The following is a 55,050-nucleotide window of genomic DNA, read 5'->3' on the forward strand; positions in this document are numbered from 1 at the left end:
CAAAGGCGCGGATTAAACCAAAATTCTGTTAAACAGGCAAGGGCGGCGGCGGTATTTTTTTGACAAAACTTGATGTTTTTTTGCCGGCGCGGCACGGGCAAAAAATCCTACTTTGTGCTATGGCCGGCGCCTAATGTAAAGAGCGTTAAACCGATGCGGTTTTTTGTACGCCAGCCCTGTGTTTTCAGGCTGCCGCGGTGCTTGGTTCGCGCCGCCAAATCTTATATCATGCCGCGTCTAAAAATTTCGGCAGCCGTCTGCCCGGAGCACGATTTATGAAAAAAACCGTCAAAATCCTGATTGCCGCCGCCATTCTCGGTGCCGCCGGCTGGGGAATCTACCACTACACGCGCCCGAAAGAGAGCGTGTCTTACATTACCGAGCCGGTTACGCGCGGCACGCTCAGCCAGACCGTTTCTGCCAGCGGCGAGATTTCTTCGTCGCATTTGGTCGATGTGGGTGCGCAGGTCTCCGGACAGGTGAAAAAGATGCATGTAAAAATCGGCGATGTCGTCAAAAAAGGCGATTTGATTGCCGAAATCGACAATGTTACCCAAACCAACGACCTGAACACCCGCAAGGCGCAGTTGCAGTCGTATCAGGCGCAGCTGGAGTCGGCGCAAGTGGCCTTGAAAATCGCGCAGCGCAAATACAATCGCTACCGTTCGCTGGCCAGCGAAGATGCGGTGTCGCGCGAAGAATTTGAAGCAACCGAAGACGCGCTGGCAACTTCCCGCGCCAAAATCAAAGAACTGCAGTCGTCTATCAACCAAACCAAAATCGCCATCAATACGGCAGAAAAAGACTTGGGGCATACGCGCATTACTTCGCCTGCCGACGGCACCGTGGTGGCGATTATTGTGGAAGAAGGGCAGACAGTGAATTCCAGCCAAACCGCGCCCACCATTGTGCAGATTGCCGATTTGTCCACCATGACCAACAAAATGCAGATTGCCGAGGGCGATGCCACCAAAGTCAAAGCGGGACAGAAAATCAGCTTTACCATTTTATCCGAACCCGACACCCCGCGCACCGGAACGCTAGACAGCGTCGATCCGGGTCTGACCACCATGTCCAAGGGCAGCTACAGCCGCACTACCGACACCACCGAAAGCGCAGTGTACTACTATGCCCGCGCCACCATTCCGAACGAAGACGGCAAACTGGCCATCGGCATGACCACGCAAAACACCATTGAAATCGCCCGGGCGGAAAACGTACTGATGGCGCCGTCCACCGCCATCAAACAAAAAGACGGTAAAAAAACCGTGCGCGTACTCAATGCCCAAAACCAGCCTGAAGATCGCGAGGTGCAAACCGGCATGCGCGACGCGATGCACACCGAAATCAAATCGGGGCTGAAGGAAGGCGAAAAAGTCATCATCAGCTCCCTGAGCGCTTCCGAAGAACAGGAGCAAGTGGAAGCAGAAGCCGTCCGAATGAATAGCGGTCCGCCGCGCTAAAGCGCCGGCCGAAACGGTTTGAGGCGGCCTGAAAACGGCAAAATCCTTTTTCAGGCTGCCTTAAAGCCTTTTACTTCGTGTTTGCAATTTTTTCAGGCAGCCTGAAAGGCCTTTCAGGCTGCCTGGCCAAGGGAAACCGCTTATGAGCCTGATCGAATGTAAAAACATCAACCGCTATTTCGGAGAAGGCGACAACCGCGTCCACGTACTCAAAAACATCAATCTGAGCATCGACAAAGGCGATTTCGTCGCCATCATCGGCCAGTCCGGCTCCGGCAAGTCCACGCTGATGAACATTCTGGGCTGCTTGGACGTACCGACCTCCGGCAGCTACAGCATCGGCGGCGTCGAAACCGCCAGCATGGATGCCGACGAGCTGGCCGCGCTGCGCCGCAAGCGCTTCGGCTTTATCTTCCAGCGTTACAACCTATTGAGCTCGCTCTCCGCGCAAGAAAACGTCGCCCTGCCCTCGGTATATGCCGGCATGGACGACAGACGGCGCAGCGAACGCGCGCGCAAGCTGCTACAGGATTTGGGCTTGGAAGGCAAAGAAACCAACAAACCCAGCCAGCTCTCCGGCGGCCAGCAGCAGCGCGTATCCATCGCCCGCGCGCTGATGAACGGCGGCGAAATCATCTTTGCCGACGAACCCACCGGCGCCCTCGATTCGGCCAGTGGCGAAAATGTGATGGAAATCATCCACCGCCTGCACCGCGAAGGGCATACCGTGATTATGGTTACCCACGATCCGAAACTGGCGGCGCAGGCCAACCGCATCATCGAAATCAAAGACGGTGAAATCGTTTCCGATACCAGCAAAAACAGCGAAATTCCCGCTAGCAGCGTCGAAAGCCTGCCGGAAAAGCGCGGTTTCGGCTTTTACAAAGACCAGCTGCGCGAAGCGGCGAAAATGTCGGTGCAGGCGATTGTCGCCCACAAAATGCGCTCGCTGCTGACCATGCTCGGCATCATCATCGGCATTGCCGCCGTGGTGTCGGTAGTGGCGATGGGTAAGGGTACGCAGGAAAAAATCCTTAAAGACATCAGCGATATGGGCACCAACACCATTACCGTCTACCCCGGGCACGGTTTCGGCGACCGCCGCAGCGGCCGCATCAAAACCCTCACTGTGGGCGACAGCGACGCCATCCGCAGCCAAAGCTATGTCGAAAGCACCACGCCGATGTCCAGCTCCAGCGGCAACGTTACCTACCGCAACACCGATCTGACCGCTTCGCTATACGGCACCGGCGAGCAATATTTCGACGTGCGCGGCCTGAAACTCGGACGCGGCCGCCTGTTTGACGACGACGACGTGCGCCGCAACGCGCAAGTGGTGGTGATTGACGCCACCACCGCGGAAAAACTGTTCCCCGCCGGCACCGACCCGCTAGGGCAGACCGTTCTCTTTCGCAAGCGCCCGCTGCAGGTAATCGGCGTGCTGAAAAAAGAAGAAAACAACTTCGGCGATTCCGGCGTGCTGATGATGTGGTCGCCCTACACCACGGTGATGAACCAGATTACCGGCGAGCGCCACATCAACAACATCACCATTAAAATCAAAGACAATGTCAGCACCCAAGTGGCGGAAAAAAGCCTGACCGAGCTTTTGGAATCGCGCCACGGCACCAAAGACTTCTTCACCAGCAACAGCGACAGCATCAAAAAAACCATCGAAAGCACCATGGGCGCCATGACCCTGCTGATTTCCAGCATCGCCGTGATTTCGCTGGTAGTCGGCGGCATCGGCGTGATGAATATCATGCTGGTATCGGTAACCGAACGCACCAAAGAAATCGGCGTGCGCATGGCCATCGGCGCGCGGCGCAGCAATATTCTGCAGCAGTTTCTTGTTGAAGCCGTACTGCTGTGCCTGCTCGGCGGCCTCTTGGGCATCCTGCTTTCCTTCGGCATTGCCGCACTGTTCAACCGCGTGGTAACCGAATTTGCCATGTCCTTTTCCACCTTCTCCATCGTCGGCGCCGTCCTGTGCTCCACCAGCATCGGCGTACTCTTTGGCTATATGCCCGCCAAAAATGCCGCCAAACTCAATCCCATCGACGCGCTGGCGCACGACTGACGCGCTCGGACGCATAAAAAGCAGCCTGAAAACCAAAATAAAGGTTTTCAGGCTGCTTTTTGCTACTGCGTTCTTAAGCCACGCTGAGAAGTTCGACTTCAAATACCAGCGTCGCATTCGGTGGAATCACCCCGCCCGCACCGCGCGCGCCGTAGCCCATTTCCGGCGGAATGGTCAGCTTACGTTTGCCGCCTTCCTTCATGCCGCCAAAGCCTTCGTCCCAACCCTGGATAACCTGGCCGGCTCCCAGCACCAGCGTAAAGGGCGTGCCGCGATCCAAGCTGGAATCGAACTTGCGCCCGTCGGTCAAATAGCCGGTGTAATGCACGGTGATGCGTTTGCCTTTTTCTGCGGTTTTGCCGCTGCCTTCCTGCAAGTCTTCAATAATCAGACCCATTTTGCTGCTCCTTAACACAATCAAACGAAAGGTGCATTATAGCGCGAAGCCTGCTTGGCGAAAGCAGCCGTTTACCATTCGGCCGGATTGACACAAATACCTTTATAAATTATGCATTTAAACGGTTTTTCTAGCCTGAATGTAAAGATAAGGTTATAATTACCGGCTGATTTTTTCAGGCTGCCTGCCTGCCAACCTTACAAAGGGAACCGCTTATGATGATTCTGTATTCCGGCATTACCTGCCCGTTCAGCCACCGCTGCCGCTTCGTGCTGTACGAAAAAGGCATGGACTTTGAAATCAAAGACGTGGACGTATTCAACAAACCCGAAGACTTGGCGGTGATGAACCCCTACAACCAAGTGCCGGTTTTGGTGGAGCGCGATTTGGTGCTCTACGAATCCAACATCATCAACGAATACATCGACGAGCGCTTCCCCCACCCGCAACTGATGCCGGGCGATCCGATTATGCGCGGCCGCGGCCGGCTGGCGCTGCACCGCTTGGAAAAAGAGCTGTTCGTCCACGTACAAACGCTGGAAAACCCCGGCGCCACCACCAAAGAGCAAAGCAAAGCCCGCGAAGCCATCGCCAACGGCCTGACCATGATTGCGCCGGCATTCAGCAAAAACAAATACGTTTTAGGCGACGAATTTTCGATGATCGACGTTGCCCTTGCCCCGCTGCTGTGGCGCTTGGATCACTACGAAATCAAACTCGGCAAATCCGCTGCCCCGCTGCTGAAGTCTGCCGAGCGCATTTTCCAGCGCGAAGCCTTTATCGAAGCGCTGACGCCGGCGGAAAAAGCGATGCGCCGCTGATACAGCCCCCGACACCCAAAGCAGCCTGAAAAGCCGGATATCGGTTTTTCAGGCTGCTTTTGTCTTGGCGCAGTTCATGGTTCGGCATAGCCCAGATGACATAAAGAAAAGGCAGCCTGAAAAGTTCTCAGGCTGCCTTGCAGCGTTGTGTCCGCCGGGTTTAGTGCACGTCTTTCCAGTATTCCTTTTTCAGGAAGTAGGCCAGCGGCAGCATAATCGCCAGCAGGAAAATCAAGACACCGTAGCCGATGCGTTTGCGCTCGAGCTGGGCGGGCTCGCCCATATAGGAAAGGAAGTTCACTAGGTCGCGGGCATAGTTGTCGTATTCGGTGGTTACGACATTGCCGCTTTTGGTCATGCGGGTCATCGAGCCGGTGCTGACCCAGTAAAGATCAGGCACATGACCGCCGTGACCGTCGTCTTTCATTACCGGCATGCCTTTGTTGTCGAGCTTAACGGCCTGAATGCCCTGCTGCTCCCACAGCGCGTGCGGCATACCAACTTTGTCGAACACCACGTTATTCCAGCCGGTGGGGCGGGTCGGATCCTGATAGAAGCCGCGCAGGTAGGCGTAAAGGTAGTCGGTGCCTTTAGAGCGGGCAATCAGGGTCAGGTCGGGCGGGGCGGCGCCAAACCATTTTTTGGCGTCCGCCGGGCTCATATGCGCCTGCATCACGTTACCGACTTTATCGGTGGTGAACATCAGGTTTTTCTTGATTTCGTCTTCGCTCAAGCCGATGTCGCGCAGGCGGTTGTAACGCATGGCGGAAGCGGAGTGGCAGGACAGGCAGTAGTTGACGAAAATCTGCGCGCCGCGCTGCAGGCTGACCTGGTCGCCGTGGTTGAGCTCGACATGTTCGTAGTGGCCGCCGCCTGAAGCGGATGCGAAGCCGATGGGTGCCGCCAGCAACAGGGCAGCAAGGTGTTTTTTCCAAGTTTTTTTCATTTTTGCTGCTCCCTTACACATTGACTGCAAACAGATAGGCACCAATCAGGGTAATGGCCGTATAAACGAAGAACAGAATCTTCTGTCTGGCAGTACCCATGGTTACGCGGGTCGGTACTTCGAGATCGCGGTTCCATTTGTCCAAGAAAGGGGTGGCGGCAAAAAACACGGTGTACAGCAGGATAAAGCCTTTCACCAGCCAGTCGCCGAATTTCCAAGTTCTGGGTTCGAAGCCGCCGATGGTGTACAGCAGTATGGCGCAAATAGCCAGAAGCGAGGCATAAGTGGCGATCCGAGCCAAGAAAACCAGCAGGTTTTTCTGGTCTTTCATCCAGCCTGAAACGGTATAGAGCGGCATACCGAGGAAGAACAGGAAGTAAAAGCCGCTGAAAGCACGCGCGAAGCTGGTACGCAGATCATCGGCCACCAGAGCGCCGAGAATGCCCAAACCGATAAAGGACACCAAAAACAGCACCAGCATAACTTTGAATGTGGTATTACGGTAGCGCACCGATTTTACCGGCGAGCGGTCCAGCCACGGCAGCAGGGCAATCATCACTACAGCGGCGCCCATGCCGATTACGCCCCATACCTGGGTACCCAGGAAAGAGGGAATCGCGCGCAAAATGGCGTAAAACGGAGTGAAATACCATACCGGTGCGATGTGCGGCGGGGTTTTCAGCGGATCGGCCGGTTCAAAGTTCGGCGCTTCCAGGAAGTAACCGCCGCCTTCGGGGGCGAAAAACAGCACCGAGCAGAACACAATCAGGAATACCACCACGCCGAGAATGTCTTTTACGGTGTAGTAGGGATGGAAGGGAATGCCGTCGAGCGGAATGCCATTTTCGTCTTTCAGTTTTTTGATTTCCACGCCGTCGGGGTTGTTGGAACCGACTTCGTGCAGGGCGATCAGGTGGGCAACCACCAAGCCGAGTAGCACCAGCGGCACGGCAATTACGTGAAGGGCAAAGAAACGGTTGAGCGTGGCATCGGAAACGTTGAAGTCGCCGCGTATCCAAGTGGAAAGGTCGGGGCCGATTACCGGAATCGCACCAAACAGGTTAATAATCACCTGCGCGCCCCAGTAGGACATCTGCCCCCACGGCAAGAGATAGCCCATAAAGGCTTCGGCCATCAGCGCCAGGAAAATCAGCGCGCCGAAAATCCACACCAGCTCGCGCGGTTTTTTGAACGAACCGTAAATCAGGCCGCGGAACATGTGCAGATAAACGACGATAAAGAAGAAGGACGCACCGGTGGAATGCATGTAGCGGATAATCCAGCCGCCGGAAACGTCGCGCATGATGTATTCGACCGCGGCAAAAGCCACCGGCAGGTTTTGCGCATTGGTGGTGCCATCGGGCTTGAAGTTCATGGTCAAAAAGATGCCGCTGACAATCTGAATAACCAGCACTAACAAGGCCAGCGAGCCGAAGAAATACCAGAAGTTGAAGTTTTTCGGCGCATAGTACTCGCCGACATGCTCCTTATACATCTTGGTCAGCGGGAAGCGTGCGTCTATCCAGCCGAGCAGCGCTTTTGCTTTGGAATGGTTTTGGTTTGCCATAGGTGTGCCCCTAGTTTTATTCGTCGCCAATCAGAATCAGATTGTCACTCAGATATTTATACGGCGGAACGACCAGATTCAACGGTGCCGGTACGCCTTTGTATACCCGTCCTGCCAAATCGAATTTCGAGCCATGGCAGGGGCAGAAAAAACCGCCCTTCCAACTGCCGCCGCCCAAATCCGCCGCACCAACGTCGGGACGGTAGGTGGGCGAGCAGCCCAAATGGGTGCAGATGCCGATGGCAACCCAGATTTTCGGTTTGATGGCGCGGGCGGGGTTTTGGCAGTCTTTCGGCTGCTGATCCTGCTCGGATTTCGGATCGCTCAGCTGGTCGTCCAGCGTGGCGAGATCTTTGAGCTGCTGGTCGGTGCGGTTGAGCACGAAAATCGGCTTGCCCTGCCATTCTGCGGTAAGTAGCTGGCCGGATTCGATTTTGCTGACATCCACTTCAACCGCAGCACCGGCCGCTTTGGCCTTTTCGGACGGAAACCAGCTTTTGACAAAAGGAACTGCTACGCAGGCGGCGCCCACGGCACCGGCACCGGAAGTAGCAAGAATGAGAAAGCGGCGGCGTCCTTGATTGATTTCTTTATTATCCATTTATTCAGTCATCCGATTATTTAGGAGAGATGAACCATTAAACCCGCAAATTTTACCCGATTTTTATCCGCTTATTAAAGCACTATTTAAAATCAGGTAAAGTTTTTTTGGCGAAAGTTTGATTTTATGTAAGAAAGGATTACGAAATGATAACAATTAACATAAATTAGCGGCTTAGCCGCCAAGCCTGGCGCATAAAAAACGACCGCGGAAAACTCCGCGGCCAGAGTCTGAGCGGCAGATTAATGCAGCAGCTGTTCGGCTTGGAACAAAGAGCGGCGGCAAATCGCCAGATTGGCGGTTTTACGATCGGCAATCAGGTAGATCAGGGCATTTTCCTTGCCGCGCGCCGGACAAATCAGATGGTATTGGCTGCTGAGGTTGATTTGGATGTCGTGGATGCTGTCGTTCAGGCCGGTCATCTGCAATACGCGCAGCTTGGCATTGAGGATATTGACGCAGCCGGCGGCCAGCACTTCCAAATCCAATTCGGGGGCATTGCAGCGGCCGCTCATAATCATGCCGCTGCCGTAATCGACAATGGCGGTGGCGAGCACACCTTTGACCCGCGCCAATCCGTCTGCGATTTCGTCTAATGTCATTATGTTCCCTTTTATTAGTTTGTTTTCACTGCGAAAAACGCTTTCAGGCTGCCTGAAAGCCGCTTCGCTACCATTTTACCCAACCGGCCCAATAAGTCAGCAGTATCACCCCGCCGAACACGATGCGGTAATACGCAAACGGCACATAGTTTTTGGCCGAGACAAATTTCAAAAGCGCCCTAACCGCCAGCAGGCCGGCAACGAAAGCGGCGCCAAAGCCGACGGCAATCAGGCCGATATCGGCCAGCGTAAACAGCGCGCGGTGCTTGAACACATCGTAAGCAGTAGCCGCCACCATTACCGGCACGGCAAGAAAAAACGAAAATTCGGTGGCGGCTTTGCGGCTGATGCCCCACCACATGCCGCCCATAATGGTGCTGCCCGAGCGCGAGGTACCGGGCACCAGCGCCAATACCTGCGCCAAGCCGACCACCAGCGCATCGCGGATACGCATATCGTCAACGCTCTGTACCCGCGCTTCGGTGCGGGCGCTGCGTTTTTCCACCCACAAAATCACCAAAGCACCGACCACCAGCGCCACGGCCACGCTTAGCGGATTAAACAGCTTTTCTTTAATCTGTTTGCTAAACAGCAAGCCCATCACTGCAGCCGGAATAAAGGCCACCGCCAGATTGAGCACAAATCGGTTGGCCGCCGCATCCCTGCCCAAGCCCTTCAGCACCGAAACAAAGCGCTGGCGGTATTCCACCACCACCGCCAATACCGCGCCAAGCTGGATGGCGATTTCAAATACCTTGCCTTTGCTGTGAAAATCCAGCAGCGATTCAAACACTATCAGATGCCCCGTGCTGGAAATCGGCAGAAACTCGGTCAGCCCTTCGATAATGCCCAGCAGCAGCGCTTTCAAAAAAATCAGTACATCCACAATCCAACCATTCCGGCCGCATCGCGCAGCCAAGCAATCAATATGCCGAAACCGCTGCGACAGCGGCTTCAGGCAAACCGATGCAGCCTGAAACGCACCGGCGTTTTTCAGGCTGCTTCAGTAGGTGCAAACAGCAAAACCGTTAGCGCGCAGCTTCTTTAGACAGGCTCAGCCCTTTGCTTTTGTAGGCGCCTTTGGCGGCCGGCTCGGGCATATTGCGCTCCTTGCGCACTTTGGCGATCAACTCGTCCATGGTTTGCATGCTTTGCTGGGTCAGACCGTGCGAAAACAGCATTTTGTATTTGCCGCCGATGATTACGGTCGGCGTGCCTTCGATATTGTATTTGGTGGTCAGTTCGGCCATCTGCTTGGCTTTGGCGGCATTGCCGCTGTCCTGATAGGCGGCGAGCAGGCGCTTGCCGAAACGCTGGCGGCCGATCCATTCGACGGCGGTGGTCGGATTCCACAGCTCGATATGCTTGTCGAACACCGCAGAGAAAATCGCCGGATTGGCCTGCTGTTTCAAGCCGGACTGGTTCACCGCTACCGCCAGCCGCGCCAAACCGGCATGGCGTGGCGACCACACCACCTGCTCGGTGCGGAAATAAGTGTCCGAAGGCAGCGAGCGCACGTGTTTGAGCAGAATCGGATCAAGATTTTTGCAGTGGATGCAATCGTAGCTGAAAAATTCGACGACTTCGATTTTGTCCTGGTGCAGCGCTTCAACCGGCTGTTTTACCACTTCGTAATCGGTGCCTTCGGTCAGGGCGTGAGCGGAGCCGAAAGCCAGTGCCAGCAGGCCGGTGAACAGGGTGGTTTTGAATTTCATGCGGATTCCTTCAAGTGTTTGCTGTGGATGGGATGATTAGCGGCTCTGCACCGCGATGCCGTTGCTCTGCAACAGTTTGCGCGTGCGTTCGGCTTCTTTGCTGTCCAGCGCGCCGGTTTCTACGCGGTACACGCGGCGGCCTTTGACTTCGGCTTCGACTACGCCGGTGCGCACGCCCAAAAACGCGGCGCGGGCGCGCTGGTCGTCGGCGGCCTGGCGGCTGGAATAGGAACCGAGCCGCAATCTGCTGCGGGCGGCTTTTTCAGGCTGCCCTTCTTCGGTTTTGGCTTTGGCATCGCTTTTCGCTTCGGCTTTGTCTTTGGCGGTTTTGGCCTGGCTTTCGCGTTTGGCGGCCTGCTCGCGCTCAAACTTGCGGCGGGCTTCGCGGATGGCGGTTTCGCGGGCTTTTTCGATGCTGCCGCTTTCCAAAATCTGATCGGCGCTGGGTTTGACCGTTGACGGGTCAAAACGTTGTTCGGCTTTATCGGCTTTTTCCGCTTTATCGGCTTTGGCTTTGCGCTCCTGCTCTGCCCTGTCGGCTTTGGCGGCGGCTTCGCGTTCGGTTTTTTCTTTTTCCCGCTCGCGCCGGCGTTCGCGCTCCTGCTCGCGTTCTCTTTCCGCCTGCTCTTCGCTTAATTCGTCGCGTTCGGCTTTTTCAGGCTGCCGGCGTTTGTCGCGGATTTCTTCGTCTTCCGCTGCGGGGCGGGTTTTCTTTGGTCTGTCGTCCAATATAGTTTCATCGAAACCTTTTTCAGGCTGCCTGCTTTCAGGCTGCTTGGGCGTTTCGGGGCGGAAAGCGGATTCGCCGCGCGCCTGCTCGGGCTGCAGCGCTTCGGGCTTGAGCACCTCGGTGCGGGCGGCTTTGTCGCTGCGCTGACCGGCGGGCTGCTTGAAATCGTGCTGCTTGTTGTTGTTGATGACAAACAGCACGCCAGCCACGGTAATCAGGCTGACGATGGCGCCGATCATAAAGCTGAGCAGGCCTTTGCCGCGCTGGGTGTCGGGATACATAGGGAACCTTTGTCGGATGGAATCGGTGCGCGCGGCTGCCGGTTGCGGCGGCTGTGCGGCGAAAGCGGCGCATTTTAGCAAATCTGGCCGCCGAAATGAATATTGCCGGTTTTGCCTTGCGCCGCCGCCATCGGAAACGCCGCTGCCGCAGGGTTTTCAGGCAGCCTGAAAACCCTGCGACGCCTTAAGCGCCCTCTTCTGCCGCTTCGTCCAGACTTTTCAGCCAGGCCAGTTTTTCGGCAATTTTGCTTTCCAGGCCGCGCGGCACGGGGCGGTAGAAATCCGGTTCGTCCAGGCCTTCGGGCATATAGGTTTCGCCGGCGGCGTAAGCGTGCGGTTCGTTGTGGGCGTAGCGGTAGTCGCGGCCGTAGCCGAGTTCTTTCATCAGCTTGGTGGGGGCATTGCACAGGTGCACGGGTACTTCGGTGCTGCCGGTTTCGCGCACGAAGGCGCGCATTTGGTTGTAGGCGCTGTAGCCGGCGTTGGATTTAGCGGCGGCGGCCAGATACAGCACCGCTTGGGCGAGCGCCAGTTCGCCTTCGGGCGAGCCGAGCCGCTCGTAGGTTTGGGCGGCGTCGTTGGCGATGGTGAGCGCGCGCGGGTCGGCCAGGCCGATGTCTTCCCAGGCAAAACGGACGATGCGGCGGGCGAGATAGTGCGGGTCGGCGCCGCCGTCGAGCATGCGGCAGAACCAGTACAGCGCGGCGTTGGGGTGCGAGCCGCGCATGGATTTGTGCAGGGCGGAGATTTGGTTGTAAAACTGGTCGCCGCCTTTGTCGAAACGGCGCAGCTGGGTGCCCAGGCTTTGGGCGGCAAACTCGGCGCCGATGTCGTTGAGCCCGCTGGTTTTGGCGGCTTGGAGCAGCTGTTCGAGCAGGTTGAGCAGGCGGCGGGCGTCGCCGTCGGCCGCCTGAACCAGCAGGGTGCGGGCTTCGGCGGCCAGTTTGACGCCTTGGTTTTCAGGCAGCCTGAAAACCTTGTCGGCCAGTTTGGCCAGATCGTCGGCAGACAAAGGTTTGAGCGTGTACACCTGGGCGCGGCTCAACAGCGCGGAATTGACTTCAAACGACGGATTTTCGGTGGTGGCGCCGATAAAGGTGATCAGCCCGTTTTCCACATGGGGCAGAAAGGCGTCCTGCTGCGATTTGTTGAAACGGTGGACTTCATCGACAAACAATATGGTGCGCCTGCCCTGCTGCCAAGCCAGCTCGGCCTTCATCACCGCCTCGCGGATTTCCTTAACGCCGGAGAACACCGCCGAAATCGGCAGAAACTGGGCGTCGAAACCGCGGGCGATAATCCGCGCCAGCGTGGTTTTGCCGATGCCCGGGCTGCCCCACAGCAGCATCGAATGCGGCACGCCGCCTTCCAGCGCCACCCGCAGCGGCTTGCCCTCGCCGATCAGGTGCTGCTGGCCGAGTACGTCGTCGAGCGACTGCGGGCGCATCCGTTCGGCCAGCGGGGCTTCGGGCGGGGCGGTAAAAAGATCTTGCATGGCAGGCAGCCTGAAAAGGGAAAAACGGGATTATAGCGGTAGATAGCAAAAAGGCAGCCTGAAAACGGTTTTCAGGCTGCCTTGCTTGTTGGCAAACGCTGCTTTGGTTGATAATGGCGGCCTTAACCAAAACCAAAGGAAACGTGATGAAAAAAGCCGTAGTGATTTTAAGTGCCGCCCTGTTTGCCCTGGGCGGCTGTGCCGAAACCGGCGGCCTGCTCGGCGGCGGCGCGGGGGGCGGCAGCTTCGGCGGCAACCTGATTAAAGCCTATGTGAAAAACCAGTGCAGCGCGGAGTTGAACAAACGCAAAGAATGGCGCCTGATTACGCTGGCGATGAGCGAGCGCCAGCAGCAGGATTGGGAAGACCGCATCTGCGGCTGTGCCGCCGAAGAAGCGCCGCAGCAGATTTCCGCCGCCGATTTGGGGCAGCTGGTCAGCGAAGAAGGCCGCACCCGCGTGGTGGCGGAAGTAACCGCCAAAACCGTTACCGCCTGCTTCAAGCGGCTGTACCGCGACCGCTGATGCCCCGTCAGGCAGCCTGAAAACTTTTCAGGCTGCCTTTTCGCCGCTGCCAGCCAATATTCAAAGGAATCCCCATGCAAACCCGCTCCGGCGACCTGATCGCTTTGGCCAAGGCCGGCGAATTTGATGTGATCGTTCACGGCTGCAACTGCCAGTGCGCCATGGATGCGGGCATTGCCAAACAGATTAAGGCCGAGTTCCCCGCCGCCTACGCCGCCGACTGCGCCACGCCCAAAAGCGCGGACAAACTCGGCCAGATCAGCACCGCGCAGATCGATTGCAACGGCCACGCGCTTACCGTTGTCAATGCCTACACGCAGGCGCACTGGCGCGGCAGCGGCGTGCTGGCAGACTACGACGCCATCCGCCTGGCCATGCGCCGGATCAAAACGCAGTTTTCCGGCCGCCGCATCGCCTACCCAAAAATCGGCGCCGGCCTGGCGCGCGGCGATTGGGCGCGCATCGCCCGGATTATCGACGAAGAACTCGCCGGCGAAACGCACACGCTGGTGCTGTACCAGCCGTGTTAAAATTTGTTCAGGCTGCCTGAACGCATCAAACGCACCCAGGCAGCCTGAAAATCCGTCCAACTCCCAACCCGAGACCCCGCCATGAAATACATCAGCACCCGCGGCCAGACCGCGCCCAAAACCTTCAGCGAAGTCCTGCTTATGGGGCTTGCGCCCGACGGCGGCCTGATGATGCCCGAAGAATACCCCGCCGTCAGCGAAACCATGCTCGAGCGCTGGCGCGGCCTGAGCTATGCCGATTTGGCCTTTGAAGTAATCCGCCTGTTCGCCACCGACATCCCCGACGCGGATCTGCGCGAAATCATCAATAAAAGCTACACCGCCGAAGCCTTCGGCAGCGACGACATCACCCCCGTACGCAGCCTGAAAGACGGCATCAAAATCCAAGGCCTTTCCAACGGCCCCACCCTCGCCTTCAAAGACATGGCGATGCAGTTTCTCGGCAACGCCTTCGAATACGTGCTCGAGCGCGAAAACCGCAGCCTGAACATCCTCGGCGCCACCAGCGGCGACACCGGCTCGGCCGCCGAATACGCTATGCGCGGCAAACGCGGCATCCACGTTTTCATGCTCTCGCCCGAAGGCCGCATGAGCCCCTTCCAACGCGCCCAGATGTACAGCCTGCAAGACGAAAACATCGTCAATATCGCCGTGCGCGGCATGTTCGACGACTGCCAGGACATCATCAAAGCCGTCCAGTCCGACGCCCGCTTTAAAGAGCAATACCAAATCGGCACCGTCAACAGCATCAACTTCGGCCGCATCGCCGCCCAAATCGCCTACTACTTCGCCGGCTACTTCCGCGCCACCGAAAACAACCGCGAAACCGTCAGCTTCTGCGTGCCCAGCGGCAACTTCGGCAACGTCTGCGCCGGCCACATCGCCAAACAAATGGGGCTGCCTATCCGCCGCCTGATCGTCGCCACCAACGAAAACGACGTACTCGACCAGTTCTTCAAAACCGGCGCCTACCGCCCGCGCACCACCGAACACACCTACGTAACCTCCAGCCCGTCGATGGACATCTCCAAAGCCTCCAACTTCGAGCGCTTCATCTTCGACCTCACCGGCCGCGACACCGACCAAATCCAAGCCCTGTGGGCAGAAGTCGCCAGCGGCAAAGGTTTCGACCTGCACTTCAAGCTCGACGAAATCCGCAAGGAATACGGCTTCGTCTCCGCCAAATCTACCCACGCCGACCGCCTGGCCACCATCCGCGCCGTTTATCAGGACGGCGACGGCCTGATCGACCCGCACACCGCCGACGGCGTCAAAGCCGCCCGCGAACTGCGCGAACCCGGTGAAACCGTCGTCTGCCTCGAAACCGCCCTGCCCGCCAAGTTTGAAGACACCATCCGCGAAGCGCTCGGCAGCAGCGTCGCCGTCCCCCGCCCCGCCAAGCTCGACGGCCTGGAAAGCCTGCCGCAGAAAGTCATCACCGCCCCCAACAACGCCGAAACGGTGAAAACCGTGATCCGCGAAAAACTGGCTTAAACCACCGTTAGCCTTTTAAGCTTTTCAGGCTGCCCCGCACTCCGGGGCAGCCTGAAAAACCAAAAGCAGCCTGAAAGCCGGTTTTTTGGGTTTTCAGGCTGCCTGCTCCACGCCACCACCAACCATAAGCTCAAGGAACACACCATGACCACCGCCCTACCCTATGCCGAGATGCTGGAACAGATGACCGATTCGATTGTCTATGCCGACTGCGAAGGCATTATCCGCTTTTGGAACCGCGCTTCGGAAGCGATGTTCGGTTTCAGCACCGCCGAAGCGCTCGGCCAGAGTTTGGACATCATTATTCCCGAATACCTGCGCGCGCCGCATTGGCGCGGGTTTTATGCCGCTGTCGAATCGGGAAGCACCAAGCACGGCGGCAAAGCCACGCGCACCAAAGCGCTGCACAAAGACGGCAGCTTTATCTACGCCGAAGTCAGCTTCTGCATCATCACCGGCGATAACGGCAAAGTCTGCGGCTCGCTGGCTTCGTCCCGCCCCGCGCCGCCCAAGCAGGCGTAAACCGGCACCAGTCTGAACCGGTAAAATGCCAAAGGCAGCCTGAAAGCCGGTTTGTCCAAACTTTCAGGCTGCCTTTGGGTAAATCCAATGCCTGCCAAACTGCCTAAGCCTGCCGGCGCCTGCCCGTCCGTTTTCAGGCTGCCGGCAATGATTGAAAGAACCCCATGAGCAAACCCTTCGTTCTCCACGCCGCCCTATTGACCCTGCTGCTGGCCGCCTGCCGGCCGGATGCAACGGGAAGCGGCACCGCCGTCGCCGCATCATCCCAAGCCCAACCACCAAGCTGGCGCGTGGTTTTGCTGGGCGACGAAAGCCGCAAAAACGTACTGCGCGAGTGCGTCGCCCGAAATGTCTGTCCGGCCGGCAGCGAAACGGCGTTTGCACTGCCGCCCGAACAGGCGACCGCCGCCCAAACCGCCGATACCGCGCAGCAGGCTGCGCTGGGCGTGCTGGTGGTCGATCCCGCAATCGGGCCGCTGCCCGTTACCCGCGAGCACATCGTGGTAGCGCGGCAGGCGCGTGTGCCGAAGCTGGCGGTGTTGTTCACACAAAGCGATGCGCTGGACGACAAAGACCTGCTGGAACTCGAAACCATGGAAATGCGCGATCTGCTCGAAACCTATGAAATGGACGGCGATCATGCGCGCATTTATGTCGGCGATCAGGGGCTGCGACAACTGCTGGCCGATGCTGCCGCGCTGCTACCGCGGCCGCAGTCGTCCGCGCTGGCAGACAGCCGCCGCCTGCACGGCTATATCTACAACCTGAGCCGCGCAGAAGGCGGCCATGCGCTGTCGGCCGGCGACAGTATGGATATCTGGATAGGCGGGCAGACGGTGCGCTGCAGGCTGGTCTCGCCGCAAGCCGTGGCCGACGGCGAAACGCCCGAAGTGCGGCTGGAAACCGAAAGGCCGCTGGCGGCCAGCGCCGGCCAGCGCTTTTTGCTGCAGCAAAACGGCAGGCTGATTGCCGCCGGCGTGGTGGAAGACGCCGAATAAAGCGCGCCGACGGCAAAGCAGCCTGAAAACAATCAAGCGTTTTCAGGCTGCTTTCAACTTTCAGGCTGCTGTACCGCCAACTGCCGACGAACCAAATCATCGGGCAGCCTGAAAGGTTTTTCAGGCTGCCCGACGGTTTTTTACGCGCGTACTCAGCGCTTCATCGGCTGCACCGGATGCAGGCGGTGGCTTTGGTCGCGGTTGACGCCTACCACGCCGGCGATGGATGCGAAATGGCGCTCGGCTTCATCCAGGCTTTTGTGCGGCGGGATTTTCAGGGCGACGGCGTTCAGGCTCTGGTAGTTGTACAGCACTTCGGCGCCGTAGTCGCGGGCGGCGGCCAAGAGCGGGGCACGGTCTTTGGCATCGTTGAAAAACACAATCAGATTGTGCGGCTGCGGCAGGCTGTCGGCGGCATCGGGCGCCGGCGGCACGGCGCGTACGGCTTCGGGCGCGGTGCCGGTGCAGGCGGCCAGTGATGCGGCCAGCGCGGCGGCGGCCAGCAGTTGGGGCGTGTTCATGGTTTTATTCGGGTGAAAAATGGTTTTCAGGCTGCCTGCCGGTTCAAACCCTTAAGGCAGCCTGAAAGCCGTGGATGGTTTAGGGTTTGACTTCCTGGCCGTTGATGCTCACCGATTTGAGCGTCAGGTGGTATTTTTTGCTGCCGTCGATGTAGTTGATCACCGCCGGCACGTTGCCCAGCGCGGGGGCGAAGGCGTAGTTTACGGTGTCGTCGCCGCGTTGGACGGTAAACTGGTTGATCTGGGTTTTGCCGCCGGCGATGCTGATGGTTTTGCTGCCGGCCGGGCGCATGCCGCCGACGTTGTAGAGTTTTTTGCCGTTGGTGATTTTCAGGCCGGCGGGCAGTTTGCCGTCGTTAAACGCCAGCTGCCAAGAAAGGGTAAACAAATCCATCACGCTGCCGGCCACGGCTTCGGTATGGACGTCGCCGGCGCGGCCGTAGGTGGCTTTACCGCCGGCAAACTGGGCGGAGGCATAGACTTTGCCGTTGCGTACGTCGCGGTAGTAGCTGGGTTTGAGCTGGTTGCCGACGATGGTGCCGCCGCTTTCAAAACGGATTTTGTAGAGCGGCACGTTGATGTTGGCGCTGACGGTGTAGCTGTTGCCGCTGCGTTTGAAGGTCATGGTGGCGGGAATGCCGTAGCTGCCGCTGTATTTGAGGGTGGCGCTTTGCGGGATTTCGCCGGCCTGTGCCGACAATGCGGCGCAGGCCAGAAAGACGGCGGCGCCGAGTTTGCTCCATGCGTTCACGATTCGTTTCCTTGTTGCGTATTCGGTGAAAAAGCCGTTTCAGGCTGCCTGAAACGGCCGGTCAAAACGGGCGCGAATGTAACACGGCTGTTTGTTAAATTGCCGCCGCTTTTGGTAAGCCTGTGCGCTTTTGCCGCACTCAGTAGCCTAGCCGCTGGCAGATGGTGGAAACCAGGCCGGCCTGGTTCAGGGTGTAAAAATGCAGACCGGGCGCGCCTTCGTGCAGCAGGCGCGAGCACATTTCGGTTACCACATCCAGCGCTAGCGCTTTGATCGACGCGGTGTCGTCGCCGTAGGACTGCAGTTTCAGCCGCAACCAGCGCGGAATCTCGGCGCCGCAGGTATCGGCAAAGCGCGAGAGTTTGGAAAAACTGGCAATCGGCATAATCCCCGGCACAATCGGAATCTCCACGCCGCGGCCGCGCGCATCATCGACAAAGCGGAAATAGGCGTCGGCATTGTAGAAAAACTGGGTAATCGCCGAATCGGCGCCAGCTTCGACCTTGCTGACAAAATGGCGCATATCGTCTTCGGCGCTGCGCGACTGCGGATGGTATTCGGGATAGGCGGCCACTTCGATATGAAAATCGCGGCCGTAGCGCTCGCGGATAAAGGCCACCAGCTCGGCAGCATAGCTCATGCCGCCGCCGGAGAAACCAACGCCGGAAGGAATGTCGCCGCGCAGGGCAACGATATGGCGCACGCCCATGCTTTTGTATTCGTCCAACAGCGCGGCCACTTCGTCGCGGCTCATGCCGATGCAGGGCAGGTGCGGTGCCGCCGGCGTGCCTTCGGCAAGCATGTCGCCGATGGCCTGCAGCGTGCCGCTGCGCGTCGAACCGCCGGCGCCGGACGTGCAGGAAAAGAACGCGGGCTTAAACTGCCCGAGCTGGCGGCGGGTCAGCACCTGCTTTTCGCGCCCTTCGGGCGTGCGGGTGGGGAAGAATTCGAAGCTGAGTTTTTTCTGTGGAAACATGGTCGGACTCTGCGAAAAACGCCGGCGGCAAAAAAAGCGGCAACATAAACCCGCCGCCGCCGCTTGGCAAGGCGCAAAGCGCCCAGGCAGCCTGAAAAATATTCGGCGCCAAGATGAAAGATTTTAACGGCGGATTGCGGCAGCGTTCGGACGATAGCGGCAAACGGCATAGAAAAGGCAGCCTGAAAACCATACAAACCGGCTTTCAGGCTGCTTTTTAAGGACAAAAAAGGCTTTTCAGGCTGCCTTGCTGCCGTTTTGCCCGCGCTCAAATGCCGTTGCGGCGGTAGTGGACAAAATCAAAAGCGGTGCCGTCGGCGGACTGTTGGCTGCTGCGGCTCTCTTCGTGCCACAGGCTGCGCTCGAACGACGGGAAAAAGGCATCACCCGCCGGTGCCAGGCGCACTTCGGTCAGGCGCAGGTCGGTGGCTTTGTCCAGCGCCTGCCGGTAGATTTCGGCGCCGCCCATAACGATGATTTCGCGCTCGCCGGCGCAGGCGGCCAGCGCGGCCTCGAGCGATGGCAGCACTTCGGCGCCGTCGGCCTGATAGCCGTTCTGGCGCGAAACCACGATATTGCGCCGCCCGGGCAGCGGCCGGCGCGGCAGGCTCTCCCAGGTTTTGCGCCCCATCAGCACCGGTTTGCCAAGGGTGTATTGTTTGAAAAAGGCGAAGTCTTCGGGCAGGTGCCAGGGCATGGCGTTGCCGATGCCGATGCAGCCGTTTTCGCCGACGGCGGCAATCAGGGTAATGGTTTGCATAGCGGGTTTTCCAAGTATTGGGGGGACGGCGGCGCTGTTCAGGCAGCCTGAAAACAGCCTGAAACGGGTTGGCCGGCTTTCAGGCTGCCTACAGGCGCTCGGCGGCCACGCGCCAAAACAGCGGGTCGGCCAGCAGGGTGTTGTGGCCGGCGTCGGTTTCAAAGGCGGCGTCGCCCTGTTTCAGCAGCGCGGCCAGACGGCGGCTGTGTTCCACCGGAATCAGGGTGTCTTGGCGGCCGTGAACCAGGGTGATTCGGGTGTGGGCAGCGGCGCGCAGAAATTCGGCGGACGGAATGCGGTATTTGATTAAAAACGGCGGCACGAAAGGCACTTTTTCCTGCTGCAAAACCGCCAAACCCTCATAAGGCGCGGCCAGCAGCAGGCTGTCGGCCCGATACTGCTGCGCGGTGCGGGCGGCCAGCCCGCTGCCAAGCGAGAAGCCGACCACCACCAAACGCCCTTCGCCCTGCGCGCGCACATATTCGGCCATGCGCTCGGCATCGGCATAGAGCTGGTCTTGGTTGTCAATCTGCCCGCCGCTTTTGCCGTAGCCGCGGTAGTCGAACACATAGCTCTCGTAACCCAGCGCGGCAAAACGCTCGGCCACTTCGCCCCAGCTGTCGAGCGCGCCGGCGTTGCCGTGGAAAAACAGCAGCCGGCCTTTGGCGGGCGCGTCGGCGGCAAAATGCAGGCCGTGCAAAACGGTGCCGTCGGCAGCCGGCAGGCGGATTTCTTCAAACGGCCGCGCAAAGCGGAAAGCGTAGTTTTGCGCCAAGACTGCGGGGCGGAACAACAGCCGCTCCTGCGCGAAATACAGCGCCGCCAGCGGCAGCAGGACAAACACCACGGCCAGCGTAGCCAAAATGGTGAGCAGTTTTTTAATGCTGATCATCTTTCAGGCTGCTTCAAACAAAGGTTTTCAGGCTACCCGCAGCGTGGCAGGCAGCCTGAAAAACGGGGTTTACTTCACGCGGCGCACGGGGGTGAAATACTCGTCGGGCGCACTTAGGCTGTGCAGCCCTTCGTTGGGGCTGAGCTGGACAAACGAAGTGGCGCCGTCGGCGCAGCTTAAGGCAACAACGATACGCAGGTATTTTTTCTGCGGCTGGATCAGCTTCAGCGATTTTTGCAACGATTGGGCGTATTGTTTGTTCTCCTGCGGCGTGCTGAGACCATCGTCCGCATTGATGCTGTCGCGGATGTCTTTGGCCAGCTGTTTGCCGCTGATCCAACTCGCTTCGTGGACATAGCCCTGCTGTTTATTGCGGCAGCTGGCTTTGACCTTGGCGAATTCTTCAAAGCCGTGTTTGCCGATAACGAATTTATCGACTCCCTTGCCCTGCCAAGTGCCGTAGCTGGCGCGGTGCGGATTGCCCTCGGCATAAACGGCGCCCGCCAGCAGCAGCGATGCGGCAAGCAGAATGGTTTTCATGCGGTTTGCGGTTTTCATGGTTTCTCCTTAAAACGGATACGGGTTGGCAATATTCAGGCTGCTTATTTGCGGCGCCGGCGCTCGCCCGGCAGACCCATGTCCGCCCATTTGACGATGTTCGCCACTTCGGCGGGGTTGAGTTCGTAAAACTGGCCGCGTTTTAGGCGGTTGGGCAGGCCGATCGGGCCGAAGCCGACGCGCACCAGACGGCTGACGGTGAGCCCGAAGTGCTCGAAAATGCGGCGCACTTCGCGGTTGCGGCCTTCTTTGATCACCACGCTGTACCACTTGTTCGCTCCCTCGCCGCCCTGCTCGAAAATGCGCTCGACTTTCGCCAAACCGTCTTCCAGCATCACGCCTTCTTCGGTGAGTTGGCGCATTTGTTCGGCAGTCATTTCGCCGAGCACGCGCACAGCGTATTCGCGCTCGACTTCAAAACTCGGGTGGGCGAAACGCTGCACCAGCTCGCCCGAAGTGGTGAGAATCAAGAGACCGCTGGTGTTGATGTCCAGCCGGCCGATGGCCACCCAGCGGCTGCTGGCGGCCTGCGGCAGGCGGTCGAAAATGCTCACGCGCCCTTGCGGGTCGTCGCGCGAGACGATTTCGCCTTCCTGCTTGTAATACAGAATGATGCGCGGCAGACGATCCGCCCATTTGAGCTTGATCACGCTGCCTTTTACCGTTACCTGATCGTCGGGCGTAACTTTGTCGCCCAAGCCGGCGGTTTTGCCGTTTACCTGCACCAGGCCGGCGGCGATCCATTCTTCCATTTCGCGGCGCGAGCCGACGCCCGAAGCGGCCAGCACTTTTTGCAGGCGCTCGGGCTCGATGCGCGACAAATCGCTGCGCCGCTCTTTGAGTTCGCGCGCGCGCTCCATGATTTTCTGGTTGGGATTGCGCACGATGAGTTTTTTCGCCTTGGCGGCGCGCTGTTTGGGCGCGCGGCTGTCGCGGCGGCTTTCAGGCTGCCCCGCATCGCGGTCGGAAAAGCGGTTGCCGGCATCCGCGCCGGCACCTTTGCCGCGGCGCGTGTTGTCGGCCGCGGCAGACTGGCGGCGGGTGTTTTCAGGCTGCCGGCGCTCGGCACGGCTGCCCCATTCGTTTTCAGGCTGCCGGCCTGTCCTGCCGCTGGTGAGGCGGCCTTTTTCAGGCTGCCCTGAAACGGGGCGGCTGCTCCATTCGTCGGCACCGGCACGGCGGCTTTCAGGCTGCCTGCGGCCGCCGCGCGGGGTTTTGGCAGGGGCGGCGGCAGCGCCGTCGCGCCATTGGCGTTTGCTGGTTTTTTTCTTCGGCATATCGTTCTCCTAACGCGCCCCGCGCCGGGCGGCGGGCGGTTCTTCTGCGGTTTGGCAACGGCAGGGGGTGGCGGGCGGGGCAGTTTTCAGGCTGCCTCTTCCCAATAATCAACGTAAAGCTGCAGCTCGGTATTGCCGCGCCATTCGTTTACCGTGGGACGGTAAACGGTGCGGATTTTCGGCGGCAGGCGCTCGCTGCAGCGCCAGAACATCGCCTCGAAGCTGCGGCCTTCTTTTTGCAGCCAGGCTTTCAGGTGGCGGCCTTCGCTGCCCATGCTCTGCTGGCGCAGCACTTCGAATTCGTCGCTGAAACTCGGCGGCGGAAAGCCCTGCCCCCACACCTGCAGCGACAGCGTGCGCGCATGCTCGAGCGTGATGTCGGCGGCTTTCAGGCTGCCGTCGGTGATAAAGGTTTGCGCCAGCGTTTCGGCTTCGACCACGGCGGCGGCGGCTTCTTCAAAGGCCGCCTGAAAGCGCGCGAAGTCGGCCTCGGCAATGCTCAGGCCGGCGGCCATGGCGTGGCCGCCGAATTTGATGATCAGCCCGGGATGGCGCTTGGACACGGCATCGAGAATGTCGCGCAGGTGCATGCCGGGAATCGAGCGGCCGGAGCCGCGCAATTCGCCGTTGTCGGCGGGGGCAAACACGATGGCGGGGCGGTAGAAGCGCTCTTTCAGGCGGCTGGCAACAATACCGACCACGCCCTGATGGAAGTCTTCGCGGTACACCGCCAGCGTGGTTTGCTCGGGCGGCAGGGTGTCGGGGCAGGCGGCGAGCGCGTTTTCCAGCATGCCCTGCTCGATTTCCTGGCGCACCTGGTTCAGGCTGTTGAGTTCGCCGGCGATTTCCTGCGCTTCTTCCAGGCTGCCGGCCAGCAGGCAGGCGATGCCGACCGACATATCGTCGAGCCGGCCGGCGGCATTGATGCGCGGCGCCAGCGCAAAGCCCATATCGAAAGGCTGGGCTTTGGCCGGATCGCGGCGGGCAACTTCAAACAGCGCGCGCACGCCGTGGCTCATCAGGCCGCTGCGGATGCGCTTGAGCCCCTGCGACACCATGATGCGGTTGTTATGGTCCAGCGGCACCACGTCGGCCACCGTGCCCAGCGCCACCAGATCTAAAAGTTCGCCCAGATTCGGCTCTTTCAGGCTGCCTTGCGGGGCGAAACGGCCGCGCTCGCGCAATTCGGCGCGCAAGGCCATCAGCACGTAAAACATCACGCCGACGCCGGCCAGATTCTTGCTGGGAAAGGTGCAGCCGGGCTGGTTGGGATTGACGATCAGGCAGTCAGGCAGCTCGTCGCCGGGCAGGTGGTGGTCGGTAACGATCACGTCCAATCCCAGCTCTTTGGCGCGCGCCACGCCGGCGACGCTGGCGATGCCGTTATCAACGGTCAAGAGCAGCTGCGCGCCGCGCCCTGCTGCCTGCTCGGCCAGCGCCGGCGTCAGGCCGTAGCCGTCGGTAAAGCGGTTGGGAACGATAAAATCGGTGCGCGCGCCCAGTGCCTGCAAGCCTTTGATGCCGACCGTGCAGGCGGTGGCGCCGTCGGCGTCGTAGTCGGCGGCAATCAGGATGCGCTCGCCGTTTTCCACCGCGTCGGCCAGGCGGCGGGCGGCGGCGGTGCAGTTGGTCAATTCGGCAAAGGGAATCAGGCTGCTTAGGCGGTCTTCGAGTTCATGCTCGCCGCTGATCGGGCGGGCGGCAAACAGCCGCGCCAGCAGCGGATCGGCGCCGGCCGCTTCCAGGCGGCGCAGCAGTTCGGGATTGACGGGACGGGTTTGGATGGCTTTGCTGACAGGCATATTCGGGGCTGATGCGGCTTTCAGGCTGCCTGTAAAAAGGCAGCCTGAAAGCGCGAAAATCGGAAAAACGGAATCGGTCGCCATTTTATCCTGTAAGTGCCCGCATCAGAAAGGGCGGCGGCAAAATAAAGCCGGCAGCCCGAACACGCCGCCGGCCGCCGGCGCGGGCTTTTGGGCTATAATCCGCGCCGTTTTGCCCCAGCACTTTTTTTACCGAAAGATCCGCCATGAGCCATCCGAAAATCCGCAAAGCCGTTTTTCCCGTTGCCGGCATGGGCACGCGCTTTCTGCCCGCCACCAAAGCCAGCCCGAAAGAAATGCTGCCCATCGTCGATAAGCCGCTGATTCAGTATGCGGTGGAAGAAGCGGTGGCCGCCGGCTGCACCGAAATCGTTTTCGTAACCGGCCGCAGCAAGCGCAGCATTGAAGACCATTTCGACAAAGCCTACGAATTGGAAACCGAGCTGCAGCTGCGCCACAAGGAAAAGCTGCTCGACCAGGTGCAGAGCATTCTGCCGGCGGGCATCACCTGCATGTATATCCGCCAGGCCGAAGCGCTGGGGCTGGGACACGCGGTGCTGTGCGCGCAGGCGGCGGTGGGCAGCGAGCCCTTTGCCGTGGTGCTGGCCGACGACTTAATCGACGCGCCGCGCGGCGCCTTGAGCCAGATGATCGAAATTTATGAGCAAACCGGCAGCAGCGTGCTGGGGGTGGAGACCGTCGATCCGGCGCAAACCGCGTCCTACGGCATTATCGAAACCACGCCCTGGCAGTCTTGGCAGCGCATCGCCAGCATTGTGGAAAAACCAAAGCCCGAAGAAGCACCGTCGAATCTGGCGGTGGTCGGCCGCTACATTCTCACGCCGCGGATTTTCGAACTGCTGCACACCGTCGGCCGCGGCGCCGGCGGCGAAATCCAGCTCACCGACGGCATCGCCAAACTCTTGGAATACGAACCGGTACTGGCGCACGCTTTTGACGGCACGCGCTACGACTGCGGCAGCAAAATCGGCTATCTCGAAGCCACGCTGGCTTTCGGTCTCAAGCACCCCGAAACCGGCGCCGCCTTTAAAGAACTGATCCGACGTTACGCGGCAGCCTGAAAACGCCGCCCGCCGCGCCAAACCAAGCCCAAACAGGCAAACGGTGCGCAGTGCGCACCCTATAACCCCTTGCCACCGCAAGATATTTTCAGGCAGCCTGAAACGCCGTAGGGTGCGCACCGCGCACCAAAATACGTCCGAACCGTACAAACGGCGCACGGTATGCCCCGACGCCAACCGCTGCCGCCGTCACATTTTTCAGGCAGCCTGAACCCCGCCCCGCCCTTTTCAGGCTGCCTTGCCCAGACCACGCATCCACACGCCCACGCCATGACCCAAACCCGAACCCAAGCCGCCCCGCCCTCGCCCTATGCCGACAAACGCACGCTGACCATGCTGCTGTTGGGCTTTTCCGCCGGGCTGCCGATTATGCTGATTTTCTCCACGCTGTCGCTGTGGCTGTCGGAAGCGGGGGTCGAATTAAAGACCGTAACCATGTTCAGCTGGGCGGGGCTGGGCTATTCCTTCAAATTCATCTGGGCGCCGCTGGTGGACACGCTGCCGCTGCCGCTGCTGTCGAAACTGCTCGGCCGCCGCCGAGCCTGGCTGTTGGCCAGCCAGCTGCTGCTGGTGGCGGCGATGCTGCTGATGGCCGCGTCCGACCCCGCCGGCGGCGCATTGGGCGCGATGGCCGCCGGCGCGGTGCTGCTGGGCTTCTCTTCCGCCACCCAAGACATCGCCATCGACGCCTGCCGCATCGAAATGGCGCCGGGCGATGCCGCCATGCAGTCGGCGATGTCCGCCACCTACACCGTCGGCTACCGCATCGGCATGATCTGCTCGGGCGCCGGCAGCCTGAAACTCGCTTCTTATCTCGGTTCGACCAAAGAACACTATCTCTACGGCGCTTGGCAACAGTCTTACTGGCTGATGGCGGCGCTGTCGCTGGTGGGCATCGCCACCACGCTGTGGATGCGCGAGCCGGCGGTCAATCAAACCGCCGCCGCGGGCAGCGCTGCCGAAACGCAGCTTACCCGCCGCGCCGCCGCGGCCTTTGCCGCCGCCTGCGCCGCGGCAGCCGCCGTTTATTTCGCCCTGAGCACCGCTCTGAGCTTTGCCGGCCGCCACGAAGCCGCTATTGCCGGCGCGGCGGCAGCGGCGGCGATCGTGATGGCCGTTAGCGCCAAACGCGGCCGCGGCGGCAATACTGATGACAAACTGCGCCTGCTGCTGATGTTTGCCATCTGCGTGTCGCTGTTTGTGATGGTGTTCCGCGCCGTCGGCGCTGCCGGCAAGGATTTCTCGCCGCTCGCGCTCTTGGGCTGGGAATGCCTGCGCTTGGGCGCCGCGCTGGCCGCCGCCGCCCTTGCCGGCCGCCTGCTGGTGGCGCTGGGCGCGGTGCCGGCGCAGGCGGTGGCCGCCACTTGGATCGAACCCTTGACCGACTTTTTCCGCCGCTACGGCAAAAACGCGCTGCTGCTCTTGGCGCTGATCGGGCTGTACCGCATTTCCGATATCGTCGCCGGCGCGATTTCCAATGTGTTTTACAGCAATTTGGGCTATTCCAAAGACGATATCGCCAACGCGGTCAAAACTTTCGGCGTGGTGATGTCGATTGCCGGCGGCCTGCTCGGCGGCGTGATGGCGCAGCGTTTTGCAGTGATGAAAATGATGATGTTCGGCGCGGTGCTCGCCTCGCTGACCAATCTGTTGTTTGTGCTGCTGGCCAACTCCGGCCACGGCCTGCCGCTGCTGTATGCGGTGGTCGGCTTCGACAATCTGGCGGCGGGGCTGGCTTCTACGGTATTCGTTGCCTTTCTCTCGGCGCTGACCAATATCCGCTTCACCGCCGTGCAGTACGCGCTGTTTTCCTCGCTGATGACCCTGCTGCCCAAAACGCTGGGCGGCTATTCGGGCACCATCGTCGAGAAGGTCGGCTACGGCTACTTTTTCACCTTTACCGCCGCCATCGGCCTGCCGGTGCTGCTGCTGATCTGGCTGGCGCAAAAACGGCTGGCGGTGGGGCAGTCGCAGCCGGAGTGATGCGCCCGATCTGCTTTCAGGCTGCCTGAAAACTGCGTTTTGCGGATTTTCAGGCAGCCTGAAAGTTTGCACGCCAATAAAGCGAAACCCGAATCCCGGTATAAGTAACAAATTTACTGCTGAAAATTTATTTTTCAGAAAAATAATCCTGAATAAACTTTATCTTGTTAGCCTTACTCAGGCCGTGATGGCACTCCAAATACCGCTTTAATCCGGCAAATACGCCGTCAAGCAGATTGGTGGTGTTTGGGATGTCTAACTCGGGATGTTCCTCAAACACAAACAGATTACCCATGTTCCGTTTCAGGCTGAAATAGGCTTACAGAGATTCTTAGCACCTTTTTTGTTACTTATGCCCGACACTTATAAGAGTGTTGGAGATGAATTTGGAACTGTGCCGCAGCGCTTTACGCGGATTAGACCAGCCATTACTGCCGCTTGCCGATCCGGCTTTGCGCTGGGAAGTGATGGTGCAGGCGCAGCAGGAATATAAGAGCGAGAGTTTTAAATTTTTTATTTATATTTTATTGGGTAAGCACTTTTGTTGATAAACTGGGGGAATTCTTGTTTACAATGCCGCCGTTTTTCCCCGATTTAAGGAGCGTTCATGACCCAGCACCACCGCCTGATTATTCTCGGTTCCGGCCCTGCCGGTTATACCGCCGCCGTTTACGCCGCCCGCGCCAATCTGCAGCCCGCGCTGATTACCGGCCTGGCGCACGGCGGCCAGCTGATGAACACCACCGAAGTGGACAACTGGCCGGCCGATGCCGACGGCGTGCAGGGGCCGGATCTGATGGCGCGCTTTCTCGCCCACGCTGAGCGCTTCGGCACCGAGATGATTTACGACCACATCCACAGCGTTAATCTGCAGCAGCGCCCCTTCGTGCTGAAAGGCGATGCCGGCGAATACAGCTGCGATGCGCTGATTGTCGCCACCGGCGCTTCGGCCAAATATCTCGGCCTGCCTGCCGAAGAAGCGCTGGCCGGCCGCGGCGTATCGGCCTGCGCCACCTGCGACGGCTTTTTCTACAAAGGCCAAGACGTCGCCGTGGTCGGCGGCGGCAACAGCGCGGTGGAAGAAGCGCTGTATCTGGCCAATATCGCCGCCCACGTTACCCTGATCCACCGCCGCGACAGCTTCCGCGCCGAGAAAATCATGGTCGATAAACTGATGAAACGGGTGGCCGAAGGCAAAATCAGCCTGAAACTGAACGCCCAGATCGACGACATCCTGGCCGACGATGCCGGCGTGTGCGGCGTGCGCCTCAAAGGGGCGGACGGCAGCGAAGAAATTGCCGTCAAAGGCGTGTTTATCGCCATCGGCCACCAGCCGAACACCGATATTTTCAAAGGCCAGCTCGAAATGGACGAAGCGGGCTATCTGAAAACCCGCGGCGGCAGCGGCGACAACGTCGGCGCCACCAATATCGAAGGCGTATGGGCGGCGGGCGACGTCAAAGACCACACCTACCGTCAGGCGATCACCAGCGCCGCTTCCGGCTGCCAGGCCGCCCTGGATGCCGAACGCTGGCTCGACAGCCAAAACTGATGGTGTTTGCCCCCGCAGGCAGCCTGAAAACCTTTCAGGCTGCCTGTTTTTGCGCCCGAAGAAGCTGTTGCGCAAGATCTGATTGGCCGCACGGCAAGGCGCAAAACGCCGGCAATCGCGGCAAGCCGCGTGCCCAAGATGCGCTATCGGCGGCACAAACCGGCGCTAAGAGATGCACGGACGGCGGAAACAGGCTAGAATACGGCCTTAACAAAACCCAACACAGTTTGACAATGCAAAAAGTTCCCGACATCGGCGAGTGCATCGAGAAAAACCTCGCCCAGTATTTCCGCGACCTGCACGGCGCCGAAGCCGGCGGCGTGTACGATATGGTGCTTATGCGCGTGGAAAAACCGATGATCGCCTACGTGATGGCGCAGTGCAAAGGCAACCAGAGCAAGGCCGCACAGGTGCTCGGGCTCAACCGCAATACCCTGCGCAAAAAACTCGCCCTGCACGGCTTTCTCGACACCCCGTCTTCCTAATCCCGTTTTCCGTTCCGTCCGCCGCCCGCGCCGCCTCCGGCTTCGGGCGCTGCGTTTTCAGGCAGCCTGAAACGCCTTTTCCCGCCGCCGCCCATGTTCTACCAAATCACCGCCCTGTTTATCTGGAGCAGCGCCTTTGTCGCCGCCAAATACACCTACGGCATGATGGATGCCGTGATGATGGTGCAGATGCGGCTGGTCATTTCCGCGCTGGTGGTGCTGCCGGTATGCCGCCGCTATCTGGGGCGCATCCCGCGCCAAAGCTGGCGGCCGCTGGTTCTGCTCTCGTTTCTCAACTATATCGGCGTGCTGATGTTTCAGTTTGTCGGCCTCAAATACACTTCCGCCGCCAGCGCCATCACCGTTGTCGGCCTTGAGCCGCTGATTACCGCCTTTATCGGCCACTTCTTTTTCCGCGACCCCGCCCGCTGGTACCACTGGCTGTGCGGCCTGCTCGCCTTTGCCGGCGTCGGCCTGATGATTGCCGGAGGCAGCGAAGGCGGCGGCGACATCACCTGGTACGGCTGCCTGTTGGTGCTGCTGGGCGGCGCGGTGTTCTGCGCCACCCTGCGCCCCACCCGCAAACTGATCGACGACATCGGAGCACCCGCCTACACCTCGGTATCGCTGGCGCTCGCCGCCCTGCTGTGCCTGCCCTTCACCCTGCTGCTGGCGCAGGACTACGCCATCCGCTGGAGCGGCAGCGGCACCCTCGCCCTGCTGTATCTGGGCATCGGCGCCGGCTGGTTTGCCTACCTGCTGTGGAACCGCGGCATGAAGCAGGTGTCCGCCAACACCTCCGGCCTGCTGCTGCCGCTGGAGCCGGTATTCGGCGTGATTTTGGCGGTGCTGCTCTTGGGCGAACAGATTTCCGCCCTGTCGTGGAGCGGCGTGCTGCTGGTGATGCTTTCCACCGCCGCCGCCATCCTGCTGTCCGAAATGGCCAAACGCAAACGCACCAAAGCAGCCTGAAAACCATAAAACCGGCTTTCAGGCTGCTTTTGCCAAACCCTGATTTAACCCGATTTAATCCAACCCCACCCCAAAGGAAACCCATGTCCACCGCAAAAATCCAACGCGCCCTGATTAGTCTGTCCGACAAAAACGGCGCAGTCGAATTTGCCCGCGCCCTGCACGAAGCGGGCGTAGAAATCCTCTCCACCGGCGGCACCGCCGCGCTTTTGGCCGATGCGGGCATCCCCGTTATCGAAGTGGCCGACTACACCGGCTTCCCCGAAATGCTCGACGGCCGCGTGAAAACGCTGCACCCGAAAATCCACGGCGGCATTCTCGGACGGCGCGACTTGGCCGAACACACTGCAAAAATGGCCGAACACGGCATCGGCAACATCGATTTGGTGGCGGTAAACCTCTACCCCTTTGCCGCCACCATCGCCAAACCCGGCTGCACGCTCGAAGACGCGATTGAAAACATCGACATCGGCGGCCCCACTATGGTGCGCTCGGCGGCGAAAAACTGGAAACACGTCGCCATCGTTACCGACAACGCCGACTTTGCCGCCGTGATTGCCGAATTGAAAGATTCAGACGGCCTCAGCGACAAAACCCGTTTCAACCTCGCCCGCAAAGCGTTCAGCCACACCGCCCAATACGACGGCATGATTTCCAATTATCTGACTTCGCTGTCAGACGACAAACTCGCAGGCGAGCCCGAAATCGGCGAGTTTCCGCAGCAGTTCAACCAAAGCTGGCTTAAGGTGCAGGAAATGCGCTACGGCGAAAACCCGCACCAGCGCGCCGCGTTCTACCGCGACGTTTATCCGTTTTCAGGCAGCCTGTCGAACTACACCCAGCTTCAAGGCAAAGAGTTGTCCTACAACAACATCGCCGATGCCGATGCCGCGTGGGAAGCCGTCAAATCCTTTGACGCGCCCGCCTGCGTGATTGTGAAACACGCCAACCCCTGCGGCGTGGCCGTGGCCGACAACACGCTGACCGCCTACCGCCTGGCCTACGCCACCGACACCACCAGCGCATTCGGCGGCATCATCGCGTTTAACCGCGAAGTCGATGGCGAAACGGTGAAACAGATTACCGACAATCAGTTTATGGAAGTGTTGATGGCGCCCAAGTTCACCGCCGAAGCGCTGGAAATCGCCGCCGCCAAGAAAAACGTGCGCGTGCTGGAAGTGCCGATTGACAGCGGCGCCAACCGCTTCGAGCTCAAGCGCGTCGGCGGCGGCCTGTTGGTGCAAACGCCCGACATCCACCGCATCCGCCGCGAAGATTTGAAAGTCGTGTCCAAACGCCAACCCACCGAGCAGGAATGGCACGATTTGCTCTTCGTGTGGAACGTAGCCAAATATGTGAAATCCAACGCCATCGTGTTCGGCAAAGGCGGCCAAACCTACGGCATCGGTGCCGGCCAGATGAGCCGCGTGGATTCCACCCGCATTGCCGCCCGCAAAGCGCAAGACGCAGGCTTGGATTTAAACGGCGCGTGCGCGGCATCGGACGCCTTCTTCCCCTTCCGCGACGGCGTGGACGTGATCGCCGCGCAGGGCATTAAAGCCGTTATCCACCCCGCAGGCTCGGTGCGCGATGAAGAAGTGTTCACCGCCGCCGACGAACACGGCATGGCAATGGTGGTAACCGGCGTGCGCCATTTCCGCCATTAAACGCCCCGTCCAATGGCTTTCAGGCTGCCTTGTTAAACGACAAGGCAGCCTGAAAACGCAATCAGCCGTCTGAAAGCAGCCTGAAAACATGGCTGCTGAAATCGGTGCGAATGGAAAAACCGGCAGCGGCAAAAGTTTCAGGCTGCCATTTGTTCCAATGCCCGCAGCACCGGCGGCAGTTCGCTAAAGCCCTCGCGGTCGAGAAAATGGCCGCCGTTGGGGATAATGTGCAGGCGGCCGTCGAGCACTGCGGCCAGGCGGCGGGTGTTGTCGGGCGGCACGATGCTGTCGTTGTCGGCGGTAAACAGCTCGATATGCGGGCTCATGCGGCGGATAGCGGCAAAGTCGATATGGCAGCGGGCAACGTAGGCATCGACGTCAAAACCGTTGATTTCAGGCAGCGTCGGAATCGGCGCGCCAAAGGCGGACACCAGCACCAAGCCGCCGATACGTGGCGGATTGGCGGCGCTCAGATAGTGCAGCAGCGAAACCGTGCCCAGGCTGTGGGCAACGAAAAAATCGCGCGCGCCTGGCCGGCCGACATACTGCGCCAGCGTCTGCTGCCAGCGCGTAAAATCGGGCGCCTCGCTGTCGGGCAGCGGCACGGAAACGGCGCAGATGCCCTGTTTCCTTAATTGGGCGTGCAGCCACGGAAACCAGTGGTTTTCGGGCGTGGCGCCGTAGCCGTGGATAATGTAAACGGTTTTTTCAGGCTGCCCTGCCGTGCCCGCACAAGCGGCCAGTACGCCTGCCGCCGCAGCGGTGCAGAATTGTCGTCGGTTCATGTTTTGCCCCCGTGGGAAAAAAATGCCAGCATAGAGGCTGACACGCTGTCAGAGTCAAGAGCGGTGGCGCTTGCAACTCGGCTTATCCGGTGCCAATGGCGGCATAAAGATTGGGCGGCGCAAAATCCGCCGGCACCTTGAACAGCAAAATATGGAAAACAAAAAATGAAAATCGGCGATTTTTCGCAAAGCAGCGGCGTGAGCGTGCGGATGCTGCGCTTTTACGAAACGGCGGGCGTGATTGCGCCGCAGCGCACGGCGGCGGGCTACCGCGAATACGATGCGGCAGACGCGGCCTTTGTGCGCAAAGCGGCCATGCTCAACCGCGCAGGCGTGCCGCTCAAAGACCTTGCCCTAATGCGCGACTGCCTGCGCGACGAGCCGCAAGACTTCTGCCCCGAACTGCGCGGCCGCCTGCATGCCGTGCGGGAGAAGCTGGCGGCGCAGATTGCCGATTTGCAGCAGTCCGAACGGCTGTTGGCCGAACTGCTCTCGGCAGGAAACGGGCAGTAAACACAAAAAGCAGCCTGTAGCGAAGTGAAGTTGCGAAGCTAAAACGCGTTCGCCAGTTTTTGCAAAAGCAAAACCCAATCCCCCGAGTAACAACCATGACCCCCATCTACGATCTCCCCGCCCTGCAAGCCGCCTTCAAGCGCAAAGCCAAGCTCAAATACGTCTTCTTCTGGGGGCACACCCCCAAGCAACAAGGCATCGCCGACAAAGCCGTGTTCAGCCAATGGTATCCCGCCGCGTTTGAAGTAGACGGCGAACGCTACGCCACCGCCGAACACTACATGATGGCGGAAAAAGCCCGCCTGTTCGGCGCAGACGGTATCCGCCGCCAAATCCTGCAAGCAGGCAGCCCCAAGCAAGCCAAAGCACTCGGGCGGCAAATTGTCGGCTTTAAAGATGAAGTTTGGAACGCGCACCGCTTTGACATCGTTTGCCGCGCCAATTTTGCCAAATTTTCCCAACACGCCGATCTAAAAGCCTTTTTGTTGCAAACAGGCAATCGCATCTTGGTAGAAGCCAGCCCTGTGGACAGCATCTGGGGCATCGGCTTGGCGCAAGACGACCCGCACGCCGAAAATCCGTTGCAATGGCAAGGCTTAAACCTGCTGGGCTTCGCGCTGATGAAAGTGCGCGACCAAATGCAGGCAGCCTGCAACACACCGGCATCAAAACCCATATTGCCAAACTTTCTTTATTAGGAGACAAAAATGACCGACGTACACAAAATCTACACCGCATGGACACAGATGTGGAACGGCCATCTCGATATTGCCGACGAACTGTTGTCGCCCCATTTCAAAGCGCACCTGACCGCCGACTCCACCCCGCCGCCCGCGCCCGTTACCGACATCGCCAGCGCGAAGGCTTGGATTGCCACCATCCGCGCCAAAGCCGATTTGCATTACGAACTCGTGCTCGGCCCATTTTGCGACGGCGACATGATTTCCGCCTATTGGCGCGTTACCGCCACGCTCGGCGGCAAAACTGCCGTCAAAGTCGGCACGGATTTCCTGAAAATCCAAGACGGCAAAATCACCGACTGCTGGACGATGAACAACAACGCCGCATAAAGCGAAGCCTGATGGGTTTCAGGCAGCCTGAAACCATGTTCAGGCTGCCTTCCAAACATCAAAAGCAGTCCGCAGGGCGCGCACCAACCGCCATAGTGGATTAAAAGTGTTACGGCGGCTTTTGCGCTGGAAAGCGACATCTGCCGCGTTGCAAATCCTCGCAAGGTGTCCAACCTTGCTGCGGTTTGCGCCTTGCATCTGTCGCTTTCCAGCGCAAAATTCGCTTCGTAAACCAAATGCAAACAGACCCTAAACCTTCTGGGCTTCGCGCTGATGAAAGTGCGCGACCAAATGCAGGCAGCCTGAAAAGGAAATCGGCAAAAAAGCAGCCTAAAACCGTAAAACCAACTTTCAGGCTGCTTTGCCTGAGATGATGTTTGGTTTCAACGGGGGAAATAGCGGCACTCGGGCGCCGCTTTGGCGATAAAGGGGAAATCGGGCGTGATGCAGTTCCAGCCGAAGATAGCGCCGCTGGGAACATCCACATCGGGAATCAGGCTGACGCTGCCTTTGAGCCCGTCCGCGGCAAAATGCAGCACGATGCGGCCACCGGCACTGATTTCGGCTTTGGCCACTGCCGGCGGCGGTGTCAGGCCGTCGATGGCCAGCTCGCCGATATCGGCAGGCAGGCGGCCGTGTTCGGCAAGAAACACCGCTATCTCGGTGCGCAGCACATGGGAAAAGCCGATGCCATCGCGCAGCTGCTGCTGTTGGCGCAACTGCTCCACGCTTGCCTGCGCGTCTGCCGGTGCCGGCGCTGATACGGCGGCAGACGCGGTACTTTGGCTGCTCTGCGGCGGGTCGGATGCTTCGCGCGCCAGCGGCGGCACAGCGCTCTGTTGCTGCACCTGCTGTTCGATTTCGGCGATGTGCGAGCGTTCTTGTTCGGGCAGCACAAACAGGAAATAGCCCGCCTGTCCGATAACCAGAACGGCCAGCACGGCGATAATCCATGTTTTAACGGGGGTTTGCTGTCGGGGCATGGCGGTACTCCGATAAGGTTTGGGGGGTATGAAACAGGAAAACTGCACGGCGCAGCTGCCAGGCTAAAGCCTTTACGGCAGGGCTTTCAGGCTGCCTGCCTAACGCGGCAGCCTGTGCAGACGGACGCTAAAGTCCTGCGTAAAGGTGCGGGCAGCCGGCACGTCGATGGCGGTGCGGCTTTCCGCATAACGCTTGGGGTCGCAGGCCACGATCAAGGTTTGCCGCCCGGACGGGACGGCGGCATCGAACGTTCCGTCTGCGCCGCTGACGATGGCGTATTCCTTATCGTCGCCGTCGATGCGGATCAGGCAGCCTGAAAGCGGGGCGCCGTTTTCGTCCAGCACCCGCCCCAGCAAGGTGCTGCCCTGCGGCGCGGTTTGGGGCGTTTGGCTGCTGCTGACGGCCGATGCCGCCGTTGCGCCCGAGTGCTCCGAGCCGGCCGTCCCGCCGGAGCAGGAAGCCGCCAGCGCGGCCGCGCCGGATACGGCGGCGGCCAGGATGGTCTGTTGCCAGCTTGTCATTTGTGCGCTCCTTTCGGTCTCAAACGGTTTTCAGGCTGCCTGAAAGCCGTTTTTTGCTTTTCAGGCAGCCTGAAATAGTGTTACAGCGCCGCAAGCACCGCGTCGCCCATTTCGGAGCAGGAAGCGAGCGTGCAGCCTGCTTCAAAAATATCGGCGGTGCGGATGCCCTGCTGCAAGACTTTTTGCACGGCGTTTTCGACTTGGCGGGCGCGGGTTTCGTCGTTCAGGCTGTAGCGCAGCAGCATGGCCAGCGACAAAATGGTCGCCAGCGGGTTGGCTTTGTCTTGCCCCGCGATGTCGGGCGCGGAGCCGTGCGAAGGCTCGTACAGGCCTTTACCGCTTTCGTTGAGCGAAGCCGAGGGCAGCATGCCGATGGAGCCGGTGAGCATGGAGGCCTGGTCGCTCAAAATGTCGCCGAAGATGTTGCCGGTGGCAATCACGTCAAACTGCTTGGGCGCGCGCACCAGCTGCATGGCGGCGTTGTCCACATACATATGGGTGAGCGTTACGTCGGGATAATCTTTGGCAACGTCATTGAAAATTTCTTTCCACAATTCAGTGGTTTCCAATACATTGGCTTTATCGACTGAGCAGAGTTTTTTGCCGCGTTTTTGCGCCGCTTCAAAGGCGATTTTGGCGATGCGGCGGATTTCGCTCTCGCTGTATTTCATGGTGTTGTAGCCTTCGCGCTCGCCGTTTTCCAGCGTGCGGATGCCGCGCGGTTCGCCGAAATAAATGTCGCCGGTGAGCTCGCGCACGATGAGGATGTCCAAACCGGCCACCACTTCGGGCTTGAGCGTGGAAGCGTCGGCCAGCTCTTTGTACAACACGGCAGGGCGCAGGTTGGCAAACAGATTCAGGTCTTTGCGAATCGCCAGCAGGCCGCGCTCGGGGCGCAGGGGGCGATCGAGCGTGTCGTACTGCGGACCGCCGACGGCGCCGAGCAGCACGGCATCGGCGGCGCGGCACAGCTTTTGCGTAAACTCGGGATAGGGGTGGCCGTATTCGTCGTAGGCCGCGCCGCCGAGCGGGGCGTATCGGTAGGCGGCGTCCAAGCCGCCGGCAATCAGCTTGTCGAGTACGCGCACGGCTTGGGCGGTGATTTCGGGGCCGATGCCGTCGCCGGGCAGGATGGCGATTTGGTGGGTCATTTGGTTCTCCTTCGGTTGGTTGAAAACAGACAACAGGCAGCCTGAAAGGGTTTCAGGCTGCCTTAATGCTTAATGGGGCAGGACTTCGTCGAGCAGAGTGATTTCGCCGTCTTTCCTGCGGTAAAAATATTGCGACACCCGATAGGGCGAGCGCTCGGCAATCTCTGCCGCCGCTTCGCGCATCAGCGCCAGCGCAGCGGCATCGTCGGCGGCACAGGCCAAAACGGCATCGCGGGTGGGCACGGCAAAAGCGCAGTCGTCGGCAAACGGCAAACCGGCGCTCTCCAGCAGTTCGCGCAGATAAAGCAGCAGCGTGGCTTCGTAGTTGCCGTCCAGCGAAAACAGCACCAAAGAGCTGCCGTCAAAGCTTTTCAAACCGACTTTATCGCCGGCGTAGGCAAGAAAATTCTGCTCGGCAAGCGCGTGCACGTCGTTAAGGTCGAGCGCTTGGTCTACAAAATCGTTGCGGGTGAAATAGCGCATGCTGTTATCCATATCCAGCACGTAAGTGAGCACCAGATCGCCGGCCAGCGGCATGAAAACCAAAACATTTTCGATATCGCCATCCGGATAGGCCTGCCGCATCTGCTCGCGGCTTTGCGCCACCCATTCGGTATTTTTGATCACGGGAAAAAGATGGGCGCTCACGTCTTCCAATTCATCGGCGCCACGCGCTTCCAGCAGGCTGGCAAAAGTTCCGGCAACGATGCCGTCCAAATCGTCCGGATTTTGGCAGTAGAGCGCATAAAAATTGCCCAGATAAGTGGCATGCGAGCCACCGTTGCCGTCGCTAAGGCGCATAACTGTATTGTCAATGCTGTCGCCCCAGTCGATATCGGCCGGCTGACCCAGCTGTCCGGCGGCGTAGTCGGCGTAATGGCTGACGAAATCCTGCCACGCCATCGGTTTTTTACCGCCGAATATTTTGTTGAAAAAAGACATAATCGCCCTTTCCATCAAGGTAAAACGGTTGCTGAAGTTTTTTCAGGCTGCCTGAAAGCAGCCTGAAAAACGATTACAGCTCGGTGCAGAGAATATTGCGCTCGGCACACAGGATGCTGTTGCCCTGCTCTTCGCGGCAGGCGGATTTGGCGGCGGCGCGGGCGGCGTCTTGGCTGCGATTGCGCGCTTCGTAGCGCTGGCCCTGCACATACACGCCGCATTCAAACAAACCGCTGCCTTGTTTCAGCACCGGCGCGGCGGCGGGAGTGCGCGGCGTTTGCGCTTGGGCGGCAGGGGCTTCGACTGCTTTTTCAGGCTGCCGGTAAACCGGCTGCGGTGCGGCGGCGGGAGCGGGGGCAGCGGCGGGAGTGCGCGGGGCGGCAATGCCCTGCTGTTTTTCCAGCACGCTGATACGCTGTTTCAATTCTTGGATTTCGGCTTCCAAGCGGCTGATGCGGTCGTTGCCGGCGGCGGATGCGGAAGCGGCGGCAGCGGCCAGCAGGGCGGTCAGAATCAGTTTTTTCATCGTTTGTCTTTCGTGGTAGTGCGGGGAAAACGGCGCGCCTGCTCGGCGCAGCGGCTACTGCGGATTATATACGAATGCCGCGGCCTGGATAGCGCGCAAAACGCCGCAAAACGCCTCTTCGCTATATAATCGCCGCTTTTTGCAGAAAGCGATCGCCATGACCGATTTCATCCGCCTTGAAGCCCGCCGCATCGGCGCGGCCGCCGTTACCATGCCTGGCTCGAAAAGCATCAGCAACCGCACCCTGCTGCTGGCGGCGCTGAGCGACAACGATTGCGAAATCCGCTCGCTGCTGAAGTCCGACGATACCGACCGCATGCTCGATGCGCTGCGGGCTTTGGGCGTCAAACTGGAAACCCTGCCTTCAGGCAGCCTGAAAGTTTACGGCGGCGGCGGGCGTTTTGCCGTGCGCGAGGCGGATTTGTTTCTCGGCAATGCGGGCACCGCCTTTCGCCCGCTAACCGCCGTTTTGGCGCTGCTGGGCGGCCGCTACCGCCTGCACGGGGTGGAGCGGATGCACGAGCGGCCGATCGGCGATTTGGTCGATGCCCTGCGCTCGGCCGGTGCGCAAATCAACTATCAGGGCAAGGAAGGCTATCCGCCGCTCTTGATTGGCGAGCGGCAGGATCAGGGCAAACGCAGCCTGAAAATCAAAGGCAGCGTCTCCAGCCAGTTTCTGACTGCGCTTTTGATGGCGCTGCCGCTGACCGGCGAGGCGTTTGAGATTGAAGTGGAGGGCGTGCTGATTTCCCGCCCCTATATCGACATCACGCTGAATCTGATGGCCAAATTCGGCGTGCAGGTGGCAAACGAAGATTACCGCCGTTTCAGGCTGCCTGCCGCCGCCCGCTACTGCGCGCCGCAGGTGGTGCAGGTGGAAGGAGACGCTTCGAGCGCATCCTACTTCCTGGCCGCCGGCCTGCTCGGCGGCGAAGCGGTGCGGGTAAACGGCGTGGGCAAAAATTCGATTCAGGGCGACGCGGCCTTTGCACTTGAGTTGGAAAAAATCGGCGCCCAAGTGCGGTGGGGCGAGGACTTTATCGAAGTGTCGCGTCCGGCAGGCCAGACCGTGCGGGCTTTCGATATCGATGCCAACCATATTCCCGATGCGGCGATGACGCTGGCGGTGGTGGCGCTGGCGGCCGACGGCAGCAGCACGCTGCGCAATATCGCTTCGTGGCGGGTGAAGGAAACCGACCGCATTGCCGCCATGGCGGCGGAATTGCGCAAACTCGGCGCAACGGTGGAAGAAGGGGCGGACTTTATCCGCATCACGCCGCCGGCCAAGCTGAATGCCGACGCGCTGATCGCCACCTACGACGACCACCGTATGGCCATGTGCTTCTCGCTGGTCAGCCTACTCGGCGTGCCGGTGCGGATCCTCGATCCGAAATGTACCGACAAAACCTTTCCCGGCTATTTTGACGTGTTCAACAGCCTGTAAGCTGCCTGAAAAACAAAACGGCCGCCGGTTGCTTCCGGCGGCCGTTTGTTTTGCATTTCGTCTTGCCTGCGTTTATTCGGCGCCCTGCTCTGCTTGGGCGCTCTCCGCGGCGGGAGCGGTTTCGACGGCTGCGGCGTTTTCAGGCTGCCCTTGAGTTTCAGGCTGCCCTGCGGCCTGCTGCTGGCGGCGCTGTTCGCGTTTTTCCTGCTGTTTTTCCAAACTTTCGCGGATACCGGGATGCGTCAGCGCATGCTGCTGCTCTTCGGGCGTGATTTCGCCCTGCGGGCGGTTGGCCAAATTGAAGCGCTTGCCGCCTTTGGCCACCGCCAGCAGGTATTTGGGACGGCGGCAGTGGTTGGACAGGGCGCGGACAATCAGGGCGGGATCAAACTGCGGCAAGGCCTGCTGCAATTCTTGCTCGATGCCCAGTGCCAGCGGTTTGAAACGCTTGAAAACATCGTATTTGCCGTAGATATGGTCGGCAATCATTTTGGTCTGCTTGGTTTTGCTCATGGACTGCATGGCGCTTTTCAAAGCGTTGCCCAATGCGGTTTCGTTGCTCATGGTACTTCCTTGGTTCGGGTTTGCGGGTTTGGCCGGCATCAGGCCGGCAGAAATTCTTTCAGGCTGCTTTCCAGCAGGGCTTCGTCGTCGATATTGGTAATAACGGCCTGCCCCAGGCGCTCAAGCGTGATAAAGCGCATGCGGCCGTTTTGCACTTTTTTGTCGTGGCGGATATGGGAGAGCCAGCGCTCGAAAGCGAATACCGGCGGACGGTCGGGTAGGCCGGCCAGTCTGAACAGGGCCGCCACCCGTTCGGTATCTTCTGCTTTCAGGCTGCCTAAACGCTCGGACAAACAGCAGGCGGCAACGGTACCGGCAGCCACGGCTTCGCCATGCAGCCACACGCCGTAGCCCATCTCGGCTTCGATGGCATGGCCGAAAGTGTGCCCCAAATTCAAAAGCGCCCGCCTGCCCTGCTCGGTTTCATCTTCGGCAACAATGTCGGCCTTCATCTGGCAGCAATGGGCAACGGCCTGCGCCAGCAGTTCTTTATCGCGCTGCATCAGAGCGGGCATATGGGCTTCCAGCCACACCAAAAACTGCTCGTCGCCCAATAAGGCGTATTTGATCACTTCTGCCATGCCGGCGGAAAACTCGCGCGGCGGTAAAGTATCAAGCACATCCAAATCGGCGATGACCAGCTGCGGCTGGTAAAAAGCGCCGATCATGTTTTTGCCTAAGGGGTGGTTGATGGCCGTTTTACCGCCCACCGAAGAATCGACCTGGCTCAGCAAAGTGGTCGGAATCTGGATAAAGGGCATGCCGCGCTGGTAGGTGGCGGCGGCGAAACCGGAAATATCACCCACCACGCCGCCGCCCAGCGCAATCAGCGTGGTCGAGCGTTCGGCATGATGCTCCAGCAGTTCGTCATAAATCTGGTTGAGCGACTGGTGGTTTTTGTATTGTTCGCCATCGGGCAAAATAATTGAAAAAAATTCAACTCCCGCCTGCTCCAGCATATTTTCGACGGTTCTGAGATACAGCTTAGCCACCGTGGTATTGGTAACAATTGCTGCTTTCTTGCCAAGATGCGGACGGATAATGTCGGAATCTTGAATCATCCGCCTGGCAATGCGGATGGGATAAGAATGTGATGATGTAGCGACAACAACGGTTTTCATGGTGATATAAAAAGAGAACTAACTGGAAAATACTTAGCGGATGGCTTCCATTATTTGCTGCAGTGCCTGCGCATGGTTGCGCTGTCCGGCTTCGATAACAAAATCTGCCGTTTCGCGGTACAAACTATCACGCTGCGCATAAAGGGCATTTAATTTTTCCAGGGGGTTTTCCACCTGCAGCAAAGGGCGGTTTTTATCATAGCGGACACGCTCGAATAATACTTCAGGCTGCGTATGCAGATAGATTACCGTGCCATTCCTTTTTAAACATTGCCGGTTTTCTTCTCTTAGCACACTGCCACCGCCAGTAGCCAAAACGATTTTGGATAAGGCACACAAATCTCGGATAACTGCAGCTTCACGCATACGAAAACCATCTTCTCCCTCAAGCTCGAAGATGGTTGGTATCGAAACGCCGGTGCGCTCGCAAATTACGGCATCGCTGTCATAAAAAGTATAGTCCAGTTGCTCTGCCAATTGCCGACCCAAAGTGGTCTTTCCTGCTCCCATCAATCCGATGAGAAAAAAATTGCCTGCTATGTTTTCCATAGCAGGCATTTTAACCTATCAAATAAGGTTACAGTCAGTTTTTTTAGTAGCGCAATACGCTGGTTTCGCCACCCATAATACGCGGGGTAATGAAGAACAGCAGCTCGTTACGCTCATGCTTGCGACCGCGTGATTTGAACAGATTACCCAATACCGGCAGGTCACCCAATACCGGAACTTTTCTTACGGTATTAGCAAAAGTTTCCTGATAAACACCACCTACTACCAAGGTACCGCCATCTTCAATCATGGCTTGGGTTTTCACCTGCTTGGTAGAAAGAGCCGGTTCACCATCAATATTGGTGTAGTTGGCAGCAATGTCATCTTTGTTAATTGTAATATCCAAGATTACTTTGCTGTCCGGAGTAATGCGCGGAGTAACTTTCAGACTTAATACGGCATCTTTAAAGTCTGTTTTATAAGCACCGCTACCATCTCTGGTCTGATAAGGAATTTGGAAACCTTGTTTGATTTCAGCTTCTTTACGGTCTTGAGTCAGAACACGCGGATTAGAAATCACTTTAGTGCGGTTCTCAGTTTCCAAAGCAGAAATTTCCAAGCCCAGCGCACCTGAAGAGAATGCACGAACTAGAGCAATGGAATTCACTGCGGCAGTTGCCGGCAAGTTCACGTTAGGTCCAGCCAAAACGCTACCTTGACCAATCGTATCACTCAAAGAAGAGCCGAAAGAGGTACGACCACGCGAGCCATTAACACCAAATTTAACACCCAAATCACGAGATACACCATCGGCAGCTTCAACGATACGAGCCTCAACCATAACCTGCTTAGCAGGAACATCCAACTCCGCAATTAAACGTTGAAACTTTTCAATTACCAACTGGTTGTCAGTAATAATCAAAGTATTGGTTGAAGGATCAAGTAGAGCACTACCTCTCTCGCTCAAAATTGTATTTTGCGTATTAGTAGATGAGTTATTATCTTCAATTTTCAGAATTTTCTTAAACTCATCAACATTTTTATATTTCAACTGAAAACTCTGAGTGATTAAAGGTCGCAATTTCTCCAATTTTTGCTGTGCAGCCAAGGCATCTTCTGTTTTCTTATCAATCTCTTCATTTGGTAACACATTGATGATATTACCATGCTGGCTTTTACCCAAATTACGCGCATCGAGAACCAAATCCAAAGCCTGATCCCAAGGTACATCACGCAAAGACAGCGTAATTTTACCCTGAACTGTATCACTGGCTACGATATTCATACCGGACTCTTTTGCCAAAATTTGCAATACAGTACGTACATCTACATTTTGGAAGTCAAGGGAAATACGCTTACCTTTATAGGATTTAGCAGCTTTTCGACCAATCTGAGCGGTAGTAACATTACGCACAGGAGTAATCTGCACCACGTTACGACCATTTGATTGGGTAATCTTATGCTCCCAATTCCCCTGGTTACGGATAGTAATCTGGGTATCGTTACCCAGACGTTTAACATTTACATCACGAACCGGGGTAGAAAAGTCCGTTACATCAAAAGTCCTTTGATCCTTAGCAGCCAAAGGATAATTTTTCAAAGTAATAACCAAGCGGTCATTCTGTACCTTTACTTTAGGCTGACCGGGATATCCAGATGAATATTCCACGATACCAGAATTATTGCTTCCTTTTTTGAAGTCAATATTTACAGCAGAGCTGTTACCAGTATAAACCGGCTCAGACTGCTGGGCAGGAGCAGCTGCTCTGTTGACTGCAGTATTGGTTACGGGAGCCTCATTAACATAAATCCAAACTTCATTCCCTTTCACTTGGGCATTATATTGTCCGTCTTGTGAAAGAGTAAGCAGAACCCGAGCATTGCCGTTTCCTTGAGCCGCAGCCAATTGGCGCAGGAAAGTATCGTTAAACGATTGTGAAGGCTGAGCCAATTGGATGCCTGTAGCAGGGAAATCCAACGCAATACGAGAAGGGTTACTGGTAACAAATCCTGTAGGCTCAACAGCACCGCTATCAAATTTAACCTTAATGACTCGTTGCTGGTTCGGCAGCACAGAGGCATTGATACCAACAATATTACCTGCATTTGATACTTGGAACATCACTCCTAAAGCAGCAGCAGACAACAATTTAATTGCATTCGTTTTCATAATTATTCAACCCTAACTTTATCAAATTTAAACTTCTTACTTGGTAGCTTGGTTACTACTTTGTGCATCACCCGTACTCAGCAGTAACTCAGCTGGACGGTTTACCCAATTACCAAATGTATCCTCGACGACCTCGACAATATCGATTTTATCAGGCGTGATTCTAGAAACTCTGCCAAAATTTTGTCCGAGATGCTTACCTGGGGTTACCGTATAAACATGCCCATCAACTTCTATCAAAGCAGACAATGATCTGGCAGTGCCGATAGACCCCACATACTTAAGGTTTTCCAAGCTGTAGTTTTCAAGCAGCTCTTTAGGTCGATTTAAATCTGGCGCATTACTATTTTGGTAAGCTGCCTTCATCCTCTGCACAGAGTACGCATTCGGGCCAGAGAATTGCGGAGGGAAATATGTAACACGCTCTACTGGCGCAACTGGCTCTGGAGGACGAATTTTAGATTTTGCCTCTTGTCTGGTCTGCTGCATCCATGAATTTAAATCATCGTGCTCACCCGAACAAGCAGACAATATAAACAAAGATGCCAATAACAATCTGACTTTCATTATGTTTCCTATCTTACTTGATCAAATTTATTGAACGGATGATGCAGCCACACCACTAGCAACATCAGAGGCGGTCTCAGAAACATCCAATGCCTTATAAGTGTTTGCTAAAGCATAGAAAGACAACTTTCCTTTGTTCTTTTCATCATTACTACTCAAAGTAATATTAGACAAAGTAACAATCCTAGAAACATGTCCTACGTCTCGTGCAAATTGAGCGATCTGGTCGTAGCTACCAGTTACCGAAATAGAAAATGGCAGTCTTTGGATTGGTCCATCAGTATCAGGAGCCTGCGGCGTAACCTTATCCATTACCAAACCATTCTTAGACGCAGCCTGATGTAACTCCTGAATCAGATTGGGCACTTCTGCATTTGTCGGCAATTGTTTCAACAATACCGCAATTGCTTTTTCCAACTCTTCCAGCTCTATTTTCAGGTTATCCAGATTAGCAGCTTTTAGGGCTTTAGTTTCATACTCTTGCCGCAATTCAACTTCTTTGGCACTAGCAGTCTGATATTCTTCCCACTGATCTTTAAATACAACCAAATAACCCAGCACAAGCAAAACGACTATTAAAACAAGAGCAAATAAAATTTGGGTTGGTTTATTTTGCAAATGCAATCTATTGATATCAAAACCTTTACTCATCATTGACCCCCTACTGTTGATGCTTCAGCTGCAGACGCAGGACTCGAAGCGGGCAAAGTCGCCTGATCATTATTACTTCTAATAATCTGATTCTCAACTAAAACAGACTTCAAAGTGAATTTCTGTCCATCATCGCTTTTCTCAATTCCAACCAATTCCGGCTGTTCAAAAACACCAGTACTAGGCAGTGCATTCATAAACATGGCAACTTTATTATCGCTTATTGCCTTTCCGATCAGAATATATTCTTTGCTTAACTGACCGTTATTGCTGTCGCCACCTTTCAATTCCGTTAGATAAGCACCATCGGGAACCAATTGGTTTACGCTGTCAATAATACGCGCACCCTCAAACCGCTTATTGTCTAATTCCTCAACCTTTTGCTTACGCTGAAGGAAATTATTCTTGATTTCGGTTAGCCTATTAATTTCCTCGATTTCTTTATCTAAGGCTTGGATACCGGTTGTTAAGGTCTCGTTCCGATTGTTTTGATCGGAGATCATGGCAGTAAGCCCCAAGTAAACTAAGACACAAAGAGCCACACCTATGATGCCGGCCAAAACCATAAGGCTTTGAAATTGTTTCTTCTGTTTCTGCTCCTTCAGCTCTCTATACGGAAGCAGATTAATTTCAATCAGTTTCATTTATACCAACCCCCTCAACGCCAAACCAAATGCTTTTGTTAGTGAATTTTCATCGCTAGCAAATTGGGCACCATCTTTAATTTTGCTTATTGCAAATGAAATCGGAGCAATCTGCTGAGTCATTACGCCTGTTTGGGCATATACCGATTCAGTTAGACCTGACTGCGGAATACATCCGCTACCACTAATGAAAATCTGTTTTATGACCTCAGACTGGCCAACATTTCGCGTTGCAAAGAAGAACTGCATGGTACGTTGCACTTCTTGAGCAATTTGCATATTAAAGTTATCCATTACGGAAACTTGATAATCTGCAGGACGATTTCTACCGGACAGAGCCATATTTAACGCTTCAGACTCACTTACCTGATAAGTCCGTTGAATCAGTTGCAAAAGCTGTTCCAAACCAAAGTTCATTTCATGTTTATAAAGAATTTGGCCATTCTCCATAATCAAGGCTTTGGTGTTAACGTCACCTACGTCAAACAATGCAATTCTTTCATGAGCAAACTCTCCGGAATCAATAGAGTCTGCATAAGAAAAAGCATTAGCGATTGCAAACAGATCCACATCGACGTTAATAGCTGTCAGACCAATTTCATCCAGCAAATCGGAATAACGGTTCACATCATCCGTTTTGGCAGCCACCATCAATACGCTCTGCTCACCACTTCGGCCGTCTTGCGAAAGAACCTGCCAGTCGTAATTCATCTCATCCAAAGCGCCAATACGGGAAACCTCAGCTTCAATCAGATTCTGTAAAGAGATATCGCCGTCATTCGGATTAAAACGGATACCTTCATCAATAGTAACCGCGCCTGCGGGTAAAGCTAAGTTAACCCGCTTACAGCTCGTTTTCAACTTGTTGTAACATTGTTGCAAGTGAGCGACAAGCTGATCAAAATCAACTATCTCGTTACCGCTGACAACATTTGCCGGCAACCGCACAATCGCATACTTATCCACTTGGGCTTGTCCTGCTCCCTTACCCGAGAGCTGCACCATCCTAACGGCTCCCTGATCGATGTCCAAGCCGATAACAGTACGACCAGACAAGCTGGATGTATTGTTACTGCTTGTATTTTTTGATTTTTTCATACGCATGATTTTAAATCCTTACCGCTTGCTAAAACATTTATAATAGCTGGCTGAAATTCCCGTCTAATCCGGAATAACAAAACACATGAGTTATTTTACTTTATTTTAAAAATAGAGATATCCCTTTCTTAACTTTTACCGACAATCATGATTAAAAAACTGATTACTACCCTACTCGGTCTGACCTTCGGTCTATTTTTATTTGCCGTTGGTTTGTTAACCGTAGCCGTACTGGTAACTTACCCAAAACTGCCTGCATTAGATGCAGTTAAACACTATCAGCCCAAGGAGCCACTGACTATTTATTCAGCAGATGGAGTGGTCATCGGCACCTATGGCGACGAGCGTCGCGCCTTTACAACAATTGACCAGTTCCCAAAAATTTTGACGAATGCCGTGATTGCAGCGGAAGACAAACGCTTCTACGAACACTGGGGTGTGGACTTAACCGGTATTGCGCGCGCTGCGTTGAATAACATCAGAGGCGGCAACCGCCAGGGTGCCAGTACGATTACCCAGCAGGTTGCCCGAAACTTCTATCTCACCAACGAACGTACGCTGACACGAAAATTCAACGAAGCGCTTCTGGCTTACAAAATCGAGAAGAACCTGACCAAAGACCAGATTCTCGAGCTTTACTTCAACCAGATTTATCTCGGCCAGCGCGCCTATGGTTTTGCCGCCGCGGCCAGAATCTATTTCAACAAACCGGTACAGGATCTGACGCTGGGCGAAGCCACCATTTTGGCCGGCCTGCCCAAAGCGCCCTCATCCTTTAATCCGATTGTGAATCCCGAGCGTGCCAAACTGCGCCAGAAATACATTCTCGACAATATGGTCGAACTCAACATGATTACGCCGGCCCAGCGGGAAGCGGCTTTGCGCGAAGAGCTGCACTATGAGCGCTACCGCATGGCAATCGACCAAAACTCGCTGTATGTAGCCGAAATGGCGCGGCAAAACCTTTACGACCGTTACGGCGAAGACGCCTATACCCAAGGTTTCAAGGTATACACCACCGTTAGCATCGCCCACCAGAAAGCCGCCACCGCCGCGCTGCGCAAGGCCCTGTCGAATTTCGACCGCGGCCGCGCTTACCGCGGTGCCGAGCAGCAGTTTGACCTGGCCGGCGTTCCCGCGGAAGAGCTGGACGACGAAATCGAACAGTATCTGGAAAACACCTATACCGTTGAAGGCATGATCCCGGCGATTATTTCGCAGGCCGGCGGCAACGGCATTACCGTGCAGATGCAGGGCGGCAGAAAAGCCAAACTCAGCACCGCGGAAATGGGCATTGCCCGCGGTGCCGTCAACAGCAAAAAACTCGGCGATCGCGCCTTAAAAGTCGGCTCGCTGATCCGTGTGGCCAAAACCAAAAACGGCCGCTTTACCGTTGTGCAGCAGCCTAATGTCCAAGGCGCTCTGGTATCGCTCGACGCCGAAACCGGCGCCATCCGCGCCATGGTCGGAGGCTACGACTACCACAGCCGCAGCTTCAACCGTGCCACCCAAAGCATCCGCCAGCCCGGTTCCACCTTCAAACCCTTCGTTTATTCCGCCGCCCTTTCCAAAGGCATGACCGCGGCAACGCTGGTCAACGACGCGCCGATCAACATCCGCGGCTGGCAGCCGAAAAACTCCGACGGCAGCTACGCCGGCATGATTACCCTGCGCCAGGCGCTGACCCGTTCCAAAAACACCGTATCGGTGCGCATTGCCCAAGCGATGGGTGTGGACTACACCCGCAACTACGCCATGCGCTTTGGCTTCAAATCCAACCAGCTGCCGACCACCCTTTCCATCGCCCTCGGCTCCGGCTCCGCCACCCCCCTGCAGATGGCCGAAGGCTACGCGGTATTCGCCAACGGCGGCTATAAGGTTTCCGGCTACGTTATCGACAAAATCTACGACAGCCAAGGCAATCTGCGCGCCGAAATGCACCCGCTGGTGGCCGGACAAAACGCCCCGCAGGTTATCGACCCGCGTAACGCCTATGTGATGACCTCCATCCTGCGCGACGTCGTCCTGCACGGTACCGCCCGCCGCGCCACCGCGCTCGGCCGCAGCGACATCGCCGGCAAAACCGGTACCACCAACGACTTTAAAGACGCCTGGTTCGTCGGCTACACCCCCAAAATCGTTACCGCCGTTTATATCGGCTACGACAAACCCGTCAATATGGGTCGCGGCGCCTTCGGCGGCACCCTGGCGCTGCCGGTATGGGTGGACTACATGCGTTTCGCCCTCAAAGGCAAGCCGGTAGAGCGCTTCAAAACACCTTCCGGCGTCGTCCAACGCGACGGCGAACTCTTCCTGCGCGAGCAGCAGAGCACCAGCAGCAGCGTAGCCCTGGACAACAGCACGCCCAATCCGGAAATGGTGCAGCCGCCCAAGCCGAAACCGGCAGTAATCGAAAACGACAGCGAAGAAAGCCTGCCCGCCCTGCCCGACACCACCGGCGAGCGCCCGCTGACTCCGCAAAACCCCAAACGCGGCGGCGACGGCGGCGGCGACAGCATCGACGATTTGTTCTAAACATCTTTCGTCCGCACACAGGCAGCCTGAAAACTTTTTCAGGCTGCCTTGATTCAAACGCCGCGCCCCGTTTGCCGGCACGCAAGCAAAGCGCCGCAGTTTCGCCCGCCCATATCCGCCGGACGGTTTTTCAGGCTGCCTTCAAGCAACAGGCAGCCTGAAAAACCGTCTGCCGTATCGACAGGCTATAATCCGCCCTTTTTCTCTCCCGCCCGCCATGAAACTTTCCGATTTCGACTTCCACCTGCCCGAAGAGCTGATCGCCCAATACCCGCCGCCGCAGCGCGGCGGCAGCCGTCTGCTCGCCGCCCTGCCCGATACCCCGCTGCAGGATGGCGTGTTCGCCGACATCACCGATTACATCGCCGCCGGCGACCTTCTGATATTCAATAACACCAAAGTCATCAAAGCCCGGCTGTTCGGCAGCAAAGAAAGCGGCGGCCGCATCGAAGCGCTGATCGAAAGAGTGCTCGACGAGCACACCGCGCTGGCGCACATCCGCGCGTCCAAACCGCCCAAACCCGGCACCCGCCTACTGTTTGACGGCGGCATCGAAGCCGTGATGCAGGAGCGCGCCCAAGAGCTGTTCCAAATCCGCTTTACCGGCAGCCTGAACGTTTACCAGCTGCTCGAAGAACACGGCCGCCTGCCGCTGCCGCCCTATATCCGCCGCGAAGCCGGCGCCGACGACGAAGCGCGCTACCAAACCGTCTATGCCAAACACCAGGGCGCCGTCGCCGCCCCCACCGCCGGCCTGCACTTTACCGACGAAATCCTGCGCAAGCTGCGCGACAAAGGCGTGCGGTTTGCCGAAATCACCCTGCATGTGGGCGCCGGTACCTTCCAACCGGTGCGCGGCGACGACATCGCCGGCCACAAAATGCACAGCGAGCTTTACGAAGTGCCGCAAAGCGTGGTCGATGCCGTCGCCCAAACCCGCGAACGCGGCGGCCGCGTATGGGCGGTCGGCACCACTTCGGTACGCGCGCTCGAATCCGCCGCCCGTTCAGGCAGCCTGAAAGCCGGCGAAGGTGACACCGACATCTTCATCACCCCCGGCTACCGCTTCCGCGTGGCCGACCGCCTGATCACCAACTTCCACCTGCCCAAATCCACGCTGCTGATGCTGGTTTCCGCCTTTGCCGGCAGCAATCGCATCCGCGAAATCTACCGCCACGCCGTCGAGCAACGCTACCGCTTTTTCAGCTACGGCGACGCCATGCTGCTGGGCCTGGCGGATGAACCGCAAAAGGCAGCCTGAAAAACCATGAACCCGCTCAAAACCGCCGTCGTCGGCCACACCAATACCGGCAAAACCTCCCTGCTGCGCACCCTGCTGCGCGACGATGCCTTCGGCGAAGTGCAAAACGCCGCCGCCACCACCCGCCACGTTGAAGAAGCGGCCATCGGCGCCGGCGGCGAAACCCTGCTGCTGCTCTACGACACCCCCGGCCTGGAAGACGCCGGCGGCCTGCTCGACTGGCTGGAAGAGCACACCTCCTCTCGCGAAGAAGGCATCGACCGCATCCGCCGCTTTCTCGATTCGGACGCCGCCGCCGAAGCCTTTTCGCAGGAAGCCAAAGTGCTGCGCCAGCTGCTGGCCAGCGACTGCGGTTTATACGTAATTGACGCCCGCGAGCCGGTGCTGCCCAAATACCGCGACGAGCTCACCGTGCTCTCATGGTGCGCCAAACCGCTGATGCCGGTGTTCAACTTCACCCGCGGCAGCGACACCGACGCCTGGCGGCAGATGCTCGCCCGCCGCAACCTGCACGTCAGCAGCAGTTTCGACACCGTTGCCTTCGATTTCGAAGGCGAGATGCGGCTGTGGCAGAACCTGGCGACCATGCTGCCCGGCCGCGACAGTCTGAGCCGCCTGGCCGCCAGCCGCCGCGACGACTGGCAGGCGCTCGACCGCCAAGCGCGCCAAAGCATCGCCTCGTTTTTATTGGACGCCGCCGCCTGCCGCCGCGTACTCGACGACCCGCTGCAGGCAGAAAGCGCGCAGGCGCAGATGCAGCAGCAGGTGCGCGACGGCGAAGCGGCGCTGCAGCGCGAGCTGCTCGACCTCTACCGCTTCTACCGCAGCCGCACCGACAGCAGCCACGCGCCGCTAAACGCCTTTCGCCGCGACCCTTTCGACAGCGAGCTGCTCAAAGAATACGGCATCCGCACCGGCACCGGAGCCGCCGCCGGCGCCCTGATCGGCTTGGGCGTCGATGCCCTCACTCTCGGCACCTCGCTGGGCATGGGCGCCGCCATCGGCGGGCTGATCGGCGGCGTACTGCCCAACTGGCAAACCCTGTCCGACAAAATCAGCGGCACCGAAACCCTGTATATCGACGCCGCTGCGCTCACCCTGCTCGCCGCCCGCAGCCTTGAGCTGCTGACGCAACTGCAGTCGCGCGGCCATGCCGGCAGCGGCGACATCCTGCTGGAAGGCGGCCGCGCACCGTGGCAGCCTGAAAAACTGCCCGCGCCGCTACAGCGTGCCCGACGCCATCCCGAATGGTCATCCTGCAATCCCGAAGGCGACGGCCGCCCGTCCTCCCGCGCCGGCGCCCAAGCCGATCTGGCCGCCGTTTTGAAAAACGCCGCAGCAGCCTGAAAAGCGCTTCGCCATCTTGGCGCGCGGCGGCGGCGCCGGAAACATCGAAACGCTGCCGAGTCTTAGCCAAAGCAGCCTGAAAGCCGTTTCAGGCTGCCGCTTTTCCCATCTTTTCAGGCAGCCTGAAAGGCTTTCAAGCTGCCGGCACCCCGCAACCATGATCGATCTGCACTGCCATTCCACCGTATCCGACGGCACCCTCGAGCCGCAGGAAGTCGTGCGCCTGGCCGCCGCCAACGGCTGCCGCCTGCTGGCGCTCACCGACCACGACCACACCGGCGGCATCGCCGCCGCCCGCGCCGAAGCCGCGCAACACGGCATCCGCCTAATCAGCGGCGTCGAAATCTCCACCAGCTGGCGCGGCAGCACCGTCCACATCGTCGGTCTCGATTTCGACGAACACGACGCCAATCTGCAAAGCCTGCTGGCCAGACTGCGCGGCGGCCGCGAAGAGCGCCTGCGCCAAATCGCCGCCAAGCTCGAGAAAAAAGGCATTTTCGGCGCCTACGAAGGCGCGCTGGCGCTCAGTTCCAGCCCGGAAACCGTGTCGCGCACCCATATCGCCGAGTTTCTGCGCCAGCAGGGCGTCGTCAGCCGCACCCAGCAGGCCTTCGACAAATATCTCGGCGAAGGCAAAGCCGCCTATGTCCGCCACCAGTGGGCGGAACTGGCCGAAACCGTGCAGGCAATCACCGGTGCTGGCGGCATCGCGGTAATCGCCCACCCGATGCGCTACGGCTTTTCCGCCACCGCCAAACGCCGGCTGATCGAAGAATTCAAGGCCGAAGGCGGCCGCGCCATCGAAATTCACAGCGGCCGCTCGCCGATGAACGAGCGCATGAACTACGCCCTGCTCGCCCGCCGCTACGGCCTGCTCGCCAGCAGCGGCAGCGATTTTCACCGCCCGCAGGGCTACGGCGGCACCCTCGGTGTACTGCCCGAGCTGCCGCCGGACTGCGACCCGATCTGGCAACACCTGCGCCCGCCTTTCAGGCAGCCTGAAAACCATACGGCACAGTAAAGCCGTTTGCCGCAGCAAAAAGCAGCCTGAAAGCCGTTTGGGGCGTTTTCAGGCTGCTTTTGATTTGCACACGGTCTGCTCTTGCCTGCCCCAAGCAGCCTGAAAGGATTTCAGGCTGCTTTGCTGCGTTTTTTGCCACAGGCGCGGCCAAAGTGCCGCCCTGCCGTTGCCCGCGGGCGCCACACTGCGTAGAATGCGCCGCGCTGCCTTTGTTTCAGGGCTGCAAGCGTGTCAGCCGAGCGGCCGGCAGTTTTTATTTTCGACCAAGGAATCAGACATGAAAAAAGTACTCGTATTGGTTTTGAGCGCCGGCCTTTCTGCCGCCGCTTTTGCCGGCAGCCCCGGCTTTTACGTGCAAGGCGATGTCGGCTATGCCGGCGTGCACGCCAAAGAAGACGGCGAAAAACTCTCCGAAAAAGGCTTCAGCCCGCGCATTTCCGGTGGTTATGACTTCGGCAGCGTGCGCGTTGCCGCCGACTACACCCACTATAAAAACCTGAATGCCAGCGGCAGCGACGGCAACGAGCGCTACCACCTGCGTCTGAAAAACCGCAGTCTCGGCGTATCCGGCATCTACGATTTCGACATCGACGCGCCGGTCAAACCCTATGTCGGCGCCCGTTTGGCTCTGAACCGCATCTCTTCGGACTACAGCGAATCCGCTCCCGGCTATTCCTATAGCGATCACAACAGCAAAACCAAGCTGGGCGTGGGCGCGATGGTCGGCGCCAGCTACAACGTCAGCGACAATATCGCCGTGGATGCCGGCTACCGCCGCAACTACTGGGGCAAATTCGACGGCGTCAAAGTCCACAGCAACGAATTGCACGGCGGCGTGCGCGTGAAGTTCTAAGCGCCCTTAGCCCAAAGCAGCCTGAAAAGCATTTTCTGCTTTTCAGGCTGCTTTTTTGCGCCGGCGTTTGGCTGCCGTTCAGGCTGCCGGATCGTTCTGCGGCGTCCACTGCCGGTAGCGCCACAGCATCGCGCCGGTGGCCAGCGCCAGCAGCACGGCGGTTTGGTAAACACTGGCATAGCCCCAGTTTTGCGCCATACGCAGGGCGGCGAAACCGGCGGCGTAGCTGCCCACGAGTATCACCGAAAACTGCAGGCTGCTGTCGAGCGCGGCGGTTTGGCGCTCGGACTTGTCCATCAAAAGCGCCAGCAGCACCGGCATCATCAGGGTGTAGGCCAGGCTCAGGGCGATGATTTGGGCGGGCGGCAGCCAGCGGGCAAACTGTAGCGCCTGCGCCGGCAGGGTCATCGACACCAGCAGCGGCAGCTGCAGCGCATACAGCACGAAAAACAGCCGCCGACGCGGGATGCGGCGCGCAAGCGCCCCCGCCAGCGGGGTAACGATCAGGCAGGCGGCGGGAATGCCGATGCTGAGAATATTGGCGCTTTGCACCGGTGTAAAACCGAAATCGGCAAGCATCGTGACAAAAGTCGCCGCGCAAAAAGCGTAAGGCAATGTGAGCAGAAACAGCAGCGCGCACCATTGCCAGCCGGTGTGCGGCTGGCGCCAGAACTTCCAAAAACGTGCCGCCAGCGCCGTCAGCCCGCCGCCGCTGTGTCCGCCTGCCG

The 55,050-nt window shown here is 58.1% G+C and carries 57 protein-coding genes (1 of these 57 cut by a window edge); 24 read left to right on the forward strand and 33 right to left on the reverse strand.

Going from position 1 to position 55,050, the window contains the following annotated elements:
* Positions 1-275: 275 nt before the first annotated feature.
* Positions 276-1,463 carry an efflux RND transporter periplasmic adaptor subunit gene (locus tag MB824_RS10355; RefSeq protein WP_238748451.1) on the forward strand — a complete coding sequence of 396 codons (1,188 nt, stop codon included), beginning with the start codon at positions 276-278 and terminating at the stop codon, positions 1,461-1,463.
* A gap of 142 nt (positions 1,464-1,605) precedes the next feature.
* Entirely contained in the window at positions 1,606-3,543 is a 1,938-nt protein-coding gene (locus MB824_RS10360) for a MacB family efflux pump subunit (protein WP_238748452.1), read from the forward strand.
* Positions 3,544-3,616: 73 nt separating this feature from the next.
* Here MB824_RS10360 and MB824_RS10365 read toward each other — a convergent pair whose 3' ends face one another.
* Entirely contained in the window at positions 3,617-3,940 is a 324-nt protein-coding gene (locus tag MB824_RS10365; RefSeq protein ID WP_238748453.1) for an FKBP-type peptidyl-prolyl cis-trans isomerase, read from the reverse strand.
* A gap of 215 nt (positions 3,941-4,155) precedes the next feature.
* Between MB824_RS10365 and MB824_RS10370 the strand changes: the two genes are divergently transcribed.
* Entirely contained in the window at positions 4,156-4,761 is a 606-nt protein-coding gene (locus tag MB824_RS10370) for a glutathione S-transferase N-terminal domain-containing protein (protein ID WP_238748454.1), read from the forward strand.
* Between the two features lie 160 nt (positions 4,762-4,921).
* Here MB824_RS10370 and MB824_RS10375 read toward each other — a convergent pair whose 3' ends face one another.
* The 8 genes from MB824_RS10375 to MB824_RS10410 form a co-directional block, all read right to left on the reverse strand.
* Positions 4,922-5,707 carry a cytochrome c1 gene (locus MB824_RS10375; RefSeq protein WP_238748455.1) on the reverse strand — a complete coding sequence of 262 codons (786 nt, stop codon included), beginning with the start codon at positions 5,705-5,707 and terminating at the stop codon, positions 4,922-4,924.
* A gap of 13 nt (positions 5,708-5,720) precedes the next feature.
* A complete protein-coding gene (locus MB824_RS10380) occupies positions 5,721-7,274 on the reverse strand; it encodes a cytochrome b (protein ID WP_238748456.1) in 1,554 nt (517 codons plus the stop codon).
* Between the two features lie 16 nt (positions 7,275-7,290).
* The gene (gene petA / locus MB824_RS10385) at positions 7,291-7,875 is read right to left on the reverse strand and encodes a ubiquinol-cytochrome c reductase iron-sulfur subunit (RefSeq protein WP_238748457.1); all 585 of its coding nucleotides are present in this window, start codon (positions 7,873-7,875) and stop codon (positions 7,291-7,293) included.
* 242 nt (positions 7,876-8,117) lie between these two features.
* A complete protein-coding gene (locus MB824_RS10390) occupies positions 8,118-8,477 on the reverse strand; it encodes a hypothetical protein (protein ID WP_238748458.1) in 360 nt (119 codons plus the stop codon).
* A gap of 67 nt (positions 8,478-8,544) precedes the next feature.
* Positions 8,545-9,363, reverse strand: coding sequence for an undecaprenyl-diphosphate phosphatase (locus tag MB824_RS10395; RefSeq protein WP_238748459.1), 819 nt, complete (start codon positions 9,361-9,363; stop codon positions 8,545-8,547).
* Between the two features lie 142 nt (positions 9,364-9,505).
* On the reverse strand, positions 9,506-10,192 hold the full coding sequence (locus MB824_RS10400; protein ID WP_238748460.1) for a thiol:disulfide interchange protein DsbA/DsbL: 687 nt from the start codon (positions 10,190-10,192) through the stop codon (positions 9,506-9,508).
* Positions 10,193-10,228: 36 nt separating this feature from the next.
* The gene (locus MB824_RS10405) at positions 10,229-11,203 is read right to left on the reverse strand and encodes an SPOR domain-containing protein (protein ID WP_238748462.1); all 975 of its coding nucleotides are present in this window, start codon (positions 11,201-11,203) and stop codon (positions 10,229-10,231) included.
* 184 nt (positions 11,204-11,387) lie between these two features.
* Entirely contained in the window at positions 11,388-12,698 is a 1,311-nt protein-coding gene (locus MB824_RS10410) for a replication-associated recombination protein A (protein WP_238748463.1), read from the reverse strand.
* Between the two features lie 146 nt (positions 12,699-12,844).
* Between MB824_RS10410 and MB824_RS10415 the strand changes: the two genes are divergently transcribed.
* The 5 genes from MB824_RS10415 (at position 12,845) to MB824_RS10435 (ending at position 16,766) form a co-directional block, all read left to right on the forward strand.
* On the forward strand, positions 12,845-13,222 hold the full coding sequence (locus tag MB824_RS10415) for a hypothetical protein (protein WP_238748464.1): 378 nt from the start codon (positions 12,845-12,847) through the stop codon (positions 13,220-13,222).
* A 74-nt stretch (positions 13,223-13,296) separates the two neighbouring features.
* Positions 13,297-13,752 (forward strand): macro domain-containing protein, encoded by a 456-nt coding sequence (locus tag MB824_RS10420; RefSeq protein ID WP_238748465.1) that lies wholly within the window; start codon positions 13,297-13,299, stop codon positions 13,750-13,752.
* An 81-nt stretch (positions 13,753-13,833) separates the two neighbouring features.
* Positions 13,834-15,246 carry a threonine synthase gene (thrC, locus tag MB824_RS10425; protein ID WP_238748466.1) on the forward strand — a complete coding sequence of 471 codons (1,413 nt, stop codon included), beginning with the start codon at positions 13,834-13,836 and terminating at the stop codon, positions 15,244-15,246.
* A 144-nt stretch (positions 15,247-15,390) separates the two neighbouring features.
* Positions 15,391-15,768: a PAS domain-containing protein gene (locus tag MB824_RS10430; protein ID WP_238748467.1), complete on the forward strand. Its 378-nt coding sequence runs from the start codon at positions 15,391-15,393 to the stop codon at positions 15,766-15,768.
* Positions 15,769-15,932: 164 nt separating this feature from the next.
* Positions 15,933-16,766 (forward strand): GTP-binding protein, encoded by an 834-nt coding sequence (locus tag MB824_RS10435; RefSeq protein WP_238748468.1) that lies wholly within the window; start codon positions 15,933-15,935, stop codon positions 16,764-16,766.
* Between the two features lie 152 nt (positions 16,767-16,918).
* Here the strand turns inward: MB824_RS10435 and MB824_RS10440 are convergent, their stop codons facing one another.
* The 8 genes from MB824_RS10440 to recJ all read right to left on the reverse strand — a co-directional run bounded on the left by MB824_RS10440 (position 16,919) and on the right by recJ (position 24,303).
* The gene (locus tag MB824_RS10440) at positions 16,919-17,287 is read right to left on the reverse strand and encodes a hypothetical protein (RefSeq protein ID WP_238748469.1); all 369 of its coding nucleotides are present in this window, start codon (positions 17,285-17,287) and stop codon (positions 16,919-16,921) included.
* A gap of 79 nt (positions 17,288-17,366) precedes the next feature.
* Positions 17,367-18,038, reverse strand: a complete 672-nt coding sequence (locus tag MB824_RS10445; RefSeq protein WP_407659235.1) for a DUF3108 domain-containing protein — start codon at positions 18,036-18,038, stop codon at positions 17,367-17,369.
* Between the two features lie 139 nt (positions 18,039-18,177).
* Positions 18,178-19,014 carry a methylenetetrahydrofolate reductase [NAD(P)H] gene (metF, locus tag MB824_RS10450; RefSeq protein WP_238748471.1) on the reverse strand — a complete coding sequence of 279 codons (837 nt, stop codon included), beginning with the start codon at positions 19,012-19,014 and terminating at the stop codon, positions 18,178-18,180.
* 268 nt (positions 19,015-19,282) lie between these two features.
* Positions 19,283-19,774, reverse strand: coding sequence for a dihydrofolate reductase (locus MB824_RS10455; RefSeq protein ID WP_238748472.1), 492 nt, complete (start codon positions 19,772-19,774; stop codon positions 19,283-19,285).
* A gap of 88 nt (positions 19,775-19,862) precedes the next feature.
* Positions 19,863-20,666: an alpha/beta hydrolase gene (locus MB824_RS10460; protein WP_238748473.1), complete on the reverse strand. Its 804-nt coding sequence runs from the start codon at positions 20,664-20,666 to the stop codon at positions 19,863-19,865.
* Positions 20,667-20,735: 69 nt separating this feature from the next.
* Complete coding sequence (locus MB824_RS10465) at positions 20,736-21,224, reverse strand: transcriptional regulator (protein WP_238748474.1); 489 nt, start codon at positions 21,222-21,224, stop codon at positions 20,736-20,738.
* Between the two features lie 44 nt (positions 21,225-21,268).
* The gene (locus MB824_RS10470; protein ID WP_238748475.1) at positions 21,269-22,501 is read right to left on the reverse strand and encodes a pseudouridine synthase; all 1,233 of its coding nucleotides are present in this window, start codon (positions 22,499-22,501) and stop codon (positions 21,269-21,271) included.
* A gap of 86 nt (positions 22,502-22,587) precedes the next feature.
* The gene (gene recJ, locus MB824_RS10475; protein WP_238748476.1) at positions 22,588-24,303 is read right to left on the reverse strand and encodes a single-stranded-DNA-specific exonuclease RecJ; all 1,716 of its coding nucleotides are present in this window, start codon (positions 24,301-24,303) and stop codon (positions 22,588-22,590) included.
* Positions 24,304-24,530: 227 nt separating this feature from the next.
* Between recJ and galU the strand changes: the two genes are divergently transcribed.
* Together galU and MB824_RS10485 are read left to right on the forward strand one after the other, a co-directional pair.
* A complete protein-coding gene (galU, locus tag MB824_RS10480; RefSeq protein ID WP_238748477.1) occupies positions 24,531-25,406 on the forward strand; it encodes a UTP--glucose-1-phosphate uridylyltransferase GalU in 876 nt (291 codons plus the stop codon).
* A 270-nt stretch (positions 25,407-25,676) separates the two neighbouring features.
* Positions 25,677-27,389 carry an AmpG family muropeptide MFS transporter gene (locus MB824_RS10485; protein ID WP_328516372.1) on the forward strand — a complete coding sequence of 571 codons (1,713 nt, stop codon included), beginning with the start codon at positions 25,677-25,679 and terminating at the stop codon, positions 27,387-27,389.
* A gap of 127 nt (positions 27,390-27,516) precedes the next feature.
* Here MB824_RS10485 and MB824_RS10490 read toward each other — a convergent pair whose 3' ends face one another.
* Positions 27,517-27,684, reverse strand: a complete 168-nt coding sequence (locus MB824_RS10490) for a hypothetical protein (RefSeq protein WP_407659236.1) — start codon at positions 27,682-27,684, stop codon at positions 27,517-27,519.
* Between the two features lie 85 nt (positions 27,685-27,769).
* On the opposite strand from MB824_RS10490, the gene MB824_RS10495 reads away from it, so the two are divergent.
* From MB824_RS10495 to purH, 5 genes are all read left to right on the forward strand, one after another.
* Positions 27,770-27,937 (forward strand): hypothetical protein, encoded by a 168-nt coding sequence (locus MB824_RS10495; protein ID WP_238748479.1) that lies wholly within the window; start codon positions 27,770-27,772, stop codon positions 27,935-27,937.
* A gap of 59 nt (positions 27,938-27,996) precedes the next feature.
* A complete protein-coding gene (gene trxB / locus MB824_RS10500) occupies positions 27,997-28,941 on the forward strand; it encodes a thioredoxin-disulfide reductase (RefSeq protein WP_238748480.1) in 945 nt (314 codons plus the stop codon).
* Positions 28,942-29,174: 233 nt separating this feature from the next.
* Positions 29,175-29,426 (forward strand): helix-turn-helix domain-containing protein, encoded by a 252-nt coding sequence (locus tag MB824_RS10505; protein WP_238748481.1) that lies wholly within the window; start codon positions 29,175-29,177, stop codon positions 29,424-29,426.
* A 93-nt stretch (positions 29,427-29,519) separates the two neighbouring features.
* Positions 29,520-30,398, forward strand: a complete 879-nt coding sequence (locus MB824_RS10510) for a DMT family transporter (protein WP_238748482.1) — start codon at positions 29,520-29,522, stop codon at positions 30,396-30,398.
* Between the two features lie 83 nt (positions 30,399-30,481).
* Positions 30,482-32,065, forward strand: a complete 1,584-nt coding sequence (gene purH / locus MB824_RS10515) for a bifunctional phosphoribosylaminoimidazolecarboxamide formyltransferase/IMP cyclohydrolase (protein WP_238748483.1) — start codon at positions 30,482-30,484, stop codon at positions 32,063-32,065.
* A 137-nt stretch (positions 32,066-32,202) separates the two neighbouring features.
* Here purH and MB824_RS10520 read toward each other — a convergent pair whose 3' ends face one another.
* On the reverse strand, positions 32,203-32,850 hold the full coding sequence (locus MB824_RS10520; RefSeq protein WP_238748484.1) for an RBBP9/YdeN family alpha/beta hydrolase: 648 nt from the start codon (positions 32,848-32,850) through the stop codon (positions 32,203-32,205).
* 165 nt (positions 32,851-33,015) lie between these two features.
* On the opposite strand from MB824_RS10520, the gene MB824_RS10525 reads away from it, so the two are divergent.
* The 3 genes from MB824_RS10525 to MB824_RS10535 all read left to right on the forward strand — a co-directional run bounded on the left by MB824_RS10525 (position 33,016) and on the right by MB824_RS10535 (position 34,433).
* A complete protein-coding gene (locus tag MB824_RS10525; RefSeq protein ID WP_238748485.1) occupies positions 33,016-33,363 on the forward strand; it encodes a MerR family DNA-binding transcriptional regulator in 348 nt (115 codons plus the stop codon).
* A 95-nt stretch (positions 33,364-33,458) separates the two neighbouring features.
* Positions 33,459-34,061: an NADAR family protein gene (locus MB824_RS10530; protein ID WP_238748486.1), complete on the forward strand. Its 603-nt coding sequence runs from the start codon at positions 33,459-33,461 to the stop codon at positions 34,059-34,061.
* Positions 34,062-34,070: 9 nt separating this feature from the next.
* Positions 34,071-34,433, forward strand: coding sequence for an ester cyclase (locus MB824_RS10535; RefSeq protein WP_238748487.1), 363 nt, complete (start codon positions 34,071-34,073; stop codon positions 34,431-34,433).
* Between the two features lie 383 nt (positions 34,434-34,816).
* Here MB824_RS10535 and MB824_RS10540 read toward each other — a convergent pair whose 3' ends face one another.
* The 5 genes from MB824_RS10540 to MB824_RS10560 all read right to left on the reverse strand — a co-directional run bounded on the left by MB824_RS10540 (position 34,817) and on the right by MB824_RS10560 (position 38,557).
* Positions 34,817-35,416 (reverse strand): pilin, encoded by a 600-nt coding sequence (locus MB824_RS10540; protein ID WP_238748488.1) that lies wholly within the window; start codon positions 35,414-35,416, stop codon positions 34,817-34,819.
* Positions 35,417-35,515: 99 nt separating this feature from the next.
* Positions 35,516-35,938 carry a carboxypeptidase-like regulatory domain-containing protein gene (locus MB824_RS10545; protein WP_238748489.1) on the reverse strand — a complete coding sequence of 141 codons (423 nt, stop codon included), beginning with the start codon at positions 35,936-35,938 and terminating at the stop codon, positions 35,516-35,518.
* Positions 35,939-36,018: 80 nt separating this feature from the next.
* On the reverse strand, positions 36,019-37,089 hold the full coding sequence (gene leuB, locus MB824_RS10550) for a 3-isopropylmalate dehydrogenase (RefSeq protein WP_238748490.1): 1,071 nt from the start codon (positions 37,087-37,089) through the stop codon (positions 36,019-36,021).
* Positions 37,090-37,158: 69 nt separating this feature from the next.
* On the reverse strand, positions 37,159-38,031 hold the full coding sequence (locus MB824_RS10555; protein WP_238748491.1) for a hypothetical protein: 873 nt from the start codon (positions 38,029-38,031) through the stop codon (positions 37,159-37,161).
* Between the two features lie 73 nt (positions 38,032-38,104).
* Positions 38,105-38,557, reverse strand: coding sequence for a hypothetical protein (locus MB824_RS10560; RefSeq protein WP_238748493.1), 453 nt, complete (start codon positions 38,555-38,557; stop codon positions 38,105-38,107).
* Between the two features lie 157 nt (positions 38,558-38,714).
* Between MB824_RS10560 and aroA the strand changes: the two genes are divergently transcribed.
* Positions 38,715-40,001, forward strand: a complete 1,287-nt coding sequence (gene aroA / locus MB824_RS10565; protein ID WP_238748494.1) for a 3-phosphoshikimate 1-carboxyvinyltransferase — start codon at positions 38,715-38,717, stop codon at positions 39,999-40,001.
* A 72-nt stretch (positions 40,002-40,073) separates the two neighbouring features.
* Here the strand turns inward: aroA and MB824_RS10570 are convergent, their stop codons facing one another.
* The 8 genes from MB824_RS10570 to pilM are packed head-to-tail and all read right to left on the reverse strand — an operon-like array spanning position 40,074 to position 47,311.
* Positions 40,074-40,565: a ProQ/FINO family protein gene (locus MB824_RS10570; protein WP_238748495.1), complete on the reverse strand. Its 492-nt coding sequence runs from the start codon at positions 40,563-40,565 to the stop codon at positions 40,074-40,076.
* A gap of 38 nt (positions 40,566-40,603) precedes the next feature.
* The gene (gene aroB / locus MB824_RS10575; RefSeq protein WP_238748496.1) at positions 40,604-41,686 is read right to left on the reverse strand and encodes a 3-dehydroquinate synthase; all 1,083 of its coding nucleotides are present in this window, start codon (positions 41,684-41,686) and stop codon (positions 40,604-40,606) included.
* Positions 41,687-41,719: 33 nt separating this feature from the next.
* Complete coding sequence (locus tag MB824_RS10580) at positions 41,720-42,244, reverse strand: shikimate kinase (protein ID WP_238748497.1); 525 nt, start codon at positions 42,242-42,244, stop codon at positions 41,720-41,722.
* A 34-nt stretch (positions 42,245-42,278) separates the two neighbouring features.
* A complete protein-coding gene (gene pilQ, locus MB824_RS10585; RefSeq protein WP_238748498.1) occupies positions 42,279-44,345 on the reverse strand; it encodes a type IV pilus secretin PilQ in 2,067 nt (688 codons plus the stop codon).
* 36 nt (positions 44,346-44,381) lie between these two features.
* A complete protein-coding gene (locus MB824_RS10590) occupies positions 44,382-44,912 on the reverse strand; it encodes a pilus assembly protein PilP (RefSeq protein ID WP_238748499.1) in 531 nt (176 codons plus the stop codon).
* Positions 44,913-44,939: 27 nt separating this feature from the next.
* Positions 44,940-45,563: a type IV pilus inner membrane component PilO gene (locus MB824_RS10595; protein ID WP_238748527.1), complete on the reverse strand. Its 624-nt coding sequence runs from the start codon at positions 45,561-45,563 to the stop codon at positions 44,940-44,942.
* Positions 45,563-46,207 (reverse strand): PilN domain-containing protein, encoded by a 645-nt coding sequence (locus MB824_RS10600; RefSeq protein ID WP_238748501.1) that lies wholly within the window; start codon positions 46,205-46,207, stop codon positions 45,563-45,565. The genes MB824_RS10595 and MB824_RS10600 overlap by 1 nt, the downstream gene beginning before the upstream one ends.
* Positions 46,208-47,311, reverse strand: a complete 1,104-nt coding sequence (gene pilM, locus MB824_RS10605; RefSeq protein WP_238748503.1) for a type IV pilus biogenesis protein PilM — start codon at positions 47,309-47,311, stop codon at positions 46,208-46,210.
* A 141-nt stretch (positions 47,312-47,452) separates the two neighbouring features.
* Between pilM and MB824_RS10610 the strand changes: the two genes are divergently transcribed.
* The 5 genes from MB824_RS10610 (at position 47,453) to MB824_RS10630 (ending at position 54,322) form a co-directional block, all read left to right on the forward strand.
* A complete protein-coding gene (locus tag MB824_RS10610; protein WP_238748504.1) occupies positions 47,453-49,840 on the forward strand; it encodes a penicillin-binding protein 1A in 2,388 nt (795 codons plus the stop codon).
* Positions 49,841-50,057: 217 nt separating this feature from the next.
* On the forward strand, positions 50,058-51,101 hold the full coding sequence (queA, locus tag MB824_RS10615) for a tRNA preQ1(34) S-adenosylmethionine ribosyltransferase-isomerase QueA (RefSeq protein WP_238748505.1): 1,044 nt from the start codon (positions 50,058-50,060) through the stop codon (positions 51,099-51,101).
* 6 nt (positions 51,102-51,107) lie between these two features.
* A complete protein-coding gene (locus tag MB824_RS10620) occupies positions 51,108-52,448 on the forward strand; it encodes a GTPase/DUF3482 domain-containing protein (protein WP_238748506.1) in 1,341 nt (446 codons plus the stop codon).
* Positions 52,449-52,605: 157 nt separating this feature from the next.
* Positions 52,606-53,469 (forward strand): PHP domain-containing protein, encoded by an 864-nt coding sequence (locus MB824_RS10625; RefSeq protein ID WP_238748507.1) that lies wholly within the window; start codon positions 52,606-52,608, stop codon positions 53,467-53,469.
* Between the two features lie 277 nt (positions 53,470-53,746).
* Positions 53,747-54,322 carry an opacity family porin gene (locus MB824_RS10630; RefSeq protein WP_238748508.1) on the forward strand — a complete coding sequence of 192 codons (576 nt, stop codon included), beginning with the start codon at positions 53,747-53,749 and terminating at the stop codon, positions 54,320-54,322.
* A 78-nt stretch (positions 54,323-54,400) separates the two neighbouring features.
* Here the strand turns inward: MB824_RS10630 and MB824_RS10635 are convergent, their stop codons facing one another.
* Positions 54,401-55,050 carry the 3' portion of an MFS transporter gene (locus MB824_RS10635; protein WP_238748510.1) on the reverse strand. Its footprint extends 586 nt past the window's final position, so only the last 650 of its 1,236 coding nucleotides appear in the window; its start codon lies beyond the right edge, outside the window; its stop codon occupies positions 54,401-54,403.

The organism is Kingella pumchi (assembly GCF_022288825.1).
Lineage (GTDB): Bacteria > Pseudomonadota > Gammaproteobacteria > Burkholderiales > Neisseriaceae > Kingella_D > Kingella_D pumchi.

Excerpts from the sequence above, each read along its gene's own strand:
- MB824_RS10620 (WP_238748506.1), top strand. The coding sequence starts at position 51,108 with ATGAACCCGCTCAAAACCGCCGTCGTCGGCCACACCAATACCGGCAAA.
- aroB (WP_238748496.1), bottom strand. The coding sequence starts at position 41,686 with ATGAAAACCGTTGTTGTCGCTACATCATCACATTCTTATCCCATCCGC.
- MB824_RS10510 (WP_238748482.1), top strand. The coding sequence starts at position 29,520 with ATGTTCTACCAAATCACCGCCCTGTTTATCTGGAGCAGCGCCTTTGTC.
- queA (WP_238748505.1), top strand. The coding sequence starts at position 50,058 with ATGAAACTTTCCGATTTCGACTTCCACCTGCCCGAAGAGCTGATCGCC.
- MB824_RS10625 (WP_238748507.1), top strand. The coding sequence starts at position 52,606 with ATGATCGATCTGCACTGCCATTCCACCGTATCCGACGGCACCCTCGAG.
- MB824_RS10440 (WP_238748469.1), bottom strand. The coding sequence starts at position 17,287 with ATGAACACGCCCCAACTGCTGGCCGCCGCCGCGCTGGCCGCATCACTG.
- MB824_RS10545 (WP_238748489.1), bottom strand. The coding sequence starts at position 35,938 with ATGACAAGCTGGCAACAGACCATCCTGGCCGCCGCCGTATCCGGCGCG.
- MB824_RS10520 (WP_238748484.1), bottom strand. The coding sequence starts at position 32,850 with ATGAACCGACGACAATTCTGCACCGCTGCGGCGGCAGGCGTACTGGCC.
- MB824_RS10460 (WP_238748473.1), bottom strand. The coding sequence starts at position 20,666 with ATGATCAGCATTAAAAAACTGCTCACCATTTTGGCTACGCTGGCCGTG.
- pilM (WP_238748503.1), bottom strand. The coding sequence starts at position 47,311 with ATGCGTATGAAAAAATCAAAAAATACAAGCAGTAACAATACATCCAGC.
- MB824_RS10390 (WP_238748458.1), bottom strand. The coding sequence starts at position 8,477 with ATGACATTAGACGAAATCGCAGACGGATTGGCGCGGGTCAAAGGTGTG.
- MB824_RS10595 (WP_238748527.1), bottom strand. The coding sequence starts at position 45,563 with ATGAGTAAAGGTTTTGATATCAATAGATTGCATTTGCAAAATAAACCA.
- petA (WP_238748457.1), bottom strand. The coding sequence starts at position 7,875 with ATGGATAATAAAGAAATCAATCAAGGACGCCGCCGCTTTCTCATTCTT.
- MB824_RS10610 (WP_238748504.1), top strand. The coding sequence starts at position 47,453 with ATGATTAAAAAACTGATTACTACCCTACTCGGTCTGACCTTCGGTCTA.
- MB824_RS10485 (WP_328516372.1), top strand. The coding sequence starts at position 25,677 with ATGACCCAAACCCGAACCCAAGCCGCCCCGCCCTCGCCCTATGCCGAC.
- MB824_RS10415 (WP_238748464.1), top strand. The coding sequence starts at position 12,845 with ATGAAAAAAGCCGTAGTGATTTTAAGTGCCGCCCTGTTTGCCCTGGGC.
- MB824_RS10360 (WP_238748452.1), top strand. The coding sequence starts at position 1,606 with ATGAGCCTGATCGAATGTAAAAACATCAACCGCTATTTCGGAGAAGGC.
- MB824_RS10430 (WP_238748467.1), top strand. The coding sequence starts at position 15,391 with ATGACCACCGCCCTACCCTATGCCGAGATGCTGGAACAGATGACCGAT.
- galU (WP_238748477.1), top strand. The coding sequence starts at position 24,531 with ATGAGCCATCCGAAAATCCGCAAAGCCGTTTTTCCCGTTGCCGGCATG.
- MB824_RS10375 (WP_238748455.1), bottom strand. The coding sequence starts at position 5,707 with ATGAAAAAAACTTGGAAAAAACACCTTGCTGCCCTGTTGCTGGCGGCA.
- MB824_RS10630 (WP_238748508.1), top strand. The coding sequence starts at position 53,747 with ATGAAAAAAGTACTCGTATTGGTTTTGAGCGCCGGCCTTTCTGCCGCC.
- MB824_RS10365 (WP_238748453.1), bottom strand. The coding sequence starts at position 3,940 with ATGGGTCTGATTATTGAAGACTTGCAGGAAGGCAGCGGCAAAACCGCA.
- MB824_RS10540 (WP_238748488.1), bottom strand. The coding sequence starts at position 35,416 with ATGCCCCGACAGCAAACCCCCGTTAAAACATGGATTATCGCCGTGCTG.
- MB824_RS10560 (WP_238748493.1), bottom strand. The coding sequence starts at position 38,557 with ATGAAAAAACTGATTCTGACCGCCCTGCTGGCCGCTGCCGCCGCTTCC.
- MB824_RS10495 (WP_238748479.1), top strand. The coding sequence starts at position 27,770 with ATGAATTTGGAACTGTGCCGCAGCGCTTTACGCGGATTAGACCAGCCA.
- MB824_RS10570 (WP_238748495.1), bottom strand. The coding sequence starts at position 40,565 with ATGAGCAACGAAACCGCATTGGGCAACGCTTTGAAAAGCGCCATGCAG.
- MB824_RS10600 (WP_238748501.1), bottom strand. The coding sequence starts at position 46,207 with ATGAAACTGATTGAAATTAATCTGCTTCCGTATAGAGAGCTGAAGGAG.
- MB824_RS10370 (WP_238748454.1), top strand. The coding sequence starts at position 4,156 with ATGATGATTCTGTATTCCGGCATTACCTGCCCGTTCAGCCACCGCTGC.
- MB824_RS10455 (WP_238748472.1), bottom strand. The coding sequence starts at position 19,774 with ATGCAAACCATTACCCTGATTGCCGCCGTCGGCGAAAACGGCTGCATC.
- MB824_RS10420 (WP_238748465.1), top strand. The coding sequence starts at position 13,297 with ATGCAAACCCGCTCCGGCGACCTGATCGCTTTGGCCAAGGCCGGCGAA.
- aroA (WP_238748494.1), top strand. The coding sequence starts at position 38,715 with ATGACCGATTTCATCCGCCTTGAAGCCCGCCGCATCGGCGCGGCCGCC.
- MB824_RS10410 (WP_238748463.1), bottom strand. The coding sequence starts at position 12,698 with ATGCAAGATCTTTTTACCGCCCCGCCCGAAGCCCCGCTGGCCGAACGG.
- MB824_RS10470 (WP_238748475.1), bottom strand. The coding sequence starts at position 22,501 with ATGCCGAAGAAAAAAACCAGCAAACGCCAATGGCGCGACGGCGCTGCC.
- MB824_RS10380 (WP_238748456.1), bottom strand. The coding sequence starts at position 7,274 with ATGGCAAACCAAAACCATTCCAAAGCAAAAGCGCTGCTCGGCTGGATA.
- metF (WP_238748471.1), bottom strand. The coding sequence starts at position 19,014 with ATGTTTCCACAGAAAAAACTCAGCTTCGAATTCTTCCCCACCCGCACG.
- MB824_RS10355 (WP_238748451.1), top strand. The coding sequence starts at position 276 with ATGAAAAAAACCGTCAAAATCCTGATTGCCGCCGCCATTCTCGGTGCC.
- recJ (WP_238748476.1), bottom strand. The coding sequence starts at position 24,303 with ATGCCTGTCAGCAAAGCCATCCAAACCCGTCCCGTCAATCCCGAACTG.
- MB824_RS10505 (WP_238748481.1), top strand. The coding sequence starts at position 29,175 with ATGCAAAAAGTTCCCGACATCGGCGAGTGCATCGAGAAAAACCTCGCC.
- MB824_RS10555 (WP_238748491.1), bottom strand. The coding sequence starts at position 38,031 with ATGTCTTTTTTCAACAAAATATTCGGCGGTAAAAAACCGATGGCGTGG.
- MB824_RS10405 (WP_238748462.1), bottom strand. The coding sequence starts at position 11,203 with ATGTATCCCGACACCCAGCGCGGCAAAGGCCTGCTCAGCTTTATGATC.
- MB824_RS10465 (WP_238748474.1), bottom strand. The coding sequence starts at position 21,224 with ATGAAAACCGCAAACCGCATGAAAACCATTCTGCTTGCCGCATCGCTG.
- leuB (WP_238748490.1), bottom strand. The coding sequence starts at position 37,089 with ATGACCCACCAAATCGCCATCCTGCCCGGCGACGGCATCGGCCCCGAA.
- MB824_RS10400 (WP_238748460.1), bottom strand. The coding sequence starts at position 10,192 with ATGAAATTCAAAACCACCCTGTTCACCGGCCTGCTGGCACTGGCTTTC.
- MB824_RS10490 (WP_407659236.1), bottom strand. The coding sequence starts at position 27,684 with ATGGGTAATCTGTTTGTGTTTGAGGAACATCCCGAGTTAGACATCCCA.
- purH (WP_238748483.1), top strand. The coding sequence starts at position 30,482 with ATGTCCACCGCAAAAATCCAACGCGCCCTGATTAGTCTGTCCGACAAA.
- trxB (WP_238748480.1), top strand. The coding sequence starts at position 27,997 with ATGACCCAGCACCACCGCCTGATTATTCTCGGTTCCGGCCCTGCCGGT.
- MB824_RS10580 (WP_238748497.1), bottom strand. The coding sequence starts at position 42,244 with ATGCCTGCTATGGAAAACATAGCAGGCAATTTTTTTCTCATCGGATTG.
- MB824_RS10590 (WP_238748499.1), bottom strand. The coding sequence starts at position 44,912 with ATGAAAGTCAGATTGTTATTGGCATCTTTGTTTATATTGTCTGCTTGT.
- pilQ (WP_238748498.1), bottom strand. The coding sequence starts at position 44,345 with ATGAAAACGAATGCAATTAAATTGTTGTCTGCTGCTGCTTTAGGAGTG.
- MB824_RS10535 (WP_238748487.1), top strand. The coding sequence starts at position 34,071 with ATGACCGACGTACACAAAATCTACACCGCATGGACACAGATGTGGAAC.
- MB824_RS10525 (WP_238748485.1), top strand. The coding sequence starts at position 33,016 with ATGAAAATCGGCGATTTTTCGCAAAGCAGCGGCGTGAGCGTGCGGATG.
- thrC (WP_238748466.1), top strand. The coding sequence starts at position 13,834 with ATGAAATACATCAGCACCCGCGGCCAGACCGCGCCCAAAACCTTCAGC.
- MB824_RS10530 (WP_238748486.1), top strand. The coding sequence starts at position 33,459 with ATGACCCCCATCTACGATCTCCCCGCCCTGCAAGCCGCCTTCAAGCGC.
- MB824_RS10435 (WP_238748468.1), top strand. The coding sequence starts at position 15,933 with ATGAGCAAACCCTTCGTTCTCCACGCCGCCCTATTGACCCTGCTGCTG.